The 57671-nt window shown below is 60.7% G+C and carries 50 protein-coding genes and 2 pseudogenes (2 of these 52 running past the window's edge); 17 read left to right on the top strand and 35 right to left on the bottom strand.

Features of this window, described 5'->3' with window-relative positions; translation table 11 throughout:
* Positions 1–261, top strand: the 3' end of a protein-coding gene (locus tag ACK9YZ_RS28090) for an inositol monophosphatase family protein (RefSeq protein ID WP_416066884.1). It extends 555 nt beyond the left edge of the window; 261 of the gene's 816 nt are visible here — the last part of the coding sequence; its start codon lies off the left edge, out of view; its stop codon occupies positions 259–261.
* Here ACK9YZ_RS28090 and ACK9YZ_RS28085 read toward each other — a convergent pair whose 3' ends face one another.
* The 7 genes from ACK9YZ_RS28085 to ACK9YZ_RS28055 form a co-directional block, all read right to left on the bottom strand.
* Positions 262–1116, bottom strand: coding sequence for a glycerophosphodiester phosphodiesterase (locus ACK9YZ_RS28085; RefSeq protein WP_416066883.1), 855 nt, complete (start codon positions 1114–1116; stop codon positions 262–264).
* 264 nt (positions 1117–1380) lie between these two features.
* Complete coding sequence (locus tag ACK9YZ_RS28080) at positions 1381–2469, bottom strand: pyridoxal-phosphate-dependent aminotransferase family protein (protein ID WP_416066882.1); 1089 nt, start codon at positions 2467–2469, stop codon at positions 1381–1383.
* Between the two features lie 12 nt (positions 2470–2481).
* Entirely contained in the window at positions 2482–3261 is a 780-nt protein-coding gene (locus tag ACK9YZ_RS28075) for an ABC transporter ATP-binding protein (RefSeq protein WP_216760413.1), read from the bottom strand.
* Positions 3258–4040, bottom strand: a complete 783-nt coding sequence (locus tag ACK9YZ_RS28070; RefSeq protein ID WP_416066881.1) for an ABC transporter ATP-binding protein — start codon at positions 4038–4040, stop codon at positions 3258–3260. The genes ACK9YZ_RS28075 and ACK9YZ_RS28070 overlap by 4 nt, the downstream gene beginning before the upstream one ends.
* Positions 4037–4867, bottom strand: coding sequence for an ABC transporter permease (locus ACK9YZ_RS28065; RefSeq protein ID WP_416066880.1), 831 nt, complete (start codon positions 4865–4867; stop codon positions 4037–4039). Before ACK9YZ_RS28065 ends, ACK9YZ_RS28070 begins: the two co-directional genes overlap by 4 nt.
* Positions 4864–5853, bottom strand: a complete 990-nt coding sequence (locus ACK9YZ_RS28060; protein WP_416066879.1) for an ABC transporter permease — start codon at positions 5851–5853, stop codon at positions 4864–4866. The genes ACK9YZ_RS28065 and ACK9YZ_RS28060 overlap by 4 nt, the downstream gene beginning before the upstream one ends.
* Before the next feature lie 40 nt (positions 5854–5893).
* The gene (locus ACK9YZ_RS28055; protein WP_416066878.1) at positions 5894–7504 is read right to left on the bottom strand and encodes an ABC transporter substrate-binding protein; all 1611 of its coding nucleotides are present in this window, start codon (positions 7502–7504) and stop codon (positions 5894–5896) included.
* A gap of 379 nt (positions 7505–7883) precedes the next feature.
* On the opposite strand from ACK9YZ_RS28055, the gene ACK9YZ_RS28050 reads away from it, so the two are divergent.
* Entirely contained in the window at positions 7884–9212 is a 1329-nt protein-coding gene (locus ACK9YZ_RS28050) for an LLM class flavin-dependent oxidoreductase (protein WP_416066877.1), read from the top strand.
* A gap of 91 nt (positions 9213–9303) precedes the next feature.
* Here the strand turns inward: ACK9YZ_RS28050 and ACK9YZ_RS28045 are convergent, their stop codons facing one another.
* The 5 genes from ACK9YZ_RS28045 to ACK9YZ_RS28025 form a co-directional block, all read right to left on the bottom strand.
* The gene (locus ACK9YZ_RS28045) at positions 9304–9633 is read right to left on the bottom strand and encodes a DUF6665 family protein (protein ID WP_216760419.1); all 330 of its coding nucleotides are present in this window, start codon (positions 9631–9633) and stop codon (positions 9304–9306) included.
* A gap of 18 nt (positions 9634–9651) precedes the next feature.
* A complete protein-coding gene (locus ACK9YZ_RS28040; protein ID WP_416066876.1) occupies positions 9652–9804 on the bottom strand; it encodes a hypothetical protein in 153 nt (50 codons plus the stop codon).
* A gap of 133 nt (positions 9805–9937) precedes the next feature.
* A complete protein-coding gene (locus tag ACK9YZ_RS28035) occupies positions 9938–10579 on the bottom strand; it encodes a ThuA domain-containing protein (RefSeq protein ID WP_416066875.1) in 642 nt (213 codons plus the stop codon).
* Positions 10580–10598: 19 nt separating this feature from the next.
* Complete coding sequence (locus tag ACK9YZ_RS28030; RefSeq protein WP_416068447.1) at positions 10599–11702, bottom strand: Gfo/Idh/MocA family protein; 1104 nt, start codon at positions 11700–11702, stop codon at positions 10599–10601.
* Positions 11703–11733: 31 nt separating this feature from the next.
* Positions 11734–12933, bottom strand: a complete 1200-nt coding sequence (locus ACK9YZ_RS28025) for an ROK family protein (protein ID WP_416066874.1) — start codon at positions 12931–12933, stop codon at positions 11734–11736.
* A 204-nt stretch (positions 12934–13137) separates the two neighbouring features.
* On the opposite strand from ACK9YZ_RS28025, the gene ACK9YZ_RS28020 reads away from it, so the two are divergent.
* The 4 genes from ACK9YZ_RS28020 (at position 13138) to ACK9YZ_RS28005 (ending at position 17402) form a co-directional block, all read left to right on the top strand.
* Entirely contained in the window at positions 13138–14442 is a 1305-nt protein-coding gene (locus ACK9YZ_RS28020; protein ID WP_416066873.1) for an extracellular solute-binding protein, read from the top strand.
* A gap of 82 nt (positions 14443–14524) precedes the next feature.
* Entirely contained in the window at positions 14525–15463 is a 939-nt protein-coding gene (locus ACK9YZ_RS28015) for a carbohydrate ABC transporter permease (protein WP_216760425.1), read from the top strand.
* On the top strand, positions 15456–16304 hold the full coding sequence (locus ACK9YZ_RS28010; protein ID WP_216760426.1) for a carbohydrate ABC transporter permease: 849 nt from the start codon (positions 15456–15458) through the stop codon (positions 16302–16304). Before ACK9YZ_RS28015 ends, ACK9YZ_RS28010 begins: the two co-directional genes overlap by 8 nt.
* A gap of 24 nt (positions 16305–16328) precedes the next feature.
* Positions 16329–17402: an ABC transporter ATP-binding protein gene (locus ACK9YZ_RS28005; protein WP_416066872.1), complete on the top strand. Its 1074-nt coding sequence runs from the start codon at positions 16329–16331 to the stop codon at positions 17400–17402.
* Positions 17403–17502: 100 nt separating this feature from the next.
* On the opposite strand, the gene ACK9YZ_RS28000 is transcribed toward ACK9YZ_RS28005, so the two are convergent.
* A complete protein-coding gene (locus ACK9YZ_RS28000) occupies positions 17503–18837 on the bottom strand; it encodes a dicarboxylate/amino acid:cation symporter (RefSeq protein WP_416066871.1) in 1335 nt (444 codons plus the stop codon).
* A 223-nt stretch (positions 18838–19060) separates the two neighbouring features.
* Between ACK9YZ_RS28000 and ACK9YZ_RS27995 the strand changes: the two genes are divergently transcribed.
* The 6 genes from ACK9YZ_RS27995 (at position 19061) to ACK9YZ_RS27970 (ending at position 28463) form a co-directional block, all read left to right on the top strand.
* Entirely contained in the window at positions 19061–20926 is a 1866-nt protein-coding gene (locus ACK9YZ_RS27995; RefSeq protein WP_416066870.1) for a sensor histidine kinase, read from the top strand.
* Positions 20923–22290, top strand: a complete 1368-nt coding sequence (locus ACK9YZ_RS27990; protein WP_416066869.1) for a sigma-54-dependent transcriptional regulator — start codon at positions 20923–20925, stop codon at positions 22288–22290. The genes ACK9YZ_RS27995 and ACK9YZ_RS27990 overlap by 4 nt, the downstream gene beginning before the upstream one ends.
* Before the next feature lie 797 nt (positions 22291–23087).
* The gene (locus ACK9YZ_RS27985) at positions 23088–25031 is read left to right on the top strand and encodes a PrkA family serine protein kinase (RefSeq protein ID WP_416066868.1); all 1944 of its coding nucleotides are present in this window, start codon (positions 23088–23090) and stop codon (positions 25029–25031) included.
* Between the two features lie 37 nt (positions 25032–25068).
* Entirely contained in the window at positions 25069–26346 is a 1278-nt protein-coding gene (locus ACK9YZ_RS27980) for a YeaH/YhbH family protein (protein ID WP_216760432.1), read from the top strand.
* Positions 26343–27908 (top strand): SpoVR family protein, encoded by a 1566-nt coding sequence (locus tag ACK9YZ_RS27975; RefSeq protein WP_216760433.1) that lies wholly within the window; start codon positions 26343–26345, stop codon positions 27906–27908. The genes ACK9YZ_RS27980 and ACK9YZ_RS27975 overlap by 4 nt, the downstream gene beginning before the upstream one ends.
* A gap of 123 nt (positions 27909–28031) precedes the next feature.
* Complete coding sequence (locus ACK9YZ_RS27970) at positions 28032–28463, top strand: hypothetical protein (RefSeq protein WP_216760434.1); 432 nt, start codon at positions 28032–28034, stop codon at positions 28461–28463.
* Between the two features lie 69 nt (positions 28464–28532).
* On the opposite strand, the pseudogene ACK9YZ_RS27965 reads toward ACK9YZ_RS27970, so the two are convergent.
* Positions 28533–28670 (bottom strand): annotated as a pseudogene (locus ACK9YZ_RS27965) (glutathione S-transferase); the annotation flags it as partial.
* A 12-nt stretch (positions 28671–28682) separates the two neighbouring features.
* Positions 28683–28955, bottom strand: coding sequence for a hypothetical protein (locus ACK9YZ_RS27960; protein ID WP_416066867.1), 273 nt, complete (start codon positions 28953–28955; stop codon positions 28683–28685).
* On the opposite strand from ACK9YZ_RS27960, the pseudogene ACK9YZ_RS27955 reads away from it, so the two are divergent.
* The 3 genes and pseudogenes from ACK9YZ_RS27955 to ACK9YZ_RS27945 all read left to right on the top strand — a co-directional run.
* A pseudogene (locus ACK9YZ_RS27955) lies at positions 28939–29172 on the top strand (alkanesulfonate monooxygenase); the annotation flags it as partial. The gene ACK9YZ_RS27960 and the pseudogene ACK9YZ_RS27955 overlap by 17 nt on opposite strands.
* Before the next feature lie 24 nt (positions 29173–29196).
* A complete protein-coding gene (locus tag ACK9YZ_RS27950; RefSeq protein WP_416066866.1) occupies positions 29197–31026 on the top strand; it encodes a TRAP transporter large permease subunit in 1830 nt (609 codons plus the stop codon).
* Between the two features lie 17 nt (positions 31027–31043).
* Entirely contained in the window at positions 31044–32042 is a 999-nt protein-coding gene (locus tag ACK9YZ_RS27945; RefSeq protein ID WP_416066865.1) for a TRAP transporter substrate-binding protein, read from the top strand.
* Positions 32043–32116: 74 nt separating this feature from the next.
* On the opposite strand, the gene ACK9YZ_RS27940 is transcribed toward ACK9YZ_RS27945, so the two are convergent.
* From ACK9YZ_RS27940 to ACK9YZ_RS27905, 8 genes are read right to left on the bottom strand one after another with little or no spacing between them, the layout of a single operon-like run.
* Complete coding sequence (locus ACK9YZ_RS27940; protein ID WP_216760437.1) at positions 32117–32470, bottom strand: cupin domain-containing protein; 354 nt, start codon at positions 32468–32470, stop codon at positions 32117–32119.
* A complete protein-coding gene (locus tag ACK9YZ_RS27935) occupies positions 32463–33131 on the bottom strand; it encodes a cysteine hydrolase family protein (protein ID WP_216760438.1) in 669 nt (222 codons plus the stop codon). Before ACK9YZ_RS27935 ends, ACK9YZ_RS27940 begins: the two co-directional genes overlap by 8 nt.
* The gene (locus tag ACK9YZ_RS27930) at positions 33131–34681 is read right to left on the bottom strand and encodes an ABC transporter ATP-binding protein (RefSeq protein ID WP_416066864.1); all 1551 of its coding nucleotides are present in this window, start codon (positions 34679–34681) and stop codon (positions 33131–33133) included. The genes ACK9YZ_RS27935 and ACK9YZ_RS27930 overlap by 1 nt, the downstream gene beginning before the upstream one ends.
* Positions 34678–35379, bottom strand: a complete 702-nt coding sequence (locus ACK9YZ_RS27925) for a cysteine hydrolase family protein (protein ID WP_416066863.1) — start codon at positions 35377–35379, stop codon at positions 34678–34680. The genes ACK9YZ_RS27930 and ACK9YZ_RS27925 overlap by 4 nt, the downstream gene beginning before the upstream one ends.
* Positions 35380–35391: 12 nt before the next feature.
* Positions 35392–36408 (bottom strand): formamidase, encoded by a 1017-nt coding sequence (locus tag ACK9YZ_RS27920; RefSeq protein WP_416066862.1) that lies wholly within the window; start codon positions 36406–36408, stop codon positions 35392–35394.
* A gap of 34 nt (positions 36409–36442) precedes the next feature.
* The gene (locus ACK9YZ_RS27915) at positions 36443–37369 is read right to left on the bottom strand and encodes an ABC transporter permease (RefSeq protein WP_416066861.1); all 927 of its coding nucleotides are present in this window, start codon (positions 37367–37369) and stop codon (positions 36443–36445) included.
* Positions 37369–38499, bottom strand: a complete 1131-nt coding sequence (locus ACK9YZ_RS27910; RefSeq protein ID WP_416066860.1) for an ABC transporter permease — start codon at positions 38497–38499, stop codon at positions 37369–37371. Before ACK9YZ_RS27910 ends, ACK9YZ_RS27915 begins: the two co-directional genes overlap by 1 nt.
* 19 nt (positions 38500–38518) lie before the next feature.
* Positions 38519–39646: a BMP family ABC transporter substrate-binding protein gene (locus ACK9YZ_RS27905; RefSeq protein ID WP_416066859.1), complete on the bottom strand. Its 1128-nt coding sequence runs from the start codon at positions 39644–39646 to the stop codon at positions 38519–38521.
* Positions 39647–40034: 388 nt separating this feature from the next.
* On the opposite strand from ACK9YZ_RS27905, the gene ACK9YZ_RS27900 reads away from it, so the two are divergent.
* Both ACK9YZ_RS27900 and ACK9YZ_RS27895 read left to right on the top strand, forming a co-directional pair.
* Positions 40035–40658, top strand: coding sequence for a GntR family transcriptional regulator (locus ACK9YZ_RS27900; protein WP_416068446.1), 624 nt, complete (start codon positions 40035–40037; stop codon positions 40656–40658).
* 174 nt (positions 40659–40832) lie between these two features.
* Entirely contained in the window at positions 40833–41207 is a 375-nt protein-coding gene (locus ACK9YZ_RS27895; protein WP_416066858.1) for a DoxX family protein, read from the top strand.
* A gap of 395 nt (positions 41208–41602) precedes the next feature.
* On the opposite strand, the gene ACK9YZ_RS27890 is transcribed toward ACK9YZ_RS27895, so the two are convergent.
* The 12 genes from ACK9YZ_RS27890 to ACK9YZ_RS27835 all read right to left on the bottom strand — a co-directional run.
* Positions 41603–42670 carry a porin gene (locus tag ACK9YZ_RS27890; protein WP_416066857.1) on the bottom strand — a complete coding sequence of 356 codons (1068 nt, stop codon included), beginning with the start codon at positions 42668–42670 and terminating at the stop codon, positions 41603–41605.
* 512 nt (positions 42671–43182) lie between these two features.
* Positions 43183–44859, bottom strand: coding sequence for an ABC transporter ATP-binding protein (locus ACK9YZ_RS27885; RefSeq protein ID WP_416066856.1), 1677 nt, complete (start codon positions 44857–44859; stop codon positions 43183–43185).
* Positions 44856–45800, bottom strand: coding sequence for an acetamidase/formamidase family protein (locus ACK9YZ_RS27880; protein WP_416066855.1), 945 nt, complete (start codon positions 45798–45800; stop codon positions 44856–44858). The genes ACK9YZ_RS27885 and ACK9YZ_RS27880 overlap by 4 nt, the downstream gene beginning before the upstream one ends.
* A 66-nt stretch (positions 45801–45866) precedes the next feature.
* Positions 45867–47486: an ABC transporter substrate-binding protein gene (locus ACK9YZ_RS27875; protein WP_416066854.1), complete on the bottom strand. Its 1620-nt coding sequence runs from the start codon at positions 47484–47486 to the stop codon at positions 45867–45869.
* A 25-nt stretch (positions 47487–47511) separates the two neighbouring features.
* A complete protein-coding gene (locus ACK9YZ_RS27870; RefSeq protein ID WP_416066853.1) occupies positions 47512–48432 on the bottom strand; it encodes an ABC transporter permease in 921 nt (306 codons plus the stop codon).
* Positions 48432–49280, bottom strand: a complete 849-nt coding sequence (locus ACK9YZ_RS27865) for an ABC transporter permease (protein ID WP_216760452.1) — start codon at positions 49278–49280, stop codon at positions 48432–48434. Before ACK9YZ_RS27865 ends, ACK9YZ_RS27870 begins: the two co-directional genes overlap by 1 nt.
* On the bottom strand, positions 49280–49861 hold the full coding sequence (locus tag ACK9YZ_RS27860) for an ANTAR domain-containing response regulator (protein WP_216760453.1): 582 nt from the start codon (positions 49859–49861) through the stop codon (positions 49280–49282). Before ACK9YZ_RS27860 ends, ACK9YZ_RS27865 begins: the two co-directional genes overlap by 1 nt.
* The gene (locus ACK9YZ_RS27855; RefSeq protein ID WP_216760454.1) at positions 49858–50991 is read right to left on the bottom strand and encodes a transporter substrate-binding protein; all 1134 of its coding nucleotides are present in this window, start codon (positions 50989–50991) and stop codon (positions 49858–49860) included. Before ACK9YZ_RS27855 ends, ACK9YZ_RS27860 begins: the two co-directional genes overlap by 4 nt.
* 552 nt (positions 50992–51543) lie before the next feature.
* The gene (locus ACK9YZ_RS27850; protein ID WP_416066852.1) at positions 51544–53781 is read right to left on the bottom strand and encodes a glycosyl hydrolase family 95 catalytic domain-containing protein; all 2238 of its coding nucleotides are present in this window, start codon (positions 53779–53781) and stop codon (positions 51544–51546) included.
* A gap of 2 nt (positions 53782–53783) precedes the next feature.
* Positions 53784–54881 (bottom strand): ABC transporter ATP-binding protein, encoded by a 1098-nt coding sequence (locus ACK9YZ_RS27845; RefSeq protein WP_216760456.1) that lies wholly within the window; start codon positions 54879–54881, stop codon positions 53784–53786.
* A 37-nt stretch (positions 54882–54918) separates the two neighbouring features.
* Positions 54919–55953 carry a LacI family DNA-binding transcriptional regulator gene (locus ACK9YZ_RS27840; RefSeq protein WP_416066851.1) on the bottom strand — a complete coding sequence of 345 codons (1035 nt, stop codon included), beginning with the start codon at positions 55951–55953 and terminating at the stop codon, positions 54919–54921.
* Positions 55954–56093: 140 nt separating this feature from the next.
* Positions 56094–57671 carry the 3' portion of an alpha-L-fucosidase gene (locus tag ACK9YZ_RS27835; protein WP_416066850.1) on the bottom strand. The gene runs 474 nt beyond the window's last position, so the window shows 1578 of its 2052 coding nt (coding positions 475–2052); the start codon falls outside the window, past its right edge; it ends in the stop codon at positions 56094–56096.

Below are 57671 nucleotides of genomic sequence, written 5' to 3'. Positions count from 1 at the left end.
GGCATGGACTATCGCCGCATGGGGGCAGCGGCAGTCGATCTCGTGCGTGTGGCGGAAGGTGTTTCCGACCTCTTTTACGAACGGCATCTGAATGCCTGGGATATGCTTGCCGGTGCACTGATCGCCGCCGAGGCTGGCGCGAAAGTTGCCATTCCATCAGTCGATAGACTGCTGAAAGATGGCGGCCCGATCATCGCCCATTCGCCGGGATTGGCAGAGGAATTCGCTTTCCTCGTCGAGTTCGAGGGATTGGCGGGCTGATCAGCCCGCCATGCGCTTCAGCCATGCCCGTTCGGTCGCCGGTGCTTCGTCTGTAGTGATCTGATCCGGCTTTAAAGCGACCAGTGCCGAGAAGTTCGTCCATTCGGAATTGCTGAAACCGCCGTCGGGATCCTTCAGCGTGAAAGTCCAGGCATCGACGAGCTTGCCCTCGCTGTGGCAGAGCGCGATCATATCGAGGCCTGCCTTTGCTGCATCGAGCAGCATCGGCCAGTAGAGATAGATTGTTTCCGGCTCCGTCGGGCCGCGCAGATCGGCAAGCAGTTCCTTTTCAACCGCTTTCCAGCCTTCGGTCCTGTAGACGTCGCCAAGCCTGTCGCTGGGGTCGATACCACGGCGCAGATGCGGCAGCTTCTCCTTGACGGCCAGGATCAGATCTAGACTACCGGCGCTGACGATGACGGAGGCGGAAATCTTCTTCAGATGTTCGGCCAGATGGGCGATCCCCTTTTCGCCGATCACCTCGTAATCGTCCTTCATGTCGAACTGCAGCAACGCGTCTGGATGGGCCGATTGCAGCATGGCGGCCAGATCTTCGCTGTAGAGGAGGGGGCGATTGCCGTCCTTCATCCGCAGGTCTCGCAGTTCCGTCGGGCTCTTTTGGGCAATGATGCCGTGCCCGGTCGTCTCGCCTTCCAGCTCCTTGTCATGCAGCACGACAAAGCCGCCATCGGCGCGCACTCGAAGATCGAGCTCCATCGATGCGCCAGCCTTGAAGCCTTCGGCCATCACCTCAGCCGAAAACAGCGGATCCGCCATTCGCCGGCGCAGCCGGTGCCATTTCAGCAGGGTCGCATGGTTCTCAAACTCGATCCGAAGTCCGCGTGCGTCTGCCATTCCGTCATCCTCGGCATGTTTTCATTTTCCCTTCGTGCATCGGAAAGGCTCGATTCTCAAGAGGCGCCGGAAGATTGGCGCTGCGGTGAGAGGAGGCCTTTTCCGCAGCCCGATCTTCCGGCGATATCTCCACGAGGCCATGAGCAACAGGTTTTCGAAGCACCTGCACGTGCAACGGGCGAGGATTTCGAAAATCGACTGCACAGTCTGCGGGAGGAAGAGCTTTTCTTCTGGCAGCCGACACCGCTCTCCTGGTATTGAAGGTCAGCCGCTATAGGCCCTGACAACCGCCTCCGATGCGGCGCCGACATCCGCTGCCAAACCGGCTTGCCGCAGCGCTTCGCCATAGGTCACGACATTTGCGAGCACGGTCTGAAACGTCGCTCGTGGGCCTGTGTGGTTCAATCGTATGAGATGCGACAGACCGGTGCCGATACCGGCCGTCAGGTCGACACCCAGCCCCGCAGCTAAGCGGATGACCGATGTGGGCTCCACGCCTGTCGGTGTGGAGATCGTTGTCACCAGGTTTGACGCCTGTTCGGCAGGCACCCAAAGGCTTGCTCCCAGCGCTGACAAACCGGCTCGGGTGGCGGAAGCGGCCTTCTCATGGCGAGCGACGGTCTGTTCGACGCCTTCCGCCTCAACCCGGTCGAGGGCCGCCTCCAAGGCGAAAAATTCCAGCGGCGCGGGCGTTCCGGGCAAAGCGCCGCGGCCGCCATTCACCCAGGCTTTCAGCTCGGCGAGTGACAGGATGGAGTTGCGCGGTGCATCATCATGCATGATCAGCTCCCAGGCTCGCGGACTGACCGAGAGTGCGGAAACGCCGGCAGGTCCGCGAAGTGCCTTCTGCGGGCCGATGACGGCAATATCGATGCTCAATCCGGTGACATCGAGCGCATGACCGCCAACGGACGCTACGGCATCGACCACCGTTACGATGCCTCGTGCCTGCGCCAGCGCGACGATTTCGGGCAGTGGATTGAGGATGCCGCTTGCCGATTCCGCGTGAACGAGCGCCAGCGCACGGACACCGGGATTGGCATCCAGCGCCGCGGCAATCGTCTCGGCTTCGATCGGCCGGCCGGGTCGGGCGACGATTTCGATGACCTCAGCGCCGCCACGCCGCAGCCACTGCCCGAACCAGCCGCCATAGGAACTGGTGACGATGTTCAGCGCTGCAAGGCCGGGTCTGGCAAGGCTGGTCGCAACGGCCTCAAGCGCCACGACGGCCTCGGCCTGCACCAGCAGCACGTCGTTATCCGTCTTCAGGATCGCGCCGATACGGCGGGCAAGAATGGCGTAACGTTCTGCCGGGTAGGCCGGCGCGTAGAGCGGGTTCCAGGCTTCGGTCATGGGTAGCTTCCTTCAAGTGGGTTCGGTAACGAGGCGCGGCACGGCCGCAATGAGCCGGCGCGCCGCATCGGATCGCGGTGCAGTGACGACATCGGCTGCCGGTCCTTCCTCGACGATGCGGCCGGCATCCATGACGGCGATGCGATGCGAGATCGCCCGCACCACCGCGAGGTCGTGGGATATGAAGAGATAGGCAAGGCCACGCTCGCGCTGCAACTCGACCAGCAATTGAAGGATGCGGCCCCGAACGGTCACATCGAGTGCGGAGACGGCCTCATCCAGCACCAGCAGGGAGGGCCGCGTCGCGATGGCGCGGGCAATGGCGACGCGCTGCCGTTGGCCGCCCGACAGCGTGCGGACTGGGCGGGAGGCAAGGGCGGTGGGCAGGCCGACGCGCTCCAGCAGGGCGGCGATTTCGGCCGGCCGCTGTTTCCTGTCCGCGATATCGTGAATGCGCAGCGGATCGTCGAGAACCGAGGCGACGGAGGCCAACGGATTGAAGGCGCCGAGCGGATCCTGAAATACCATCTGCATATGCGCGCGCCTGCGCCGCAGGTCGACGCCGCGACGTGCGAGCCAATCCTCTCCTTCGAACCGGATGGAGCCGGTATCAGGCTCCAGCAAACGGAGAAGGACGCGCGATAGCGTCGATTTTCCGCTGCCCGAGGCTCCTACCAGGCCCAGGGTTTCGCCGGCCGTGATTGTCAGGGAAATATTGTCGAGAGCCGCAACCTGGCGGCCGGAGCTGGAATAGGCCTTGGACAATGCCTCCACGGTCAGAAGCCCATTCATGACACCATCTCGGTAATCAGTGGCTGCGTGGAAAGATCGCGATGGTTGGCGATGAGGGCGGCAGTATAGCTCTCGGCTGGCGATGACAGAACCGACCGGACGGGACCGGCCTCGACCAGTTCACCGTTGCGGAAGACGGCGACGCGATCGACGAAGCCAGAGGCGAGTGCGATATCATGGGTGATGAAGAGCAGCGTCATGCCTTCCTCACGAACCAGCCCGTCGAGCAGTCTGACGATTTCTGCCTGAACCACGACATCGAGTGCACTGGTCGCCTCATCGGCGATCAGCAAGGCGGGCTTGGCCGCTATTGCTGCGGCAATCGCCACGCGTTGCCGCTGGCCGCCCGAAAGCTGATGCGGGAAGGCGCGCATGGTGCTTGCGGGTTGCGGTATGCGGACGCGATCCAGGAGCTCCGCGGCATGCACATAGGCTTGCCGCCAGCCGAGGCGGAGGTGTCTTCTGGCGACTTCGGCAACCTGCTCGCCGATGGTCAGCACCGGATTGAGGCTGGTGCCGGGGTCCTGAAAGACAAAACCGAAATCACGGCCGGGGAGCGGCGCGTGGCCGAGCGCCGGCCAGGTTATTTCGCCCTCGATCCTGGCCTGCTCCGCTAAAATGCCGGCAAGTGTCCGGGCAAGCGTGCTTTTACCCGAACCGCTTTCGCCAATGATCGCCAGCCTCTCGCCCCTGACAATATCGAGGTCGACGGATTTCAGCGCTGCCTCCAGTCCGTAGCGGACCGACAGGTTTCTCACGCTGCAGAAGGGCGGGCTCATCGGGAGCCTCCCTCATGACCAAGTGCCCTCGTCAGGCCCTCGCTGAAAAGGTGGACGCCGAGCACGGTGATCGCCAGCGCCAGACCGGGAAGAACCGAAAGATAGGCGGCGGAGCGCAATACGCTGCGGCCTTCGGCGATCATCGAGCCCCAGGTGGCGAGATTGGAATTGCCGAGACCGAGAAAGGAGAGGGCCGCTTCGGTCAGGATCGCGCCGGCGACGATGGTGGCCGACAGCGCCAGAACCGGCGGCAAGGCGTTCGGCAGAATTTCCTTGAAGGCGATCTCGGCCGGATGCATGCCGATCACGCGGGCGGCAGCGACATAATCCCGCTCGCGGATGGACAGCACCTGCGCTCGCGTCAGCCGTGCCGGATCGGCCCAGGTGCCGAGGGCGATCGCGAAGACGACGACCGGCGTCGACACACCGATGATGCTGACAAAGGCGAGCGCCAGCAGGAAGCCTGGAACGATCTGGAAGGCATCGACGACGCGCATCAATGCCTCGTCAACCGCGCCGCCGGCAAAGCCGGCAGCCATGCCGACAAAAAGCCCGAGCAGCATGGCGGAAAGGGCTGCGGCAATCCCGACGGCCAGCGAGGTCCGAGCGCCATAGAGCAGGCCGGCGAGGACATCGCGACCCAGCCGGTCCGTGCCGAGCGGTAGGCTTGGATCAGAGAAGGGCGAGAGCAGCGCCCTGCCGGCGATCCGCAGCGGATCTCCCGGCGATATCACCGGGGCCAGCAGGCTGGCAATAAGCAGGGCTGCGAGAATGACAAGGCCGATCGCCCCCTCCGGGGTCCTTAGGAGACGCTTGAGCAGGGTCATGCGCGGCCCTCCGATGAGCCAATGCGCGGATCGAGAGCGGCATAGACGAGATCGACGATGAAATTGATGCAGATGACGAGAAAGGCGCTGGTGACGATGATGCCCATCAGGAGCGGCGCGTCACGGCCGTTGACGGCCTCCTGGGCCAGCCTGCCGAAGCCTGGAATGGCAAAGACGCTCTCGATGACGACGCTGCCGCCAAGCATGGCGGCGGACTGCAGACCGAGCATGGTGACGAGCGGCAGCAGCGCATTGCGCGCCACATGGCGAAGCACGATGCGGCTGCGCGACAGACCCTTTGTCCGGGCAAACAGCACGAAATCGAGCTTCCACGCCTCCGCCATGCCCGCGCGCATGACGCGCAGGAACAGCGCAAGATAGATGAAGGAGAGCGCTCCGACCGGCAGGGCCAGGTGTTCTGCGATATCAAACGCTCGGAAAAGCCCTGTTTTGCCGGAGGCAATGGTCTCAATACCGGCGATCGGCAGCCAGCGCAGTTTGACCGAAAAGAGGATGCTAAACACCAGTCCCAGCCAGAAGCTCGGAATAGCATAGATGATCAGTGAACCGATCGAGAGAAAACGATCACGCAGGCTGCCCGGCTTCGCGCCTGCCAGGATGCCAAGCGCTGCGCCAAGCCCGAATGACAGCGCCGTCGCGCTTCCCATCAAGAGCAGCGTGTCTGGCAGCCGCTCGGCGATGAGATCCCGCACCGGCCGGTCGAAGGCCACCGACCAGCCGAGGTCGAGACGAGCGAGCGATGACAGATAGAGCCAGAGCCGGGCGAAGACCGATTGATCGAGCCCGTAACTCTCTCGCAGCGACTTGATCAGTGCCGCATCACCACCGCCGATCGAGCCGAGATAGGCATCGACGGCATCGCCGGAGGCGGATTCGAGCAGGAAGAAGCTGAAGATCACGACGATCAGCAACACCGGAATGCTGCTGATGATCCTGCGTCTCAGGAGGAGAAGTGCACGTTTCACGCCCGACGAGGCCCCTGAAGCAATTCCGACTTCGACCCTATCACGATTGCAGCGCGGTATCGCCCCAATTCGAGACCGCCCAGCGTGGATTGTCGGAGACGTTCAGCACCGTGTCGCGAGCGACCGTGATGAAGCCCCATTCGACGACGTTGATCAGCGGCAGTTCGGCCACCACGAGTTGCTGGAACTTGTAGTAGAGGTCGGTACGAACAGCGGTATCCACTGTCACGGCAGCCTGTGCGATGATCTTGTCGAGCTCGGCGCTGACATAGCCACCCTGGTTTGAGAAGGGCACGCCGTCAGGCGTTCCGGACTGGACGAGGATGGTGGTCGAGATGGCAGGGTCGCCGCGGAAGACCGGCGGCCCGACGGCGATGTCGAAGTCGTGGTCGGTATAGATGGCCTTCTGGTGAGCGGCCGCATCGGCATTGACGATGACTGCGTCGATACCGACGGCGGCAAGCGCCTGGCGCAGATAGTCGCCGAACTGGCGCGTCTCGTTGAAATAGGGTGCCGGCCGCAGCTTGAGCTGGAAACGATTACCGTCAGGTCCTCTTGTATAGCCGCCCTGGTCCAGAAGATCGTTTGCCACCTGCACGTCGAAATTATAGTTCGCAACGTCGGCCGTGTAGAACTCCTTGGAATTCTTCGGGATGGGGCCGGTCGATTCCGTCGCATAACCGAGGAAGATCGTGTCGACGACGAATTTCTTGTCGATCGCATGGGCGATCGCCTGGCGGACTCTGAGATCGGAGAGTTCCTTGCGGCGATGGTTGATTTCGATGACGAGCTGATAGGTCAGCGCCTCGTAGCCCTTGGAGATGACCTTGATGCCGTCGACCTTGGAGATGCGGTCGAGATCGGCGAGCGGCACGGCCGAGAAGGCAGCAAGATGGATTTCTTGGGCTTCCAGTGCCGCGCCGGCCGATTCACGGTCGGGCAGCACGCGGTAGACGATCTCGTTGAGCTTCGGTTCGCCCTTCTGCCAGTAGTTCTCGTTGCGCGTCAGCCGGTAATATTCGCCGGGCTTATGTTCGGCGAACTTGAACGGGCCGGTACCGACAAGCGTGTTGTTGGCAGGATTCTTGGCGATGTCCGTGCCTTCGAAAATATGCTTGGCGACGACGCTGGTGACAGCCGGCAGCGCATTGCGGATGAGCTGGAAGGGCGTCGGCTTCGAAAAGCGGAAGATCGCCGTATGGTCATCGGGCGTATCGACCGTTTGCAGATTGGCGAAGACCAGGCGCCCGAGATTCTGAAGCGGCTTCCAGACGTTGAGCGCGGAGAAGGCTACGTCGGCCGAGGTGAACGGCTTGCCGTCGTGCCAGGTGGCGTTTTCACGCAGCTTGAAGGTCACGGAAAGCCCGTCGGGCGAGCCTTCCCAGGAGGTGGCGAGCCGCGGTGCGAGACCATCCGCGCCCTCGTAGGAGGCTTCGGCCAGCGGTTCGATCACCTTGCTTGCAACGAAGAAGACGCCGTTCGAGGCAACAATGGCGGGATTCAGGTTCTTCGGCTCGGAGTCGGCTGCGACGATCAGGCGTCCGCCGGCCGGCACGTCCTGTGCCAGAGCAATGCGCGAAAGTGCGGTCGAGCCGAGCAGCAGCGCGGTGCCTTGCAGCAGGCTGCGCCGAGAGATATCCGCAATAGTCATGCCCCTTCCAATCCTTAAAAATTCAATGGCCTATATTCGAACTGAAACCGTAAGTGTGACAGGAATTAAATTCGAACAGGATGGCCAGGCGAGATATTTTTTGTCACCCAGCCATTATTTTCAACGGCTGCCGGCGGCAAGCCGGGGCGCTTCGGCGCCGAGACTGCGGTAGGCTGGCTGGCCCGGCGTCTAATGTGCACCTCTGCTGGTCTCACCTGGAAGTGACCGGTTTGGTGGCGGACGTGTCGCCGAAAATCGACATGGTCGATCTTCTATTGCTGGCCTCCAGCTCCTACGTAACCGTGGACCGATACGTCATTCCGGTATCCGCATTCTGCAGAGGGCAGGCGACCGCTTCGCCCGATCCATGAGGAAATACATGACCCGTTCCCGGCAGTTGCGCCTTGGCGCCTTTATGCGTCCCGTCAGCCTGCATACCGGCGCATGGCGCTATCCGGGGTCCTATCCGGATGCCAATTTCAACTTCGCCCATCTGAAGTCATTCGCGCAGAAGCTCGAGGCCGCGAAGTTCGACGCCTTCTTCATGGCCGATCACCTGGCTGTGCTCAACATGCCAGTCGAGGCGCTGAAGCGCAGCCATACCGTGACCTCCTTCGAGCCGTTCACGCTGCTTTCGGCGCTCGCCGCCGTCACCGAGAGGATCGGTCTCGCTGCGACGGCGTCGACGACCTTCGATGAGCCCTACCATATCGCCCGTCGTTTCGCCTCGCTCGATCACATCAGCAATGGTCGCGCCGCCTGGAACATCGTGACCACCTCCAACCCCGATGCAGCCCTCAATTTCGGTCTGGACGAGCACGTGGAACACGGTGAGCGCTATAAGCGGGCGCGTGAATTCTACGATGTCGTCACCGGCCTCTGGGACAGCTTCGCCGACGATGCCTTCATCCGCGATCGCGACAGCGGCATTTATTTCGATCCCGACAAAATGCATGTGCTCGACCACAAGGGCGAGGAGTTGAGCGTGCGCGGGCCGTTGAACATTGCCCGACCGGTTCAGGGCTGGCCCGTCATCGTGCAGGCCGGCCAATCGGATCCGGGTCGCCAGCTTGCGGCCGAAACCGCGGAAGTGGTCTTCTGTTCGCCGCGCGATCTCGACGGTGGCAAGGCACTTTATGCCGACATTAAGGGCCGGATGCAGGCCATCGGCCGCAATCGCGACCATCTCAAAATGCTGCCCGCCGCCTTCGTCGTCATCGGCGACAGCATCGAGGAGGCGCGCGCCAAGCGTCTCGCCCTCGACAGCCTCGTTCACTACGATAGCGCCATCGCATCGCTTTCGATCGCGCTTGGCCATGATGCCTCCAGCTTTGACCCGGATGCGCCACTGCCCGATGATATTCCCGATACCAATGCCAGCAAGACCGGCCGCGCCCAGGTCATCAAGCTGGCGCAGGAGGAAAACCTGACCGTGCGCCAGCTTGCCCAGCGTTATGGCGGCTATTCGGGCCTTGCCTTCGTCGGCACGCCTGAGAGCATTGCCGATGAGATGGAACGCTGGCTGGAGGAGGAAGGTTCGGATGGCTTCAACATCGTCTTCCCCTACCTGCCGCAGGGTCTCGACGACGTCACGACACGCCTGGTTCCTGAATTGCAGCGCCGGGGCCTGTTCCGCAGGGACTATGAGGGCACGACGCTGCGAGAACATCTTGGCCTGCCACGGCCGGAAAACCGCTTCTTCAGCTGAAGAAAACCGCCAGGGCAGGGCAACGATCAGGCGGAGCGACCCTTCGAAGAGGGCTGGTGCGGAGAGGCGGAGGCGACCGCCTGACCGGAGGCTATTTCCTGATAACACCGACCCTTGCCAGCACTTCGCCGGGAATGGCGTAGCGCTGGATAACATCCTTGTTGTTGCGAAGCCCACAGATCTCGCGCTGGACGAAGAGCGCCCAGACTGCATCGGAGGCGTTGTTGACCAAGGTCTCGCGCTGCTCGGCGCCATGGCGATCGGGGTTCCAGGCCTTCAGCGCAGCGAGCGCCGATTCGACCTTGAGGCCATTGCGCCCGAGCGAACTCGCTCGTTCCGACATAAGCTCATATTCAAGTACATTCACCCCGCCTTCGGCCGAAAAGGACTGCCTGAAGGATTGCGGCGGGCGAACGCTCATTGCACTTGCTCTCGCTGGTTACTGCGCCGGCCTGCCCGTGACCTGAAAATAGGCCCAGGCAGCGGCAAACACGAGAATCACCACGGCGATGATCATCAGCTTGCGAAGCATGGGATTGGGTGCTTTCGGCGGGGGCTTCGGCTTGCGAAACTTGATAACGTTGTCGCTCATTGTCTTGCTGTTCGGTTCGTTCTTCTCACAGCAGTAACGCATATCGACGGGCTTTGGCACCCGTGTCCTGTCCAAATATGCGCTTTTATGTGAGAGCTGCCGGTGGACACCGGCAGCTCAAGGTCGAGCCGGATCAGCGCGCCGCCCAGTTGGCGCCGCGACGGAAGATCGTCTTCATCTGCGGCACGTCGAATTCCTTGGCGACGTGGCCGAGGGACGAATAGAAGACGCGACCCTTGCCGTATTTGCGCTTCCACACGACCGGCATGGTCACCCCATCGATCCAGTAGGCATGTTCGCCGGTAAAGGTGGTTGTTGCCAGCACCTCGTTCGAGGGGTCGACATGCATGTAATACTGCTCGGAATTGTAGGGGAAATCGGTAATCCCCTCCATCAGCGGGTCATCCGGTCGCGTGACGTTGACGGTGTAGTTGATGATGTTGCCAGGATGGGCAACCCACTGGCCACCGATGATGAACTGGTAGTCGGTCGATTCACGGAAGCTGTCGCCGGCGCCGCCGTGATAGCCGGCAATGCCAACGCCGCTTTCGATCGCGTCGGCGAGGTTTTTCACCTCTTCCTTCTCGATCTTCGACATGGTGATGACGGGGACGATCAGGCTCAGATCGTGAATCGACGGATCGGCGAACGCCTCCGTGCTGTGCTCCACATAGACCTTGAAACCGTCTTCCTCAAGCATGTCCTTGATGATTGCGGCGCATTGTTCCGGTTCGTGGCCGGCCCAGCCACCCCAGACGATCAGTGCTTCACGCATCGTGTATTCCTCCTGAAAATTACTTGCCGAGCAGTCCGTCGACGAGGGATTGAGAAAGCGGAGCGGGGCGCTCCGTTGTCGTGGTGAGCGTCACCGTGCTGCCGGTGTCGGACGCCTTCTGGAAGGCTTCCATCACTTCGAGCACGTGCAGCGCCAGATCGCCGTTTGCGCGATGCGGCCGGTTCGACCGGATGGCATGGGCGAGATCGGCCACACCGAGAGAGCGATAGTTGCCGTCGGCATAGGGCAGGGTCACCGGCTGGTCCTCGAACTCGCCGCCCTTCTTCAGATATTCGACCGGGCCGGCAAAGCGGTTGGGATCCGGCACGATCAGCGTGCCCTCGGTACCGTAGACTTCGAGCGGAACATGCTTGTGGCCGGCCACATCGAAGCTCATGCCGATCTGCACGACTGCGCCATTGGCGAAAGCCATGACGCCGGCGACATGGGTCGGGATATGAACCGGGATGCGTTCGCCATTGCGGGGCTCGCTGGTGATGATGCGCTCCTTGCGCGGGGTCACCGCAAAGCCGGCAACCTTGGCGATCGGTCCCAGCAGATTGACGAGATCGGTGATGTAGTAAGGACCCATGTCGAGCATCGGTCCGCCGCCGACTTCATAGTAGAAGGCCGGGTTGGGATGCCAGCGCTCGTGGCCAGGGCACATGAAGGTCGCGGTACCGCCGACCGGGATGCCGATGACACCCTCGTCGATCAGGGCGCGGGCAGTCTGATGGCCGCCACCGAGGAAAGTATCGGGGGCCGCGCCGATGCGCAGGCCCTTGGCCTTGGCGGCATCCGCCAATTTTTTCCCTTCTGCGAAATTAATCCCGAGTGGCTTTTCTGAATAGGTATGCTTGCCGGCTTCCAGTGCTTGCAGCCCGACGGCCACATGGGCCTTCGGAATGGTCAGGTTGACGATGATCTCGACTTTCGGGTCGGCGAGAAGCTCGTCGACCGTGCGTGCTTGAAGGTTGAATTCAGAGGCCTTTGCCTCTGCAAGTTCGCGATTGAGGTCGGCCAGTCCGCGGATATCGAGGATCGGAAATGCCGATGTCATCGCCTTCAGATAGGCGCCCGAAATATTGCCGCATCCAATGATGCCGATACCGACTTTTTCCATCATGTCCTCCAACAATACAGGTTTTTGCGCGTCAAAGCGCTGGCCCGGTGGTACTCCAGGGCGATTCATAGAGTTCGTAGAGCGCGACGGCCGCTGCACCCCGTGCCCAGAAATCGTCGGTCGAATCATCGAAAACGAGTTCGCTGACGCCTTGCAGGGATGGCGGGATGGCCAGCGCATAGGCATCCCTCAGACTGTTGAGGAAGGGCTCACCCAGCGCGAGCGATGAGCCGACGAGAATGACGCGCGGCGGTGCAAACAGCGTGACGATATTGGCGATCGTCAGCCCGACCGCCTCGCCGGCCCGTGCCGCTGCACCGATCAGTTGGTCGTCATCGGCCTGGATCATTGCCTGCACGTGCGTCATGCCGCGGCCGAGACGCACCGCTTCGGCGAAACGTCCATCGGTCTGCTGGTCGCCGAGAATGGCGCTTTCGCCGGCCTGGCTCGAAAGACGGACCACGCCCTGTTGGCCCATCCCGAGGACGAGGTCGCCGAGATTGTGGCTGAGGCCGCCGGCGCCGCGGAAAAGCTGGTTGTCATGAAGCACGCCGAGACCCAGCGTCTGCTCCAGCGAGATCAGAACCATGTCTTCGAGGTCGCGGGCCTTGCCGAACCAGTGATGGCCAAGGGTGATGGCATGAGCATCGCTCTCGATGATCGTCGGCGTCGATAGGCGGGCCGACATTTCCTTCGCAAAATCAACGTTGACTTCGCGGAATATCGGGCTTGAGCGGATGTAGCCCGTGCGATGCTCAATGACGCCGGGAAGTGCCAGACAGATGCTGTCTATATCACCGAGCGACAAGCCGATATCGACGACACAACGTCGTACGCCGTCTTCGACGAGATCGGCAATGACGGCGATCGGCTGACGATCGATGCGGATCGGCAATGTCAGCCTGGAGAGCACGTCCCCGCGGAAATTGGTGACGACGAAGATCATGCGGCTGGGGGCAATCTTGGCGCCGACCACACGGGCGGCATCCGGATTGAGCTCCAGCATGACGCGGGGTCTTCCACGCACGGCCTCGTTGCGGATATCGCCCTCATGGCGCGGCAGGATCAGCCCATCGTCGAGCAGCGAAGCGGTGATGGCCGAAACCGTCGTGGTCGAGAGCTCCGTACGCTCACTGATCTGGATACGAGAAATCGGACCATGGCGCCGGATCGTGTCGAGCACGTTCAAGCGGTTGATCGCACGCATTAATTCGGGATCCGCAGTCTTCATGAAAATTAGCCAGGCAATCGGTCTGTTGGTGCGATCCGTCTCGTATTTTTAACGGGTTACGAAATAAATAGCAGCCAAAGGCCGGGCGCTGTCAAGGGAATTTGGTGAAAAATACGGCGATTGACTTGACATTGGGCAAAAGCTTCGTTGAATTAATCCGCATAGGGGAAAAATTGTGAGGATAGGTCCCCTGGGAGGAAAATCATGAATTTCATGCTGAAGAGCGCCGCCTTTGCCGGCAGGCGCATCGTATCCATGGCCGCGGCAGCCGGCATGTTGCTGGCCGGTGCCGGGGCTGCCTCGGCCGCGACTGTGGTTAAGTGGCTGCATCTCGAGCTCGATCCGAAATTTGTCGCGGTGTGGGAAGAGATCGTCAAGAAGTATGAGGCCCAACATCCAGACGTCGACATCCAGATGCAGTTTCTCGAAAACGAGGCCTTCAAGGCTAAACTTCCGACTTTGCTGCAGTCGGACGACGTTCCTGATTTCTTCTACAGCTGGGGCGGCGGTGTCTTGAAGCAGCAGTCGGAGACGGGAGCTCTCCAGGATGTGACGGCAGCCCTCGATGCGGATGGCGGCAAACTGCGCAAGGCCTATACGCCGGCCTCAGTCGACGGCCTGACCTTCGACGGCAAGACCTGGGCCATCCCATACAAGGTGGGCCTGGTCAGTTTCTTCTATAACAAGGCGCTGTTTGCCAAGGCCGGCGTCAAAGCCGAGGATATCAGGACCTGGACCGATTTCCTTGAGGCGGTCAAGAAGATCAAGGCTGCCGGCATCGTGCCGATTGCGGGCGGTGGCGGCGACAAATGGCCTATCCATTTCTACTGGAGCTATCTCGTCATGCGCGAAGGCGGCCAGAAGGTCTTCGAAGCCGCCAAGAACGGCGAGGGCGAAGGTTTCCTCGATCCTGCCGTCATTAAGGCGGGCGACGATCTCGCCGAACTCGGTAAGCTCGAACCTTTCCAGCCTGGATACCTCGGCGCGACCTGGCCGCAGACGCTCGGCGTCTTCGGTGACGGCAAGGCCGCGATGATCCTGGGCTTTGAAAATACGGAGGCCAACCAGCGCAAGAACGCCGGCGACGGCAAGGGTCTGGCACCCGACAATATCGGCCGTTTCGTTTTTCCGACGGTCGAAGGTGGCGCCGGCAAGCCAACGGATACGCTCGGCGGCCTGAACGGCTGGGCCGTGACCAAGAAGGCCTCCAAGGAAGCAATCGATTTTCTTGCTTTCCTGACGAATGCGGACAACGAGCGCATGATGGCAAAGGCCGGCATGCTCCTGCCTGTTGCAACCGGCGCCGATGATGGCGTCGTCAACCCGCTGCTCGCCGAATCGGCAAAACAGCTTGCGGGTTCGAGCTGGCATCAGAATTTCTTCGACCAGGATCTCGGTGCGGCCGTCGGCCGTGTCGTCAACGACGTGTCGGTGGAAATCGTCTCCGGACAGATGACTTCCAAGGACGGCGCCCAGATGATCCAGGATGCTTTCGAACTGGAGCAATAGTCAGCGCCTGCGGACATTCCCGGCGCTCTCGCCAGAAGCGGAGCGCCGGCATTGCTGCCGGCGAGATACGAAAGCAGGAACCATGGCGAATATTTCAGTCCTATCGACACCGAGTGCCGCAAGGCCGGCTAGACGAGCCGCAAACAGCAGGAGTTCGGTCGCCCACGACCGGCTGACGGTGCTGTTGCTCTTCCTGCCACCGGCGCTGCTCCTCTTCACGCTCTTCGTCATCATGCCGATGGGCGAGGCGGCCTGGTACAGCCTCTATAAGTGGAACGGCTACGGCACACCGACCGAATTCATCGCGCTTCGCAATTTCCAGGTCCTGTTCCGCAACGCGGCTTTCACCCAGGCGCTGGTCAATAACGGCCTGATCATCGTTATCTCGATCTGCATCCAGGTGCCGCTCGCCATCTGGCTGGCGACGATGCTTGCACATCGTATTCCCGGCGTCGTCGGCTTCCGTCTGGTCTTTTTCCTGCCTTATGTGCTGGCGGATGTTGCAGCGGGCCTCATCTGGCGCTTCGTCTATGACGGCGATTACGGCCTGTTTGCAGCCGTTTCCAATTTCTTCGGTTTCGCCAATCCTTATGTGCTCGCCGACAAGGACGTGGCAATCTATGCGATACTTGGGGTCATCGTCTGGAAATATTTCGGATTTCACATGATGCTGTTCATCGCCGGCCTGCAATCGGTCGACAAGAACGTATTGGAGGCGGCCGAAATCGATGGCGCCACCGGCTGGCAGAAATTTCGTTACGTCACGCTGCCGCTGCTCGGCTCAACCTTGCGCCTTTCGATTTTCTTCGCCGTCGTCGGCTCGCTGCAGCTCTTCGACATGATCATGCCGCTAACCGGCGGCGGGCCGTCCAATTCCACGCAGACGATGGTCACCTTCCTCTACACCTATGGCGTCATGCGTATGCAGGTGGGCTTGGGCAGCGCCGTTGGCGTGGTGCTCTTCATCATCTGCGTCACGCTCGCCTTCGGTTACAAAAGGATCTTTATGCGTCATGACTGATATGAGCTCTTCCATCCGCACGAGCGTGTCCACACGCATTTATCTTTACGTTTCGCTGAGCCTGATTGCCGCGATCGTGCTCGTGCCGCTGGTGACGACTGCGCTCGGCGGCTTCAAGACGCTGGGCGACCTGCGCACCAACCCTTTCGGCCTGCCAACGGAATGGCAATGGGCGAATTATACCGACATTCTCTTCGGCGATCGCTACTGGCTGCAGATCGGCAATTCGCTTGTCATCGCGGCGCTCACGGTGCTCCTGACGCTGATCGTTTCGTCCATGGCGGCTTTTGCCTTTGCCCATGTCAGGTTCTTCGGCTCGTCGTTCCTGCTCAATTATTTCCTGCTCGGCCTGATGTTTCCGGCGGCGACCGCGATTCTGCCGCTCTTCATCCGCATTCGCGATCTTGGCCTCCTGAACACCTATTGGGGCGTGGTGCTGCCGCAGGTAGCCTTCGGTCTCGGCATGAGCATCCTGTTGTTTCGCAACTATTTCCGCAATCTTCCCGAAGAATTGTTCCAGGCGGCGTTCGTCGATGGCTGCGGTTATCTGCGCTTTTTCTGGCATATATCGCTGCCGCTTTCCCGCCCGATCGTCGCAACCGTCAGCATCATCTCCTTCGTCGGCAGCTGGAACAGTTATATTCTGCCACTGATCATGCTGAATTCGGAGTCCAAATATCCCTGGCCGCTTGGCATCATGGTTTATCGCGGCGAATACGGGACGGAATGGCAACTGGTGCTGGCCTTCATCACGCTGACGATCCTGCCTACCATCATCGTCTTTTTCATCGCCCAAAGGCACATCATCGCCGGATTGACCGCCGGCGCCGTGAAGTCCTGAGCCCGAGCCATTGGAGGTGCAATCATGGCATCCGTTTCACTAAACGATATTCGCAAAGCCTATGGTGCCATCGACGTCATTCACGGCATTTCGCTCAATATCGAAGATGGGGAATTCGTCGCCCTCGTCGGGCCGTCCGGCTGTGGAAAATCGACCCTTCTGCGCATGATCGCCGGCCTCGAAGAGATCACCGACGGCGAGATTGCCATCAACGGCAACGTCGTCAACGGCATGACGCCGCGTGAGCGCAACATCGCCATGGTCTTCCAGTCCTACGCGCTCTATCCGCATATGACCGTCGCGGAAAACATGGGCTTCAACCTGAAGCTCGCCGGTGTCGCAAAACCGCAAATCGAGGCGCGCGTGGCCGAGGCCGCCCGGATGCTGGATCTCGCGCCGCTTCTCCAGCGCAAGCCGGCCCAGCTTTCGGGCGGCCAGCGCCAGCGTGTCGCCATGGGCCGCGCTATCGTGCGAAATCCCGCCGTCTTCCTGTTCGACGAGCCGCTGTCCAACCTCGATGCCAAGCTGCGAGTGCAGATGCGTTCGGAAATCAAGACGTTGCACCAGAAGGTCAAGACCACCTCGATCTATGTCACACATGATCAGATCGAGGCGATGACGCTTGCCGACCGCATCGTCGTGCTCAATCACGGCAGGGTGGAGCAACAGGGTACGCCGCTCGAACTCTACAGGAAACCAGCCAATCTCTTCGTGGCTGCGTTCATCGGATCGCCGGCGATGAATATGCTTGAGGGTACGGTGGATGGCGAGGACGGTAAGCCGGCCGCGCGTCTTTCGGATGGCACTGCGATCCGCATCACTGCCGACCGCAGGGTCCGCCCCGGTCAGGCCGTGACGATCGGCCTGCGTCCAGAGCATCTGACGCCGGGCGGCAGGGATGAAAATGCGCTTGCCGGGCAGACCCTGCTTGTCGAGCCGACCGGTGCCCAGACGCATGTCGTCTTCGATCTGGCCGGCCAGCCGGTAACGGCCGTGGTGGATGGGGATTATGCTGTGCGCTACGGCACCCGCTTCGAGGCCAATATCGCCAGCGAACAGGTCCATATTTTTGACCGCAATACTGGTCTGGCGCTCTGATTTTGAAAAGGTGCTGATCGGCCGGGGTGATTTTGCCGTCGATAACAAATGAAATCCGCCGCCAGTGGTGTGATTGGCGGCGGATTTATTTTTTCAGCGCTTATTCTGCAGGCTGTGCGACCGGTGCCAGGAGATCGCTGTCGTCGCGCAAATTTCCGTTCATTGCGGCGGCGAAGCGGGTCTGGTCGAGTTCGTTTTCCCAGCGGGCCACGACGATCGTGGCAACCGCATTGCCGACGAGGTTGGTGAGCGCACGGCATTCCGACATGAAGCGGTCGATGCCGAGGATGAGTGCCATCCCGGCGATCGGAACCGAGGGGACGACCGAGAGTGTTGCGGCAAGCGTGATGAAGCCGGCGCCGGTGATGCCGGCGGCACCCTTGGAGCTGAGCATGGCCACGAGCAGCAGCAGGATCTGGTCGCCGAAGCTCAGATGCGTATCCGTTGCCTGGGCGATGAAGAGCGCCGCCAGCGTCATGTAGATGTTGGTGCCGTCGAGATTGAACGAATAGCCGGTCGGGATGACGAGGCCGACGACGGAGCGCTTGCAGCCGGCGCGTTCCATCTTGTTCATCAGGCCGGGCAGGGCGGCTTCGGATGACGACGTGCCGAGCACCAGCAGCAGCTCTTCCTTGATATAGCGGAGCAGCGCCAGGATGGAGAAGCCGTTGTAGCGGGCGACTGCACCGAGCACGACCAAAACGAAGAGCAGCGATGTCAGGTAGAAGGTGCCGATCAGGAAGGCGAGGTTGGCGATCGCGCCAATGCCGTATTTGCCGATCGTAAACGCCATGGCACCGAAGGCGCCGATCGGCGCGAACTTCATCAGGATTGCGACGAGACGGAAGACCGGAGCCGTCAGGACCTGGAAGAAATCCAGTACAGGCTTGCCGCGTTCGCCGACGGAGCCCAGCGCAATGCCGAAAACGACAGAGAAGAACAGCACCTGCAGGATGTCGCCCTTGGCGAAGGCGCCGACGATCGTGTCCGGGATGATGTTCATCAGGAAACCGACGATCGTCGCGTCATGAGCCTGGGCGGCATAATTGTTGACGGCCTTCGTATCCAGAGTTGCCGGATCGATATGCATGCCGGCACCGGGCTGCAGCACGTTTGAGACAACGAGGCCGACGACGAGCGCTAGCGTCGAGAAGACGAGGAAGTAGCCGAGCGCCTTGCCAACCACGCGGCCGAACTTCTTGAGGTCGGCCATGCCGGCAATGCCGGTTGTCACTGTCAGGAAGATGACGGGCGCGATCACCATGCGCACGAGCTTGATGAAGGCATCTCCAAGAGGCTGCAGCGAAGCGCCCAGAGAAGGGTAGAAGTGGCCAAGCAGAATGCCGGCGGCGATAGCCGCGAGAACCTGCACATAGAGGTGCTGGTAAAGGGGAGTTTTGCCGCGCGGTGTGGCGGCGTTCATAGCGATATCCATAGTGTCCTCCACTGTGCCGGACGCCGATGCGGCGGGCGGGCGAGTCATGATGATCAAACAGCCTCCCGACTGTTGAGGGCATGGGTTGCAACACGCATGCCAGTTTCCGTTACGATCTTAACATATTGATATTTCTAGCTGTCGCTCGCGATCATGGGCAGGTTTGTGCGGATTTACGCACAAAGTGATTTGCGCTCCGTGCGAATATATGCACAATGCTCTCATGCTCCAGCGGACCGCATCCGAACGTTTTCTGACGCCCGAACAGCTTGGCCGGCGCTCCCGGTTGGTCTGGCTGATATTTGCCGTACTTGCTGCCATCCTGATCGGTACGGCGCTTTACGGCGCCGGCATCTATGGTCGCCTGCAGGCGATCGCGGCGTTGGAGGAGCAGGGGCAGACAGACGCCAATCTCAAGGTGGCGCTGCTGCGCGCCGTGCTTGAGGGGCCGCGAGCCCTGCCGCTGCTTCTCGCTGATGATCAACAGGTGCGGGACGCTCTCGCTTCAGGGCAGGGCGAGGCCGTCATGGGGCTTGACCGTAAGCTCCAAAGCCTCGTTGCCGGCACGCGGGCCTCGGTTCTCTATGTCACCGGCAAGAACGGCATCGCGATCGCGTCCAGCAATTGGCAGGAGCCTCTGAGCTTTGTCGGCAACGACTATTCCTTCCGTGACTATTTCCGCCGCGCGATGGAAACGGGTACGGCTGAGCATTTCGCGCTCGGCAATGTCAGCAACCGGCCTGGCCTTTATATATCCCGGCGAGTGGGGGATGATGCGGCTCCGCTCGGCGTGGTCGTCGTTAAAATGGAGTTCGATCAGCTGGAATCCGACTGGCGCGATGCAGCCCGGCCGGCCTATGTCACTGACGAGCATGGTGTCGTGCTGATTACCAGCCTGCCGTCCTGGCGTTTCATGACGGCAACGCCCTTGCCGCAGGAAAACCTGGCAGCGATCAGGAACAGCCTGCAATTCGGCGAGGCGCCGCTGTTGCCTCTGCCGATCAATCAACGGCAGGTGCTGCGGCCAGGAGCCGCGATCGTGCATGCCATCCTGCCGGGGGGCGGCGGGGAAGGCGAGTTCCTGCGATTGCGCACGGAGGTGCCGTCGACGTCCTGGCAACTGGAATATCTCGTACCGACCGAAGTGCCCATTGCCTCTTCGGTGCGCGAGTGGCGGCTGCTGACACTGGCCGGGCTCCTTCCGGTGCTGGCAATCATGACCTTCCTGCTGCGCCGCCGCCAAATCGTCGTCATGCGTATTGCAACCGAACGCGCTGCGCGTGAGCTGTTGGAACGCCGGGTGCTGGAGCGGACCGAGGACCTGAGCCGTGCTCGCGACCGGCTGCAGGAGGAGATATCCGATCACCGCGCGACTGAGGCAAGGCTGCAGGTGGTGCAGCAGGAACTCGTGCAGGCAAACCGACTGGCGATCCTTGGCCAAGTCGCCGCCGGTGTGGCACACGAGATCAACCAGCCGGTGGCGACCATCCGCGCCTATGCCGACAATGCCCGCACCTTCCTCAAGCGCCAGCAGCCGCAATCGGCCGACGACAATCTCGATGCCATTGCCAGCCTGACGGAACGTATCGGCACGATCACCGAGGAACTGAAGGCCTTCGCCCGCAAGGGCCGCACTGCAGCCGAACCGGTGGAACTGCGTGCCGCGATCGAAGGGGCTGTCGTGCTGCTGCGAAGCCGCTTTGCCGGTCGGCTGGATGCGTTGAATATCAGGCTGCCATCTCCCGATCTGAAGGTGAGCGGAAACCGCATTCGCCTGGAGCAGGTGCTGATCAATCTCTTCCAGAATGCGCTGGAAGCGCTTGAGGGCAGGGAGGGAGCAAAGGTAGACATCTTCTGCGACGAGGCTGACAGCGAGGTGGCCGTGACTGTCGCCGATAACGGTCCCGGCATATCGAAAGATATCCTCGGTTCGCTCTTTTCTCCTTTCAACACCTCGAAGGAAAAGGGCCTCGGCCTCGGGCTCGTCATCTCCAAGGATATTGTTGCCGACTATGGCGGTCGTATCGAGGTCGAGAGCAACGAGAGCGGCACCCGCTTTACCGTCTATCTGCAGAAAGCACAGGCATGAGTGACATGATCCCGGTCTTCCTGATCGATGACGACAAGGATCTCCTGAAGGCGACGAAGCAGACGCTGGAGCTTGCTGGCTTTGAGGTCTCGACCTTTTCTGCCGCCGCAGAAGCGCTGAAGGCACTCAGGTCAGAATTTTCCGGGGTCGTGGTCTCGGATATTCGCATGCCGCATGTCGACGGGCTGCAGCTCTTCGACCGTATCCGCCGGCTGGATGAGGACCTTCCGGTGATCCTGATCACCGGGCACGGCGATATTCCGATGGCCGTCAAGGCGCTCCAGGACGGAGCCTATGACTTCATCACCAAGCCTTTCGCAGCCGACCGGCTGGTGCAGAGCGTGCATCGGGCAGCGGAAAAGCGCCGACTCGTGCTGGACAACCGATCGCTGCGCGAGGCTGCCGAACAGGCGCAGGGCGATCTGCCGCTGATCGGCCAGACGCCGGCCATGGAACGCCTGCGGCGGACACTTCGGCAAATCGCCGATACCGATGTCGATGTGCTGGTGACCGGCGAAACCGGCAGCGGCAAGGAAGTTGTGGCAAGCCTGCTGCACCGCTGGAGCCGCCGCGCCAAGGGAAATTTCGTCGCCCTGAACTGCGGCGCCTTGCCGGAAACGGTGATCGAGAGCGAACTCTTCGGCCATGAGGCCGGCGCCTTTACCGGCGCCCAGAAGAGGCGTGTCGGCCGCATCGAGCATTCGAGCGGCGGAACGCTGTTTCTCGACGAGATCGAAAGCATGCCGGCCTCCGCACAGGTGCAGATGCTGCGCGTCCTGGAAATGCGTGAAGTCATGCCGCTCGGCACCAACGAGGTGCGGCCCGTCGACCTGCGTGTCGTTGCCGCCGCCAAGATCGATCTTGCCGATCCGCGCGAGCGCGGCGGTTTTCGCGAGGATCTTTACTATCGCCTCAATGTGGTGACGATCAGCATCCCGCCGCTCCGCGACCGACCAGATGACATCCCGCTTCTTTTCGCCCATTTCACGGAACGCGCTGCCAACCGCTTTAAGCGCCCCATTCGCTCGGCTTCACCTGAACTTTACCGCCACTTGAAAAGCCATGACTGGCCGGGCAACGTGCGCGAGCTCTCGCATTTCGCCGAGCGCTTCGTGCTTGGCCTCGAGATCACGCCGGAGGAATCGAAGCAGAACAGGACGGATGACAAAGAGGCCTCCCTCCCTCTGCCGGCGATGATCGACCGCTACGAGGCCGATATCATTCGCGAGACGCTGACCCGCAACGAGGGGGACGTGCGCCGGACCATCGAGACACTCGGGATCCCGCGCAAGACCTTTTATGACAAGCTGCAGCGGCACGGCATCGAGCGGGCCGCTTTCCGCCCTTCGAAGGCGGATAGTTGAGATGACTGGTTCGAGCAATTGCGGCACCAGGGCATCGTCAATTTCATGCCGGCTATCTCACAACGCTCAGCGATGCCGGCGACAGGATCGGTATCGAATACCGCAAGAGAGGAAGCCGTGAGACGATCGCTTTCCCGGTCGACTGGATTGTCAATTGCAGGGGCATGGAATGTGCCGGCAGGGTTTTGCCGCTGCGGATCCACTCGGGTTCGGAATTTCGGTCCACCGGGAGACGCACGCGCTGAATTCAGAAGGCGTGGTGCAATCGAACCTCTATGCAGTGGACGCATTGACGGCCTGTCAATTCCGGGAAATTACCGCCGTTCCCGATATCAGGGTCAGGCAGAACAGGTCGCTGCACAGATAATAACGTGAGAAAGACCTAAAGCCTCAATCGCATGGGTTGAACCGCCAGCGTGTTTTCGATCAGGCATTGCTTCTCTCGCCGAGGTCTCCTGGAGCCACATCTCAAATGCGGACGGCGAGGAATCCTCGCTCCAGCGAATCACGCAGCCCTCACGGCATCAGCACATGTTCACGTCATTGGCGTGAAGGTGCGCGGCGCTCTCATCAAAACCGCGCGCGAATGATACTCCCGGCGCTGTCGCAAAGCTATAGAGATGGTCAATTTTCGAGGATCAATTCGGTGGGTTGCGTGCACTTTTTTGTGTAGCGATGCCGGAATGCCAGCCATGTCTTATTTCCGCCTCTGAGGATCTTGATCTTTCAAAACATTGGCGCACCATCTTACTTAGCGAAGGCGAAAATCGCTGAGGCAGACCTTTATAGGAGGGCCTATGCTGAACAACTCCCTATTTGATGCGTTCACCCGTAACTACGAGTCTCGCCGCGAGACGGATATGTCTATCGCGGAATATCTTGCTTTGTGCAAGGAGGATCCGATGGCCTATGCCAATGCCACCGAGCGGCTGCTGGCGGCAATCGGCGAACCTGAGATCGTCGATACAGCCAAGGATTCGCGGCGCGGTCGGGTGTTCATGAACAGAACCATCCGAACCTACCCGGCCTTCTCAGGTTTTTTCGGTATGGAAGAGACGATCGAGCGCATCGTTTCCTTTTTCCGGCATGCGGCCCAAGGCCTCGAAGAGCGTAAGCAGATACTCTACCTGCTCGGCCCGGTCGGCGGTGGTAAGTCCTCGCTTGCGGAGCGCTTGAAGCAGCTGATGGAGGTCAATCCGATCTATGTGCTGAAGGCCGGCGACGACTTGAGCCCGGTCTTTGAAAGCCCTCTTAACCTCTTCGATCCCTTGACCATGGGGCCGTTGCTGCTTGAGCAATACGGCATTCCGACCCGCCGCCTCACCGGCCTGATGAGCCCATGGTGCGTCAAGAGGCTTGATGAATTCGACGGCGATATCTCACGCTTCCGCGTGGTGAGAATCCAACCATCGAGACTGCGCCAGATCGCGATTTCCAAGACCGAACCGGGCGACGAGAACAACCAGGATGTCTCATCGCTGGTCGGCAAGGTCGATATTCGCAAGCTCGAGCACTATTCGCAGAGCGATCCCGATGCCTACAGCTATTCCGGTGGTCTCAACCGCGCCAACCAGGGCGTGCTGGAATTCGTCGAGATGTTCAAGGCGCCGATCAAGATGCTGCATCCGCTGCTGACGGCGACTCAGGAAGGCAACTATATGGGCACCGAGAATATCGGTGCGATCCCCTTTTCGGGTATCATCCTTGCCCATTCGAACGAAGCGGAATGGCAAAGCTTCAAGGCCAACAGGAACAATGAAGCCTTTATCGACCGTATCTGCGTCATCAAGGTTCCCTATTGCCTCAGGGTCACGGAGGAACAAAAGATCTATGAAAAGCTGATCGAAGGATCGGAACTTGCGAATGCGGCCTGCGCGCCGGCGACACTGGAAATGCTGGCTCGCTTCTCCGTCCTGTCACGGCTTCGCAAGCATGAGAATTCCAATCTCTTCTCCAAGATGCGCGCCTATGACGGCGAAAGTCTGAAGGAAACCGATCCGCGCGCCAGGAGCGTGCAGGAATATCGCGATGCCGCTGGCGTCGATGAAGGCATGGACGGAATATCGACACGTTTCGCGTTCAAGGTTCTTGCGTCGACCTTCAACCACGACGCGACGGATATCGGCGCCGATCCCGTTCATCTGATGTATGACCTGGAACAGGCCATCCGCCGCGAGCAGTTTTCCGAGGAGACGGAAAAACGCTACATGGAGTTTATCAAGGCGGAGTTGGCGCCGCGTTATGCGGAATTCATTGGCAACGAGATCCAGAAGGCCTATCTGGAATCCTATTCCGACTACGGCCAGAACCTTTTCGACCGTTATGTGGATTATGCCGATGCCTGGATCGAAGACGTCGATTTCAAGGACCCGGATACCGGTCAGATGCTCGACCGCGAACTTCTGAACCAGGAACTGACGAAGATCGAAAAGCCTGCGGGCATCGCCAATCCCAAGGATTTCCGCAACGAGATCGTCAAGTTTTCGCTCAGGTCGCGTGCTGCCAATGGCGGCAAGAATCCTTCCTGGACGAGTTACGAAAAGATCCGGGAGGTGATTGAAAAGCGGATGTTCTCGCAGGTCGAGGATCTTCTGCCGGTCATCTCATTCGGATCGAAGAAGGATAGTGAGACCGAAAAGAAACACAGCGAATTCGTCTCGCGCATGGTGGCGCGGGGCTACACGGAACGGCAGGTTCGCCGGCTGGTGGAATGGTACATGCGCGTCAAGCAGGCGAGTTAGGTAGGCTGTCCGAGCGAGTACCCATGTAGGAGCAAACATGCACATCATAGACCGGCGGCTTAATCCGCGCGGTAAAAGTTTGGAAAATCGACAAAGGTTTCTACGGCGTGCCAAGGACGCCGTGGAGCAGGCGGTGAAACAATCTTTGCAGAACCGCTCCATCCGCGATGTGCTTGATGGCGGCGAAGTCACTCTTCCGATCGGCGGCATGGCCGAACCGGGCTTCCACCGGGGTGGAGGCGGAATTCAGGACCGCATCCTTCCAGGCAATCAGGAATTCGTCGAGGGCGATTTTATCAAGCGGCCACCGGCATCGGGCCGTGGCCGGTCGAAGGAGGCAGGAGAGGGCGATGGCGAGGACGGCTTCCGTTTCGTGCTCACGCGGAAGGAATTTCTCAATATCTTCCTCGAAGATCTGGAGTTGCCCGACCTCGCCAAACGCAAGCTGAGCGAGACCGAGGAGGTGACGCCGCAACGGGCCGGCTTCTCGGTTTCCGGCTCCCCCTCTAACATCGCCGTTGGACGCACGACCCGCCTTGCCATGATGCGGCGTCTTGCGCTTCACCGCCCGAAAGCGGAGGAAATCGAAGCGCTTCAGAAGCAGATCGACGAATGCGACAGCGAGGAAGAGCGCCTGCTTCTTGAGGAGGAACTGAGGACGCTGACGACCAAGAGCAGGCGCATTCCCTATATCGATCCTCTCGACGTGCGCTACCGGCGCTTCGAAAACACGCCGAAACCTGTCGTCAAGGCGGTGATGTTCTGCCTCATGGACGTTTCCGGTTCCATGAGCGAACATATGAAGGATCTCGCCAAGCGCTTTTATCTGCTGCTCTATCTCTTCCTGTCGCAACGCTATGAAAAGGTCGAGATCGTCTTCATCCGCCATACGGAGAAGGCGGAGGAGGTCGACGAGGAGACCTTCTTCTACAGCCCGGCGACAGGCGGAACCCTGGTCTCCAGCGCGCTGGCCGCCATGCGTTCGATCGTTGCCGCGCGCTTCGATCCGACGGAATGGAACATCTATGCGGCCCAGGCTTCGGATGGCGACAATTCCTATTCCGACGGCACTTTGACCGGCCGGCTGCTTCAGCAGGAGATCCTGCCGGTCTGCCAGTATTTCGCCTATATCGAGGTTGGAGAGGAAGGCGGGGACTCTTCGATCTCCCGGTCACCGCTCTGGACGCTTTATGATGAGATCCGCTCTGAGGCACTTCCCCTTGCGATGCGCAAGGTCTGCCGCAGGAACGAGATATTTCCAGTCTTCCATGACCTGTTTCAGAAGAAGAGCGCCAAGGCGGGAGCAGCACCATGAAAGCCAGCGCAGGGCATAAGGGAAAGCTGCTGTTTGAAGGCGCTGATTGGGATTTCCCGGCCTTGCAGCGCATTCACGATGCCTGCGAGGAGATCGCGCTTGGGGAACTGGGACTGGATGTCTATCCGAACCAGATCGAGGTCATCACGTCGGAACAGATGCTCGATGCCTATTCTTCGACCGGCATGCCGCTCTTCTATCGCCACTGGTCCTTCGGCAAGCACTTTGCCCACCACGAAGCATTCTACCGCCGCGGGATGCGCGACCTCGCCTATGAGATCGTCATCAACAGCTCGCCCTGCATCTCCTACCTTATGGAGGAGAATACAGCGACCATGCAGACGCTGGTCATTGCGCATGCGGCCTTCGGCCACAACCACTTCTTCAAGAACAACTATCTTTTCAAGCTGTGGACCGATGCCGAGGGCATCCTCGATTATCTCGACTTCGCCAAGGGTTATATTTCCCGCTGCGAGGAACGCTATGGAGAGGTAGCCGTCGAGCGAACGTTGGATGCCGCCCATGCGCTGATGTCGCACGGCGTACACCGCTATGCCGGCAAGACGCAGGTGGACTTGAGGCAGGAGGAAAAGCGGCAGCAGGAACGCCGCGCCCATGAAGAGAAGATCTTCAACGATCTCTGGCGGACGGTGCCTGTCGGTCAGAAGCGCAACAAGTCGGACCGCGATCTGGAGCACAGACGAGCCGCACTCGGTTTACCGCAGGACAATATCCTCTACTTTCTCGAAAAATCGGCGCCCCGGCTCCATTCCTGGCAGCGCGAGATATTGCGCATCGTCCGCCACGTCGCCCAGTATTTTCATCCCCAGCGCCAGACCAAGGTGATGAACGAGGGAACCGCCACCTACGTCCACTATAACATCATGAAGCGTCTGCATGAGCGCGGACAGATCAGCGACGGCAGCTATTTCGAGTTTCTGAAATCGCACACGAATGTCGTTTTCCAGCCCATGTTCGACGACCGTCGCTTTTCCGGCTTCAATCCCTATGCGCTCGGTTTTGCGATGATGCAGGATATCGAACGCATCGTGAAGGAGCCGACAGACGAGGATCGCGAGTGGTTTCCTGATATCGCCGGACGAGGCGATGCCATGGCTGTCCTGCGCGATATCTGGGCCAATTACCGCGACGAGAGTTTCGTCAGCCAGTTCCTTAGCCCCCGCCTCATGCGGCAGTGGCGCATGTTCCAGCTCCACGACGATCCGGAGATTGAGGAGGGTATTCTGGTTTCGGCAATCCATGACGAGCGCGGTTATCGGCGCATCCGCCGGCAGCTCTCACGCGACTACGACATAGGTCATACCGATCCGGCGATTGAGATCATCGATGTCGATCTCGCTGGCGACCGCAGACTGCTGCTGCAGCACCGGGCCACCAATGACGAGTTCCTGGAAGAGGACGACCTGAAGCTCGTTCTGCAGCACCTTGCCGATCTCTGGAGCTATGACGTTCTTCTGGAAGAGCTCGACAGCAAGGACAGTATCGTGCGGAAGCATGTCGCCCATGCGCGTAGCTTTTCGCGACAAAGCGAATTCGCCTGAGCGGGCGGGATCCTGTCTGCATTCAAGAGACGTGATTCTTCAAACGTGATTGGACAGGCGACGCAGTTGGGATCAACCTTCTGGTGGGGGCGTGCAGTCTATTTTTCCGAATAGGAGGCCGCTATGGAACAATACGCAGTCGATCAGCTCAAAGCTATAGCCAGGGTCAGCCGCACCACTCCGCAACTGTCTCGCGCCGAGCGCCTGGACCGGTGGGCGGAGCTCCTGGAAAGCGATCCCGCGCGTTCGCTCGTTACCCTTCGGGAAACCGAATATCTGCCCCGTGACCAGCGGGTGATGATGAGGATCGCCGGGTCGCCCATATCCGTAGCCTATGCCGATCCGGTTCTGCGTGCCGCAGGTCTCGAGGGTGATACCTATGGGGACGCCCAGAGCTTTTTCGATCTTAATGATCGACAGCTGCACGGGCTCGTCTGCTCCTGCCATTTTGGAGCACAGGTCGATGCAGGTGTCGTCGCCCGCCATCTGAGGGCAGCCGCCATGCCAGGTGTGAAGGGTATCCTGGCACGCATGCGGCTGCTTTTCACGCGATAGGCTGCGGCCATACAATTTTGGCGACTAGAGACCGGGCAGCGGAACCGGGAAGGTGAAGTGCGGCACGTCTTAGCCGCGTTTCACCTGCGGCCGGGCGGCAAGCTGCAGATGCCAGTGGCGGACATTCGGGACGTCGCTGAGGTCGATCTTGCGGCGCATAAAGCGCGAAACCCAGGGCCAGACGGCCATATCGGCGATGGAATAGTCGCCAACGAGATACTACCGGCCCTGTAGTCGTGTATCGAGTCTCTCATAAAGCCTGATAGTGTCCCTGCGGAAAAGCGCCTCGGCAAAGGGTGCGCAGCTTTCATTATAGGTCAGGAAATAACGCGCATGGCCGAGCGTCACCCGAACCTGTCCATCTGCCACATCAGCCGTTCGATGGTGTGATGGCGGGCAGCGCCGTCGTTCGGCAGGAATCGGCCGTTTTTCGGCGAGATAGAGAAGAACAGCTCCAGATTGGGCAAGCGTGATGCCAGGCATGGCAATCATCGGCTCCCCCGATACCGTGCTGCGCGCACTGGAGGCCTATGAGAGGGCCGGTGTCGAAACTTTCATTCTTTCCGGCATGCCACTGCTTGAGGAAGCCTATCGTTTCGGCGAAAAGGTTTTGCCGCGTCTCGACGTCAGCAGGGAAGTGTCAAAGGCGCGCAATTACACCTGGTCGACGCTCTTCGATCGCGACCTGTCGACCGTCAAGAGCGGCTGACAACACGGCAAGAAAGCATGTTCAGTGATAGCAAGCGAATTTCATTCAGCCGAACAGGAGGCAAGAGGCGACGGGCTTGCAGCCCGCATTCTGAGGGCGATCGAAGCCGTGCTCGGCGTGGCAGCTGCGTCTGTGCTTGCCGTGCTGCTCGTCATGGTGCTGGTGACGGTCTGCATGCGCTACTTCTTTGCTGCCGGTTTTATCGGTGCGGAAGATCTCGGCATCTGGCTGCATGTGCTGCTGATCGCGCTCGGTGCCCCGCTTAGCCTCAACAGTGCGCTCTCCATGCGTCTCGATGTCTTCGTCAACATGCTGCCGGAGCAGCTGCGTCCGGCAACACAGATCGCGGCCGATGTTTTTACCGTGCTGTCCGGCTTGATCCTGAGCTTCGGCGGCAGCGAGATCATGACCATGCTCGGCGGCACGTCCCCAACGCTCGGCGTGCCGGAATGGATCCGCTTCGGTTTCCTTGGCGCCGGCGGCACGCTGATCCTCATCGTCCTTCTGCTGCAGCGCATCGCTGAAGGGAAGGCGTTGCCGGTCCTGGTCGCCTTCGCGACAGGGGCGGCACTCTATGCCGGTATCCCGCAGCTCACCATCGAGCTTGACTGGCCACCCAGTATCTATCTTGGCCTGATCGCGGCAACCGGCCTGGTCCTCGCCGCCCCGCTGCCGCACGCGTTCCTGGCCGCCGCCTATATCGTCATCGCCTTCGGCAGCAGCCTGCCAGAACCGGCGATCGTCTCTTCGACCGTCACGGGCGTCTCGAAATTCCTGCTGCTCGCCATACCCTTCTTTCTGCTCGCCGGCGGATTGTTGACGGTATCGGGCGTCGCGAATCAGCTCGTTCGCTTTGCTGCTGCCATGGTGGGCCATCGTCGCGCCGGACTTGCCCAAACGACGCTGTTGACCAGTGTGCTTTTTTCCGGTGCCTCCGGCTCTTCGGTGGCCAATGCCGCCTTCGGCGCGTCGACCTTCCAGCCGGAACTCGTTCGCCACGGTTATCCGCCGGCGAAGGCTGCGGCGATCATCGCCGCGACCTCGGTGCTCGACAACGTCATCCCGCCGTCGATCGCCTTCCTGATCCTGGCGACCGCCACCAATCTTTCGGTAGGCTCCCTGTTGGTCGGCGGTTTCTTTGCCGGCGGGCTCATGGCCATCTGCCTTGCCGTTGCCATTCATCTGACTGTCCGCGATCAGGCGCCGTTGCCGCGTGCCACAGCAGCGCAGCGCTGGCAGTCGTCCGTCCAGGCGATCCCGGCCTTCGGTCTCGGTGTCATCGTCGTGGTCGGCATCCGCATCGGCATCGTCACGACGACGGAAGCTGCTGCACTTGCCGCCTTCTACACCTTCCTGCTCGGCATCGGTGCGCGGCTTGGCGTCCTCTCGCTCTATGCCGCCTTCCGGCAGGCGGCTATCGAGGCTGCGGCGATCGGCTTGCTGATCGGCGCGGCCGGTCCCTTCGCCTTCCTGCTTGCCGTCGATGATGTCTCCGGCCTGATCTCCAACCTGACGACGGCGCTTGGCGGTAGTGGTCTCGCCGTGATCCTGCTCTCCAACATCATCCTCCTCGTCGTCGGGCTGGTTCTCGATATCGGCGCTGCGATCCTTCTGTTCGGGCCGATCCTGCTGCCAGCCGCCGTCGCCGCCGGCATCGATCCCATCCACTTCGGCGTCATCATCGTAGTCAACCTGATGATCCACGGGCTGACACCACCGCTCGGCATGCTGATCTTCGTCGTCAGCGGCGTGACCCGCATTCCAGCCTCCGCCCTGTTCAAGGCGGTCGTTCCCTATCTGCTTGCCCTTCTCGTCTCGCTCGCAATCCTTTGCGCCTGGGCGATCATCTTCTAACCTACAGGACCTCATTCATGGACAATCTCAACCGGCGCAATTTCCTGAAGACCGCCGCGATTGCCGGCAGTGCCATTGCCGCACCGGCCTTCGTTCGCACGGCGTCTGCCCGCACGACGACGATCACCATCGCCTCACTCCTCGGCGACGACAAGCCGGAGACCAAGATCTGGGTGAAGATCAGCGAGTTGGTCGAAGCCAAGCTGCCTGGTCAGTTCAAATTCAACATCGTCAAGAACGGCGCGCTTGGCGGCGAAAAGGAAGTGGCGGAGGGCGTTCGTCTTGGCTCCATCCACGCCAGCCTTTCGACGGTCTCATCGCTCTCCGGCTGGGCGCCGGAACTGCAGATCCTTGATCTTCCCTTCCTGTTCCGCGATGCCGATCATGTGCGCCGTACCGTCAGCGGCGATATCGGCGCCGATCTGAGGGGCAAGCTGCAGGCGCAGAATTTCGTCGTCGGCGATTTCATCAATTATGGCGCCCGTCATCTCCTGACCAAGGAGCCGGTGACGCGCCCGGAACAGCTCAAGGGTAAGCGCATCCGCGTTATTCAGAGCCCGCTGCACACCAAGCTCTGGAGCGCCTTCGGCACGACGCCGATCGGTATCCCGATCACCGAAACCTATAATTCGCTGGCAACCGGTGTTGCCGACGCGATGGACCTCACCAAGTCCGCCTATGCCGGCTTCAAGCTCTACGAGGTCGTGCCCTACATGACCGAGACCGGCCACATCTGGGCGTCGGGCATCATCTATTATTCCTCGACCTTTTGGGGTGGCCTCAACGACGAGCAGAAGACCGTCTTCCAGCAGGCGTCCAGCGAAGGTGCAGCCTACTTCAACCAGCTCATCGTCGATGACGAGGCGGCATCCGTCGAAGTCTCGCTGAAGAACGGCGGCAAGCTGCTGAAGCCGGAAGCTTTCGAGGAATGGCAGAAGGGTGCCAAGGGCGTTTGGGACGATTTCGCTTCCATCGTCGGCGGGCTGGACCGCATCAAGGCCGTCCAGTCGGCCTAAGGAAATTCTGACCGCAAGGCTGGCTTGTCAGCCAGCCTTGCTCACCCTTTGGGGCGACGCTGATGCCGTCGAGTTCACGCCGGTTCCTCTTCCAGTATTTTCACCGGCCGGTCCCACTGGATGAGCACGACACAGCCCGTATCGCTCCATACCGAATGTTCGGTGCCAGGTGCATTGACGATGTAACTGCCGCGGCCGTAATCGCCCGCTTCATCGGATTGGACGCCGTCAAGCACAAGGATGGTTTCCAGCCCCTCATGACGATGGCGGGGGACGCTGGCGCCGGCCTCGTATTTCAACAATGCGACGCCTGGCTGATCACCTTCGAAGCGGCGGATCCAATGGATGGTTACATCGTCGCGGAAGGGGCCGAATTCCAGATCCTTCCAGCCGCCGGATGTGAGCAGTTCGCGGGTCGTTTCAGGCATGAGCGATGCTTTCCAAGATATCGTCGACATGGGCCGTCCAGCCGACGATCGCGCCTTGGGCACGGATCATGGCGATGGCGGCCGCCTTGAATTCGGGGAAATAGCTTTCCGTCGCCTCCTCCGCGAGCAGGCATTCGTAGCCGCGGTCATTTGCCTCCCGCATGGTCGTCTGCACACAGACTTCGGTCGTCACACCGGCGAAGACGAGCTGTTCAATACCCTTTTCCTGCAAGATATCGCCAAGCTCAGTGGCATAGAAGGCGCCCTTGCCGGGCTTTTCAATGACCACTTCGCCCTTGACGGGCGCAAGTTCCGGCAGGATTGCCGTACCGGGCTCGCCCGAAATCAGGATCCGGCCCATAGGGCCTTCATCGCCGATCCGGAGCATCGGGCTGCCGCGATCGCGTTTTGCCGGCGGCAGGTCCGAGAGGTCGGGCCTATGACATTCCATCGTATGGATGACCGGCAGGCCGGCATTACGGAAGCCCTGGATGAGGCGTTTGACATCGGGCACGATCCTGGTGATGCGACTGACATCATTGCCGAGGCTGGCGCCGAAGCCGCCGGGCTCGGCGAAGTCGCGCTGCATGTCGATGACGATGAGGGCGAGCCGGTCGTGCTTCACCGGAAAGGCGAAGGGTTCTGCCTTGATCTCTGCCATCAGTGATGCCCCGCCATGTGGGCGCCGATGATGCCGATATCGGCGGAAAGGGCCGGTGTCTCGTAAACCAGCCTGCCCTCGGAAATTACCATGATGCGGTCGGACATTTCGAGCAGTTCGTCGAGGTCTTCGGAAAGCAGCAGTACAGCCGCCCCGGAATTGCGGGCCTTCATGATGCGGGCCCGGATTTCGGCGACGGCTGAGAAGTCGAGGCCGAAACAGGGGTTCGAGACAATCAGCAGATCCACCTCGCCGGTCAGCTCGCGGGCGAGCACGGCGCGCTGCACATTGCCGCCTGAAAGTGCCGCGATCGGCGATGAAGAAGAGGCCGTCTTCACCTTGAAGTCAGAAATCAGCGCCGTGGCGCGTTTCTTCATCCTGCCCTTGCTCAGCCAGATCGCGTCCTTGCCGTCGGCCTTCAGATCGAAGGTCCGGAAGGCGAGGTTCTCGCTGACCGTCATGCGCGGGGCACAGGCATTCTGCAGCGGCTCCTCCGGGATGAAACGGACATTGTTCCTGCGGGTCTCGGGACGTGTCGCGCCATAAATCTCGCCATTGACGCTCACACGGCCGGTATCGGTCGGCCGCTGTCCGGCCAGGATTTCCGTCAGCTCCTTCTGGCCGTTGCCCGATATGCCGGCGATGCCGACGATCTCGCCCGAGCGGACCGTGAGATTATCTATCTCGATGGTCTTGAGGCCCGAGCGGTCCGGTGCCTTGACCTGCTCGACGGTCAGGACCGGCTTGGCGGTCTCTGAAACCGGAACGCGGGTGTCGAGTTCAGCAAGCTTGACGTCGCCGATCATCATTGCTGCCATATCGGCGGTGGAGAGCTCGCCGACCTTGCCGGTGCCGACCAGCCTGCCGCGCCGCAGGATCGACACGGCATCGGCGAATTTCGTCACCTCGTGAAATTTGTGGGAGATCATCAGCACGGTCAATTCTCCGCGCTCGGTCATGCCACGCACGAGGCCGAGCATCTCATCGGCTTCGGCGGGCGTCAGTACGGAGGTCGGCTCGTCGAGCACCAGGAAGGAGCGGCCGAGATAGAGCTGCTTGACGATCTCCAGCTTCTGCTTTTCGCCGGCGGCAAGCTCGCTCACCGGACGATCAAGCGGAATCTTGAACGGCATGCGCTCCATGAAGGTCGCAATTTCTCTCCGCTCTTTCGCCCAGTTGATGATAGCCGGGACTTCCGCACGGCTGATGACGAGGTTTTCAGCACCCGTCAGCGACGGGACCAGGGTGAAATGCTGGTAAACCATGCCGAGGCCATAGGTCGCTGCATCCTTGGGTGAAGCGACCGCCACTTCGCGACCGTCGACGGAAAGCGAGCCCGACGTCGCGTGGTAGAAGCCCATGATACATTTGACGAGCGTTGACTTGCCGGCGCCGTTTTCGCCGAGCAGAGCATGAAAGCTGCCCGAAGGCACCTTGATCGAGACGTGGTCGAGTGCGGTGAAGCTGCCGAATCGCATCGTCATGTCGATCGTGTCGATGCCGACGGCCTTGCCGGCTTGCGGGAGGGCAGTGTCGCGGACGGTGCTCATGGCAGTTGGCTCACAAACGTCTCGGAATTGGAGACGGAGCCGAAGACGCCGCCCTGCATCTTGACCATCTTGATGGCGGCGAGGTGGTTGCTGTAATCGGTAGCGCCGCAGCAGTCTTCCAAAAGGAGGCATTCGAAGCCGCGATCGTTTGCCTCGCGCATGGTGGTCGAGACGCAGACATCGGTGGTGATGCCGGTGAGGATGATGTTCTCGATGCGCTTCTGGTTGAGGATCAGCTCCAGATCGGTGGCACAGAAGGAGCCCTTGCCGGGCTTGTCGATGATCGTCTCACCCTCGATCGGGTAGAGTTCGGGAATGATGTCCCAGCCGGGTTCGCCGCGGGTCAGGATGCGCCCGCAGGGCCCAGGATCGCCGATCCCTGCGCCAATGCGCTGCGAGCGCCAGCGCTTGTTGGCCGGCAGGTCGGCGAGATCGGGGCGATGGCCCTCGCGGGTGTGAATGATGTGGTAGCCCTTGGTGCGCATGGCGGCGAGCACGCGTCTGATCGGTCCGATGGGGGCCTGGACCAGTGACAGATCATAGCCCATGTGGTCGACATACCCGCCTTTGCCGCAGAAATCGGTCTGCATGTCGATGATGATGAGGGCGGTATTGTCCGGCCGCAGGGCGCCGTTATAGGGCCAGGCATAGGGATCGGCGTCGATATAATGTCCTTTGCTCTCGACCATGGCGTCCATCGTCTTCTTCTCCTATTCACCCGCGAGTTTGAATGTTTCGCCGTAGCGGCGCGTCGGCTTGTCGAAACCGCAGGACGTACCGTCTGTGACCTTCACCTGATCTTCCCAGGGGAGGCGGTATTTGCCGGCGATGAGATCGTGCATGTAGGTGTAGGGCGCATCGTCAGCGCCGCCGACCACGGCGACATAGCCGCGATGGCCGAACTGGTAGATGTTGTTTTCGACACCCCAACCGAGGCGGGCTTCGCGCACGAGATCGGGGCGGACTTCGGCGGTGATGATCTCGTTGACGCGGCCCGATGTTCCGTGAGCGATGATCGAGCCGTCGAAATTGCAGATCATGCCTTCGCCCATCGAATCGAAGGTGCCGTCCGAGCCGCACATGCAGACGCTCGCCGTGACCATGAGGTTGCAGAAGGCGTTCGACTGGTTGGTGAATTTCCAGCTTTCGCGGATTGGCGCCGTATAACCGGCGGTGCGGATCATGATCTCCGCACCCTTATAGGCGCATTCGCGCGCCATCTCCGGGAACATGCCGTCATGACAGATGATGAGCGCCAGCTTTGCGCCCTTCGGCCCGTCGATGACAGGAATGCCGAAATTGCCTGGCTCCCAGGGCTCGACCGGCACCCAGGGGTGCATCTTGCGGTAATAGAGCTTCAGCTCGCCCTTGTCGTCGATGATGATGCCCGAATTGTAGGGCATACCATCGGGGTTCAGTTCCATGATCGAGAAGCAGCCCCAGATCGCATTCTCCCTGCACGCCTTCTTGAAGGCTGCGACCTCCGGCCCGTCGAGCGTGCACATGATCTCGGGATTGGTGTCCATCGACAAGCCATGCAGGGCATATTCCGGGAAAACGACGAGGTCCATGCCCGGCTGATTGCGCCGCGCCTTGCCGATGAGATCGATGATGACCTGCGTCTGGCGGGCGAGATCTTCCCTCGTGACGGTCACGGGAAGCTGCAGTTGCACGAGACCGATGCCGACGCCATGTTCCGATTTGTTCAATCCGCCGAGGCCATTCATGGCTTGGCTCCTTTCATGCTTATTTTGTTCGGGCTCATTTCGTCAGGGAAAGCGCGCCGGGCGCACCGGCGAGCGAGCGTGTCGGCGACGAGGTCGCGATCATGATGATGAGGGTCAGCACGTAAGGGGCAGCGTAGAAGAGGTAGTAACCCTGGGTCACGCCGACCGATTGCAGTGCCGGGCCGAGTGCGCCGGCGCCCCCGAAGAGAAGAGCGGCGAGGAAGCAGCCGATCGGGTTCCAGCGGGCGAAGATGACAAGTGCTACGGCCATCAGGCCTTGGCCGGAGGAAATGCCCTCGTTCCAAGAGCCAGGATAATAGAGCGAGAGATAGGCGCCGCCGACCGCCGCCAACGAGCCGCCGACGGCGGTGGCAAGCAGCCGCACGCGATCCGGATCGATGCCCATGGCGCGTGCAGCATCGGTACTGTCGCCGACGACCCTGAGTATCAGGCCGACACGGGTGTTGCGGAAGGCCCACCAGAGGACAAAGGCGAGCGCAGCCCCGAGGATGAAGAGCGCGTTGATATTCAGCGCCGCCTGGATCTGCGGCATGCTCGACCAGAAGCCAAGCGGGATTGCCGGCAGATGCGGAGCGGCCGGCTGGATGAAGGATTTACCGAGGAAGAAGGCAAGACCGAGCCCGAACTGCATCATGGCGATGCCGATTGCGATATCGTTGACTTTCGGCCATTTGCAGATCCAGCCATGAACCAGACCGAAGACCGCGCCTGTCGCCATGGCCGCGAGCACGCCGAGCCAGGGCGAATTGGTCATGACGGCAACGGCGTAGGCCGTCATGGCGCCAAAGACGAGTGTGCCCTCGAGCCCGAGATTGATGCGGCCGGAACGTTCGGTGATCGTCTCGCCGAGGCTGACGAAGATGAAGGGTGTGGAAACGCGAATGGCGCCCGCAAGGATGGCGAGGGGAACACCCCAGATGCCGATGCCTGTCTCTTCCATCAGAGGCTCCTTTTCCAGAGGTCGGGATTGAAGATCCTGAAGCGGCCGTAGAAGGTCTCGAAGAAGAGGATGACGATGAAAAGCGTGCCTTGCAGCACGAGAACTGTGGCGTCAGGCAGGCCCATGCGGCGCTGGATGAGGCCGCCGGAGGCATCGATCCCGCCAAGCAGGATTGCGACCGGGATGATCGCCAGCGGATTGTGGCGGGCGAGGAAAGCGACGAGGATGCCGGTATAGCCGTAACCTGCTGCGAGCGAGGCATTTGCGCTGCCTTGCACCGCTGCTACTTCGATCATGCCAGCGAGACCCGCGAAACTGCCGGCGATCGCGGTGAAGCCGGCAATCAGCTTGCCGACCGGTAGGCCCTGGATCTGGGCGGCGCGCACATTGCCGCCTGCGATGCGGGCGGCAAAGCCGAAGCTCGTCACCTCGATCAGGACCCAGGAGAGGATGCAGGCGATGATGCCGATAAGGAGGCCCCAATGCACGTCCATGCCGGGAATGTTGCCGAGCATATAGTCAGCCGGCAGCGGCCTGGTCGAAGGTTTGTTGAGACTGGCGGGATCGCGCAGCGGTCCTTCGACGAACTGGTTCATCAGGGCGATTGCGATATAGGAGAGCAGCAGCGACGAGATCGTCTCGTTGACACCGCGGTAGTGGCGCAGGAAACCGGCAAGGCCGATCCAGATGCCACCGATGACCATTGCGGCAAGCCCCATGAGAATGAGGGTCGGGAAGACGGGGGCAAAGCCGGCAAGCGGCATGGCCATCGCCGCGGCGGCAACGCCGCCCAGCACGACCGCTCCTTCCCCGCCGATAATGACGAGGCCGAGGCGGGCGGGCAGGGCGACGCAGAGTGCCGTCAGGAGAAGGGGTGCGGCACGGCTTAAGCTGTTCTGCATCGAAAACCAGCTGCCAAAGCCGCCGGTGTACATGAGCTGGAAAAGTACTGCTGGCGATTTGCCGATCGCCAGGATGAAAAGAGAGAAGAGCGCAAGACCGATCAGGATGGCCGCAAGGCCGATGACGATGGGTTCCGCCCGCCGCGCCATCCATTCGAGGATGGGACGGAGCGAAGCTGGTTTTTCGGAAACGACTGATATTGCGGGATCATTGGCCTGAACAGTCATGGCGCTTCTCCCTTCACGGTTACGCCGTGGACCCGACGACGCCCTCAACCAGATAATTCATGCTTTCGAGCTCGATCGCGTCCTCGGCGTAATTCTTGTCGGCGGTTACGACCGTGTTGCCCTTGTTGTCCTTCAGCGGACCCTTGAAGACCGAGAAGCCGCCCTTCATCATCTCCGCCTGCGTGGCTTCGAAAGCCTTGCGACCTTCGGCAGAAACGCCAGGGCCGAGCGCGCTCATCTTGACGAAACCGTCCTTCAGGCCGCCGCGCACGAAGTTGCCGAGCTTCTCGCCGGCTTGTGCCTTCTTGACGAAATCGCTGTAGACGTTGCCCCAGGCCCATTCGGCACCGGTGAGGTATTTTTCGGGGGCAAGCGGGCTCTGGTTGGCGTGATAACCGCAGACGAAGGCACCGCGGCCGGCAGCCGTCTCGACGACGACCTTCGGGCTGTCGACGTGGCAGGTAATGACATCGGCGCCCTGATCGATCAGTGCGTTGGTGGCTTCGGCCTCTTTGACGGCAAGCGACCATTCACCGGTGAAGATGACTTGGCAGGTAATAGTCGGATCGACCGTGCGGGCGCCGAGCAGGTAAGCGTTGATGTTCTGCAGAACCTGCGGGATCGGCTTGGCGGCGACAAAGCCGATCTTCTTGCTCTTCGTTGCATGACCGGCGGCTATGCCGTTCAGATACTGGCCCTGAAAGATATAACCGAAATAGGAGCCGGTATTGGGCGGGTTCTTGCCCTCCTGCCAGAGGCCGCCGCAATGGCGAAACTGGATATCGGGGTACTTCGAGGCTATCGCCAGCATATGCGGGTCGAAATACCCGAAGGAGGTGGGGAAGAGCAGGGTCGCGCCATCGAGGTTGATCATCGATTCCATCGTTTTCTGGACATCGACAGTCTCGGGGACATTCTCTTCTTCGACGACGGTGACACCCGGCAGCGCCTTCACGGCAGCGGCACCCTCGGCATGCGACTGGTTGTAGCCGTAGTCGTCCTTGGGGCCGACATAGATGAAACCGACGGTGAGTGCGGTCTGCGCGAGAGCGCGCGACGACAGGAGGCCGGGAGTTGCGCCGACAAGGGCGGTGGCGGCAGAAGCTTGGAGGAAATGGCGGCGGTTCATGGAAAGGAGTTTGGTCATCGGAATGCTCCCTTGCGGCGGTTTCGCCGGTTCAATTGGCTACAGAAAAGTGTATGCAATGGCTGTGCCAAGTTTTATCCGATTGATTTTTCAGTAAATATTTAAAGATACTCGAAAATGCATATGAAGTGTATGCATTTTTAAGCTCAATGAGATCAAAAACTGTGCATTGTCTATGAAGTAGGCTGGTTGTGACGTCCCCACATACCCGCCTCAGTAAATACAGACGCCGAACGGTGGATTTTTCTTATTTAAAACAATATATTATTGCTAGGTTTGACTTTGACTCGTGGGCGATGCATGTGTATGCATCAGGCAACGGCGGAATCATCCCTTGAAGCAGGTCAGGCGCAGAGAGATCATCCGGGCAGGAACGACCGTCGAGCAGATGGTGCGGGCAATTGCCGACATGATCGTGACCGGGCAGATGCTGCCGGGCGACAAGCTTGACGAAATCTCGCTTGCCGCCCGTTTCGAGGTGTCGCGTACACCGGTACGCGAGGCACTTCGTGAACTCGGAGCGATGGGGCTTATCGACCGGGAACCCAACCGCAGCGCTGTCGTCACCAACGTGACCGAGTCCTATTTGCACTCGATGTTCGAGGCTATGGCGGAACTTGAAGGGGTCTGCGCGCGGCTTGCCGCCGAACGGATGACGGTTGACGAGCGGCGCATACTGGAAATGGAACACCGTGCTTCCGCTCGCCTTGTGCATCAGGGTGCGAAAGAGGACTACGCCGTCCACAATACCGAGTTCCACACGCGGCTCTATCGCGGTGCGCATAACGAGCATATCTATGAACTGGTAACACAGAGCCGGGCCAGGCTTGCGCCTTTCCGCCGTGCGCAGTTCCGGCTACCGGGTCGGCTCGCGAAATCCTATGACGAGCACGACATGATCGTGACCGCGATCATGCGAGCAGATGGCGCAGCCGCTGCAAAGGCGGCCTATTCGCATGTGGAAATCGTCAGCGATGCCAGCGTCGTCTTTGCGTCCGCGAGAGAAAAATAGCTGCCACGGCCGGCATGGCTGTGCAAAGCGACAGTCCTCAGCCGCGACGACCCGAACTGCAGATGTCATCAGGCTCGGATAATCAAATCCCCGGTTATGAGGGTGCAGTGGAATTGACAGCATCCGGACCACGCCATAAGCCGAATTGTGACCAGCAATTGAAGAGGCAGTATAATGTCGATCTGGATTGGGCGAGTTCTGTCAGCGGCGGTCGTTATTCTGCTTCTCGCCGATGCGGCCACTAATCTTTTTGCACCCGGTTTCATAAGGGCGGAAATGGAAGCGACCGGTTTCCCCGTCAATCTGGCCCCGGCACTCGGCATTATCATCGCGCTCTGCGCGATCCTCTATGCCGTTCCGAAAACGGCCTTCCTTGGTGCAATACTGGTAACCGGTTTTCTCGGCGGCGCTATCTGCACGCACTTCCGCCTGGGCGAATTTTTTACGCCTCCACAGATTGTCTGCCTGCTTCTCGGAATTGCCGCATGGGGTGGCCTTTACTTACGCGACCCGAGACTGCGCCAGTTGATACCGCTGACTATGGTCTGAGCGCGTAGCGATCTCGTCCCGGAGTATGTGAGAGCGGCGGGCAGTCGCCCGTCCTTGTTCAAGAACAGGCGCTCGTTCGCGATCTGCGACCAGGACGATCGTTACGCTTACCGGCTGCAGTTTTTTCTGCAGGAAATCGGCGGCTGGGTTCTTCAGACTCTCAGCCGCCGACAGAGACCTCGTCCGTCGGACAATCCAGTCCCGTCAAGTAAAAAGCTCGCCCTCAGGGTGAGGGCGAGCCAATACCATCTACAGGAGTGGAATTCTGTATCGATGGGCGAGGCCGATCCGGCAGGGAACCGGACCGACCTCTTTCTTCTGAATTGGAGGTCACCAAACCAGAAGCTCGTGATGAAAAACCCCGAGATGCGATCCCGGGGTCTTCAATGGTCAGATTAGAACGAACGCTGCAGGCGGAAGTAACCCGTCGTGGAGTCGTCGCCATCTTCCGGATCCAGGTACTGGACCGAAGCCTTGGCGTAGAAGTTGTCGACGATCTGATAATCAACCGTCAGACCAGCCTTCCAGGCATCGCCGGTACCGTCGTAATCGCTCGGAACGGTGTCGAACGCGCTGGCGCCGCCGATGTAGTTGCCGTAGTACTGAACGCCGGGGGTGATCTTCAGCTTGTCCGTTGCCTTGATGGCGTATTCGGCAGCAACTGCCCATTCAGCCGTCGAGTAGTAGGAGTTCGGGCCGCTGGAGTAGACGACAGCGAGGCCGAGCGTGCCCGGGCCGAGTTCAGCCGTACCCATGGCGCGGATTGCGCCGTCTTCGTTGTCGAAGTCCCAGCCGCCGGTGATCTGGTAGCTGAAGGCGCCAGCCGTGCCGCCGATGCCGAAGGCAACGCCGACATTGTTCGGTCCGTCGTTCGCAACGAGGTCGCCGGTGACGGGATCCACGTCACCCTGGTAGACGCCGTCTTCCAGTTCGTCGACGCTGATGCCGGCGTAGAAGGTGCCGGTTTCGTACTGATAACGGATCGAGTTATGCAGCGTTACGACGGAACCGATGTCGTCCGTTTCGCCGGAGAGACCATCGTCCCACCAGGAGTAGAAGAGACCAGCGCGGAAGCCCGCGACGTCGAGGTAAGCGGAGTCGAGGATCGTGTCCTGATCCGTCGCGTTGTCGGCGTTTGCCTGGATAACGATCACGCCGGTGAGCGGACCGTATTCGGTGTCGCTCTTGGCCGTGAACTGAACCTGACCGCGGGTTACAGCATCCCAGTCAGAATCGTTGTTACCGCCCTGGTTTTCGCCAACGTTAACCTGGAAACGGATGTAACCTTCGATCTTCAGGCAGGTTTCCGTGCCCGGGATGTAGAAGTAGCCGGTGCCGTAAGCGTCGCAGACGCGAACGTATTCAACCGGTTCCGGCTCGGCAGCAACGATTGCGTCTGCTGCGAATGCCGGTGCAGCGATGAGGGCAGCTGCAGAACCAAGCAACATCATACGAATGTTCATGGAAAGCCAATCTCCTAAGTTCGAGTGCGTTCCACGAAAGAACGTCCCCTCCAATTAAAGCCCGATCAATTCGGTAAGGCCTAAAATAACCGAAAGACGGGAGGGCTCAACAATGAATGCTCTCATTTTGCAGCGAATTCTAACTAAACCGCCATGTGTGTGACAGAAGTACAACACCCCTTGGACGGGTATTAACGAGAGGTAAAGTAGAATGGCGAAATATTGCTATATTAGGACGACTTAGCCGGATTGGCCGAGCGCAAATGGGGCAAGGGTGGTTGTCGCTGAACGCTGAATTCATCGAATATCCCGCTGCGGCGAGCCTTTATTTGCCCATCTGGACGGGCTGCCGTGAGAAAATGCGGCTGGAAGATAGGCATTGGCTGGCAGGCGGTGCCGCCATTCGACCGTGCCGTAATGCGATTCTGAGCGATGATTCGCAGCCCGCCGAGGCGAGCCTTACCAACACGCACGACTCCAAAGGAGGCGTTTCTGTTCCGCGTCTAGGAAACTTAGACCTGTACGCGCCGTGCCTCCGGGTCAGGAATTGGCACTGCGGCCATCAGGGCCTTTGTGTAGTCTTCTAGAGGGTGTTCGAAGATTTGGCGGCGGGTGCCGGTTTCAACGATCTTGCCGCTGCGCATGACGGCAACCTTATGGGACATGCGCTCGACAACCGCCATGTCATGCGAGATGAAGAGGTAGGAGAGCCCCATGCTTTCCTGCAGTTCCAGCATGAGGTCGAGCACGCGGGCGCGCACCGACACGTCGAGTGCGGCAACGCTTTCGTCGGCGACGATCAGTTTCGGCTCGAGCGCGAGGGCGCGGGCAATGCAGATGCGTTGGCGCTGGCCACCGGAAAATTCATGCGGATAGCGCGTGGCGGCATCCGCCGTCAGGCCGACGCGGCGCAGGAGTTCTGCGACCCTGTCCCGGCGTTCGGACTTGTTGGCAATGCCATGGATGACCAGCGGTTCGGCGATCGCTGCGCCGACCGCCATCCGCGGGTCGAGTGAAGCATAGGGATCCTGGAAGATCATCTGCGCAGTGCGGCGTATCGGCTGCATTGCGCGATGGCTGAGGCTTGCGATATTACGGCCGTCGATGATCACATCGCCCGTGAAGGGGATGAGGCCGAGCACCGCTTTGCCGGTCGTCGATTTTCCCGATCCGCTTTCGCCGACGAGACCGAGCGTTTCGCCCGGCAGGATATCGAAGGAGACGTCGCTGACGGCTGCAGCCGGTGCCTTGCCCTTAAAGAGCAGGCTTGCCGCACTGCCATAGGTGACATTGAGGCCACGCACATTCAGCACCGGGGTGCGGTCGGGATGCAGGGTTTCGACGCTGCGTGACGTGATGCGCGGCGGACTATCTGTGCCGGCAAAGGCACCAAGGCGCGGCACGGCCGAGAGCAGCTGCTGTGTATAGGTCTGGCGCGGTGCACGGAAAATAGCGATTGCCGGGCCTTGCTCGACGATACCGCCATTCTGCATGATGATGACGCGGTCGGCCATCTCGGCGACGACGCCCATGTCGTGGGTGATCAGGATGATCGAGGTGCCGAATTCCGACTTCAGCTCGCGCATGAGTTTGAGGATCTGCGCCTGCACCGTCACGTCGAGCGCCGTCGTCGGCTCATCGGCGATCAGCACTTTGGGACGGCAGGACAGCGCCATGGCGATCATCACGCGCTGACGCATGCCGCCCGAGAGCTCATGTGGATATTGCTTCAGCCGCCGGGCCGGATCGGTGATCTGAACGGCATCGAGCATCCGCAGCGCGGTCGTCTCGGCATTTTCGCTGCCTTGATGTTCGCGGATCGCTTCCGTCAACTGCGCGCCGATCGACATGACAGGGTTGAGCGACGTCATCGGTTCCTGGAAGACCATGGCGATATCGCCGCCGCGCACGCTGCGCATGGCCCGGTCGGAAAGTTTCAGCAGATTGCGCTCGCCGAGCATGATGCTGCCGGAGGAAACCTGGAGCGAGGTCTTCGGCAGCAATCCCATGACCGACAGCGACGTCACCGACTTGCCCGAGCCGGATTCCCCGGCCAGGCAGAGTGTTTCGCCGCTGGCGAGATCGAAGCTGATATCTTTCAGAACCGGTTTGCGGCCCTCGGGCGTTCGCGCATCGACATTAAGATTGCGAACGCTGAGTACGGGCGCGGCGGGCATGGCTTCAATCACGCGAATACGATCCTCGGGAAGTAGAAGGAAACGACCCAGTTTGGCATGTCGACGATTTCGCTGATGCGCAGATCGCCGCAGACCGAGCAGAGCAGATAGGCGTCCACTGCGCTCATTCCGTGCGCCGCCGTCAGAAGATCGATCATGCGCATCACGCTTTCACGCGCGCTTGTCATCAGATCGGGGCCGATGCCGGTGGTGACTTCGTAGCCGGCGCCGTCGAGATGGCGGGTGACAGGTTCTGTCGTCGTAAAGCGAGGCGTCTGCAGGCGTGCATCCTTGACGAGCTCGATCGTTGCCTCGACATTCATCTGGCTTTCGATCGCCGTACCGCAGACCTCGCCGTCACCCTGGGCGGCGTGTGTGTCGCCGATGGAAAAGAGCGCGCCCTCAACCTCGATTGGTAGATAAAGAGTGACGCCAGCCGTCAGGTCACGGATATCCATGTTGCCGCCGACGCGGCGCGGCGGCACGACGGAATGCGTGCCGGGTTCGGCAGGGGCAACGCCGATCGTGCCGGCAAAGGGTTTGAGTGGCACACGGCCGCCGGGGCCATAAAGCGCTGGCGTCATGCTGTTGGCGTCATAGGACCAGACGTGCAGCGCAGGATCCTTGAACTGTTCGGCAAGCAGGCCGAAGCCCGGAATATTCGCCGTCCAGCCGGTGCCCGAGGGAATGAACTTGCGCAATGTTACCTTCAGCGCATCGCCGGGCTTGGCGCCCTCGACATAGACGGGGCCGGAAACTGGATTGATTTTGCCGAAATCCAGATTGTTCAGCGTATCCAGCGTTGCATCGCCGCCGAGCTGGCCACCGGAGGAATCCAGGCATTCGAAATGAATGGTCTCGCCGGGTTTGGCGACGACGGCGGGTGCGAAATCCTTGTTCCAGCCGAAATTATGCTGGGCGCGGTGAATCGTGTGGGTGCAGGCAATGCACATAAGGTGTCTCCCTCGATTTTATGATGCCTTCCCGGCGGAACCGGGAAGGCATTGTTTCCTTAAGGCTTATTGCTTCACATAGATCGCGTCGTAATTGATGACGCGCGTCGGATCGATGTAGATGTTGTCGGCGCCGCCCATGCGCAGCGACTTGGCGACGACGCGGCGTTCGTTGATGACGGGAACCCACGGCGCATCGGTCATGATATCGGTGAAGATTTTGCCCCAGGCAGCGGTGCGTTCTGCGGACTTTGCCGGATCGGACATGGAGTCGGCCGCTACAGCACGCTTGTCGAGATCGGCGTTGCAGTACCAGGACCAGTTCCAACCGCCCTGAACCGCGCCGGCACAACCAAGGATCGGGCCGTAGAAGTTCGACGGATCCGGGAAGTCGGCAATCCAGGCCATGCCGCCCGACCAGATCATCGGCGCCTCGCCTTCCGTGCCGCCGGCCGAGATGACATTGGCCTGTGCGAGAGCACGAATTTCGGCCTTGACGCCGATGGCGGCGAGATCCTGCTGGATCGCCTGGGCGATACGCGGCTGCGGATCAGTGTTGGTCGAGTAGAGAACTGTTTCAAAGCCATCCGGGAAGCCTGCTTCGGCGAGCAGCGCCTTGGCTTTGGCGACATCATAGGCATAGCCGGTGAAGGACTTGTCGTAGCCGGGGATCAGCGGCGGCAGCGGCTGGTTGGCAGGGGTGGCGCGGCCGTTCAGGATGCGGGTGACGCGTTCCTTATTGATGGCCATATTGACAGCCTGGCGCACCTTCACATTGTCGAAAGGCTTCACCTTGGTGTTCAGGGTGATGTAGCCGGTGTGAAGCTGTTCACCATCGACGATCATCTGCGGGCCGTCGGCGGAGTTCTTGATTTCCAGGAATTTCGCTGGCGGGATGCCGTCGCCAGCGATATCGACTTCACCCTTCTGCAGGCGCAGCAGCGCGACCAGCGGCTCCTGGCCCACTTCGACCTTGAAGCTGTCGATATGCGGCATATCCTTGACAAAGTAATCCTTGTTGCGCTCGAAAACGAGCTGCTGGCCGATCGTCCAGTCCTTCAAGACGAAGGTGCCGGAGCCGACAGGCTTTTTGCCGAAATCGCCGCCAGCGGCATCCACGGCTTCCTTCGGCACGACCGATGCGAAGTTGATGGCGAGAACATGCAGAAAGGTCGCGTCGGGACGCGAGAGGTGGAAAATCACCGTGCCGTCGTCGGGCGTTTCGATGCCCGAGAGTGTCTCGGTCTTGCCGCCTGTCTCATCATCGAAGCCCTTGATAGCGCCGAAGAAGCCTGCACCCGGTCCCTGGGTCTTCGGATTGACGGCCCGCTCGATCGAGTACTTCACGTCCGAAGCGACAACTTCGCGACCGTTCGAAAACTTCACGCCCTTGCGCAGCTTGAATGTATAGGTGAGGCCGTCAGGCGAAACGGTAAAGCTCTCGGCAAGCGACGGAACGAGGTTCGGCGTGCCCGGCTCGTAGTCCATCAGGCGGGAATAAAGGCTCTTGATCATCGACCAGTTGACCCAGTCATAGCCGATGGCCGGGTCGAGCGTGGTGATATCGTCCTTATAGGTGACGACAATATCGCCGCCCTGTTTGGGCGTTTCCTGTGCCATGGCGGCGAGCGGCGCGAGCGCCACCATCGCTGCCATGGTCGTGGGTCGAAGCCAGCGTTTGAACATTAGGGTTCCCCTTCTTTGGTTGCTGTCAACGTGTGCGGATGCGTGGATCGATGAATGGGGCCACGAGATCGGCAAGCAGATTGCCGATGACGATGGCGAGTGCCGACGTCAGCGTGACGCCCATGATGATCGGTATGTCGACCTGCTGGATTGCCTGCCAGGCGAGCTGGCCGATGCCCGGCCAGCCGTAGACGGCCTCGACGACGACCACGCCACCCATGAACTGGCCGATATCGATGCCGATCATGGCGATGATCGGCAGGATGGCGTTCGGCAGGGCGTGGCGGAAGATGATGCGGTGCGAGGACAAGCCCTTGGCGCGGGCGGTGCGGACATAGTCCTGATTGAGCACGTCGATCATGGCCGATCGCACCATGCGCGCATACCAGCCGGCGCCGAGGACGCCGAGGGTGGAAGCTGGCAGCACGACATGGGCGAATGTGCCATAACCACTCATGGGCAGCCATCCGAGCGTTACGGCAAAGACATAAAGAAGGAGCAGGGCGACGACAAATTGCGGCGCCGAAACGCCGACGAAGGAAGCCATCATGACGAGCCTGTCAACGAACCCACCGCGGCGCACGGCAGCGATCGTGCCGAGCGCCAGCCCGAGTATCACTTCCACCAGGATGCCGGTGAGCATCAGCACCAATGTTGCCGGCAGGCGAGCGATGATCAGCGTCCAGACCTCGGTCTTCTGTGCGTAGGAACGACCGAGATTGCCGTGCACGAGATTGGCGAGATAGGTGCCGAACTGCACCAGAAGTGGCTGGTCGAGGCCGAGTTCGTGACGAATGTTTGCGACCGTCTGCGCCGTGGCGCTGCGACCGGCGATCATGCGCGCCGGATCGGCCGGCAGTGCATAGAGTAAGACGAAAGTGATGGCGGCAACGCCGAGAAGAATGAGGGCAGCCTGTACCAGCCGACGGAGAGTGAGGAAGACCATCAGCCTCTCCCGCGCTGAGTCGGATCGATAATATCGCGCAGCGCATCTCCGACAAGATTGAAGGAGAGCGCCGTCAAGAGGATGATTGCGCCGGGGAAGAAGACCAGCCAGGGGGCGGCCTGAAAGTAGCTCTGGCTTTCAAAGATGATGTTGCCCCAGGACGGCTGCGGCGGCTGCACGCCGATGCCGAGGAAGGAAAGGGTTGCTTCAAGCAGGACGGTCGTTGCGATGCCAAGCGTGCCCCAGACAATTGCCGTTGGAACGAGATGCGGCAGGATATGCAGGAAGAGCACACGCATATGGCCGGCACCGAGGGAGCGCTCGGCCATGATGAAGTCGCGCTCCACGAGCCCGCGTGTCTCCGTATAGACGATACGGGCGACCTGCACCCAATTGACGAGTGCAATCACCATGGCGACGATCCAGAGGCTCGGCCGCAGCAGCGCGGCGAGCACGATCGCCAGCAGCAAAGCGGGGAAGGCCATCATCAGATCGGTGAAGCGCATGAGGATATTGCTGACCAGACCGCGCATGTAACCTGCGAGGATGCCGATGAAGAGGCCGATCGCCACCGCGATGCCATTGGCGACAAGGCCGATGACGAGTGAGGTCCGCGCACCGAAGAGCATGCGCGAAAAGAGATCGCGGCCGAGCGTATCCGTCCCGAGCAGATAGGGGCCGCCCGGCGGCAGCGGCGCGCCTTCCAGCGACAGGCCGTCGAACATCTGCTCATCGGGGTTGAATGGGGCGACCCAGGGTGCGGCCACCGCAAGGGCGATGACGACCAGCACAATGATGAGGCCGAAAAGGGCTGTGGGCTGCCGCAGCATGGCTTTGATCACACGCATCAACCGGCCTCCGGCAGGGGTTCTATGCCGCCGATGATGAAGGCGGAGATCTGTTCCATCGGCAGGCGGCGACGCATGGCGCAGTTGCGCAGGATCGAATAGGCGCGTTCCTCATCCACCCCATGCGCCTGCATCAGTTTTTCGACGGCGGCATGGACGAGCGGACGCAGGCGCACGCGCTCTTCGAGATATTGCAGGCGTTCAGCCGCGCTCTTGCGCTCCTGATGAATGGAGACGGCCATGACGAGGGCCGGATAGACGGCAGAGGCGGCAATCGGCTTGGCGACGATCGCGCCGGCTCCCTGAGCAAGCGCCCAGGCAATGCGACCCGGCGCTTCCGAACCGAGCAGCGCAACGACGGGGCATGTCGGGGTGCTGCCACTCCATGGCATGAGATCGTCAAACCCCTGGTCGGCATCGACGATGACGATGTCGGGCACGCTTGCTGCAGAAAGCGGCGCCCATTGCAGGGTGGCTGAGAGGCCGAGAAGCCGGAGCTGGCGTATCAGCTTTTCCGTATTGCCGTCCTCACGATGCAGGACGACGGCATGCCAACCGGTGAAATTGGGTGTCTCCTTCATGATACTACCCGCAATTTCGGCAAAGCCGGCTTATTGCGGCCGGTCAAATAGGGATCTGCGGCAAGAGGCGGGCGGGACGCGATCACATCGAAACCGTTCTGGGTATTGATGCGGCCGAGATGGAAGGGCAGGGCGGCGTGGTTCGTCTCCTGGTCGATGTTGAGCGCGCCGAAGGGGGTCGCCCAGCTCTTGCCGTGGAGTTCCCGACGCACGGCGGAAGGTTCGTCCCCACCGGCAGCCACAATCGCATCGACGCAGAGACGCATAGCCGTGTAGGCGCTGGCAAAGACGCTCGAGACGCGGCGAGGCGCGCCATAATGAGCGACGATGCGCTGCTTGAAATCGGTATTCTCGGAGGTCGCAACGTTGTCAAAGTAGGAAGCTGCACAAAGCTGGCCGATCGCAGCGCCCGGCGCGATATCGTCAAGCTCACACTCCATCAGGTCGCAACTGACGACAGGGCAGTTTTCAGGCCGGAAGGCGGCATCTCGATCGGCAAGCCGACGGATTGCCTCATGGAAGGCATAGCTCGATGGGCCGATCAGATTGTTTAGGATGAAGCTCGGGCGGCGCTGCTCGATATCGGAGACGATGCGCTCGACCGCGGTCTCTTCGAGCGGCAGGTAGCGTTCGCCGAGCACTTCTCCGCCTGCATTGGCAGTCAGTTCGCGGGCGAGCCGGTTCATCTCCCAGCCCCAGACATAGTTGGCGCCGACGAGGTAGGGACGGTTGCCATAACGCGGGATCAGATGTTCGAAGAGCGGCAGCAGATGCTGGTTCGGGCAGCCGCCGACGTAGATGACGTTCTCGTTTGCCTCGAAACCTTCGTAGGGGCACATGTACCACAGCAAACCGTCATGCTTCTCGATCAGCGGGATGACTTCCTTGCGGGCGGCGGAGGTGATCGTGCCGACGATGTGGCGGCAACCGGCGCGTAATAGATGCCGGGCGCCCTCTAGATAGGCAGCAAGATCGGCCTGCGGATCGAAGAAAACCGGTTCGACCGAACAGCCGCTCGCTGCGGCAAATTCGGCGATTGCGAATTCCGCGCCGTCGCGTGCATCCCGCCCCATCGAGCCGTATGGACCCGTGGTCGAGTAAAGAATGCCGATTTTCAAAGCATCATTCATTTGTAAGCCAAAAAACCAAAAACCCCATGAGGGCGTCCCGTCAGCGACGGGGCCGTCATGGGGCGAAACTGCCCAGCGACTATCGAAGTCATGTAAAAATGCGGGGCTCTCTGCCTAATCCGCAGGCTTGAATAAAATACAGGCACTCCTGTTTTGTCAAGCGCGCCTCAAGCGAATTCTGGGCAGTCGGGCAAGATCAACGACTGCGCGCAACCAGCCCTGGAAATCAGCCAGTATATTAGCCTGATCCAGGCTTGGCGTGGCGCGATACGCGCATACGCTCAATGATGTGACGGCCGGAGCCCCGGACATGTTTGGCGACGGCCTGAGCGGCTCTTCGACATCCTGTGCCTTGATGCAGGCGATCAGCTCGCGATATTCCTCCAATACATTCGATTGTCAGCTGAGCGAGGTCGGGAACCGCCGGCTGATCGCTCACTGGAGCGTCTATATGCCGACCCCATTCTGCCGCATGTCCGCGAGCTCAAGCTGGAACTGCCCTATGAGTTCGAGCATGATGAATATCGCCAGAGATAAGCCGTAAGCTGTCCTTTAAAAAAGAACGCTTCCGTCGGCGAAACTCTCTCCGACGGTGAGGTCGATCTTATGTCTCGCCTCACCGAAGCAAAGAACCGTGCCCACATTGCGGGATGCCGTGAGGCCGATCTTCACCGGCCTGCTGTTCTCCCAGTCGAGATCGAGCAGCATGCCGCCACGCAAGCGCAGACCGCGGATCCTGCCGCGCGGCCATGCCTTGGGCAAGGCTGGGAGCAGGTGAATTTCGCCTGGGCGCGACTGCACCAGCATTTCGAGGATGCCGGCTGCCCCACCGAAATTGCCATCGATCTGGAAGGGTGGGTGGGCGTCGAAGAGATTGGTGTAGGTTCGCTCGGGGCTGATGAGCAGCTTGATCACATCGAGCGCATGATCGCCGTCGCGTAGCCGCGCCCAGAGATTGATGCGCCAGCCGATACCCCAGCCCGTAGCATCGTCACCGCGGATTTCCAGCGAACGGCGGGCGGCCGCGGCAAGCTCCGGTGTCTTGTCCATGTCGATCTGCCAGCTTGGATAGAGGCCGTAGAGATGCGAGACATGGCGGTGGTGCATCTCCGGCGCCTGCAGGTCCCAGTCTTCCAGCCATTCCTGCAACTGGCCCGCCGAGCCGATCCTGTCGGGCGGCAGGCGGGGCAGTATGCGGTCGATCTCCGAGACGAGCGCATCCTCGCCGCCGATTGAGATGGCGACGGGCCGAAGCAGATTGAGAAAATCCCGGATGATCTGGTTATCCATGGTTGGCCCCGCACAGAGCGAGGCGCCGTGCCGGTGGACATTCTCAGGTGAAAGCGAGGGGTTCGTCACCAGATAGTCCGTGCCCGGAAGCGGCACAAGCACATCGAAGACAAACTCCGCAGCCCCCTTGGCAAGCGGAAAGAGCCGCCGGCGCAGGCCATCGGCATCATCAAGATAGTCCGCAAGATCGAGCAGTTGGGCCATGAGCCAGGCGCCGCCGGTCGGCCACAGGCCCCATTTGGCACCGTCGATCGGTCCGGTCGCGCGCCAGAGATCAGTGTTGTGGTGCATGACCCAGCCACGGGCGCGATAATGCACCTGCGCCGTCTCGCGGCCAGTTTCGGCAAGCTCTTCCGCCATTGCGACAAGCGGTTCGATGCATTCCGGCAGGTTGGCCGGAGCCGGCAGCCAGTAGTTCATCTGCAGATTGATGTTGGCCGTATATTTGCTGCCCCAGGGCGGATCGGTTTCATCGTTCCAGATGCCCTGCAGGTTGGCGGGTTGTGTGCCGGGGCGCGAAGAGGCGATCATCAGATAGCGGCCGAACTGGACATAGAGGGCGGCAAGTGCGGGATCACGTCCCCCGGCAAAACCCGCAATGCGGCGATCGGTGGTCTCGATGGCGGCCGGCGTCGTGCCGAGATCGATGGCGAAGGAACGGAACAGCTTTTGATGTTCCGCCATATGGTCCCGACGCATGATCTCGTGGCTGCGCGCAGAGGCCTTTGAAAGACGCGCCGAGATGGTGCCGTCCGGATCGCCCGAGACATCGTCATAACGTCGGAAACTCGTCGCTGCATCGAGCAGGATCACAAGCTCGTCGGCATCGTCTACGGAGATGCCATTGGAGAGGCCCAGCATTCCTCCCTTGTTGATCACTCGGATGCCAAGGGCGAAGCGCAGGGCACCGGCAATGCCCCATTCGGCCTTGCCGGTACCGGAGAAGGTCAGTTGCGAGGCTCGTCCTCCGACCAGTTGGCCTTGTTGCGGGCTGTCGAGCGATATCCGGCATTTAATGGAGCGGGGTCGATCGGCCGAAAGGCGCAACACAAGCACACCGTCGAGCGCGGAAACGAAGGCTTCGCGAAAGAAGGTCGTGCCATCGGCGACATAAGAGGTCATCGCGATTGCTGCGTCGAGATCAAGCGTGCGGCGATAGTTGGTGACGGTCCTTGAATGCGGGAAATCAATTAGGAGATCGCCGATCGGCTGGTAGGACATCTGCTTGATCGGCTGGGCCATCAGATGTTCTTCGGCCATTGCTTCCGCTTGCGCATAGTGCCCGGCGAATATCAGCTCACGTACTTTTCCGAGATGGCCGTAGGCATCGGGATTGACCGGCCGGTAAGGGCCACCTGCCCAGAATGTGGATTCATTGATCTGCAGCCTTTCTGAAATGGGATCGCCAAACACCATGGCGCCGAGCCGGCCGTTGCCGAGCGGCAGTGCGTCCGTCCAGAGCCGGGCCGGCGTGTCGTACCAGAGAAGATTGTCCGCCATGGTCATTCTGCGGGAATGCTGTTGGCCGGCTTGATATCGCGCACGCGCTTACCGTCGACACTGAAGAGCAGCGCTTTCCTGGCCGAAAAGCCGGCGCTTACCGTTTCGCCGGGGCGCAGAGCCCTCTCCGAGCGGTCCTCGACGATCACCGATTGGCCTGAGGTGAGCGTGCCATAGATGAAACGGGTTCCGCCGAGGTTTTCCACCACATCGACCTTGACGTCGATCGCGCCGCCGCCTTCATCATGCCCCGTGAAATGCTCCGGGCGGATACCGACCTTGACCGGCATTTCCTTACCCATGCTGACGATGCCCGCTCTGAAAACCGTGCCGCAATCGAGCCTGATCACCCCATCCGCACCGAGCGTGCCATCAAGGAAATTCATGCGCGGCGAGCCGATGAAACCGGCGACGAAGAAATTGTCCGGATCGTTATAGAGCGCGTCCGGCGTGCCCGCCTGCTCGATCTTGCCGGCGCGCATGACGACGATCTTGTCGGCGAGCGTCATCGCTTCGGTCTGGTCGTGGGTGACATAGATCATCGTTGCGCCGATGCGCCGATGCAGCTTGGCGATCTCGACGCGCATGGAGACGCGCAGTTCCGCATCGAGGTTCGACAGCGGTTCGTCAAACAGGAAAACGGCCGGGTTGCGGACGATCGCCCGGCCGATCGCGACGCGCTGGCGCTGGCCACCGGAGAGTTGAGCGGGCTTGCGCTTGAGCAGCGGCTCGATCTGCAAGGTCGCGGCAGCGGCGGCAACGCTCTTGTCGATATCGGCCTTGCCCATGCCGGCCATGCGCAGCGAGAAGCCGATATTCTGTTCGACTGTCATATGCGGATAGAGCGCATAGTTCTGGAAGACCATGGCGACGCCGCGTTCTATCGGATCTGCTTCGTTCATGCGTCGTCCGCCGATCGTGAGGTCGCCGGCGGTGATCCTTTCCAGGCCGGCGATCATGCGTAGAAGCGTCGATTTTCCGCAGCCGGAGGGACCGACGAAGACCGTGAATGAGCCATCGTCCACGCTCAGGTTAAGCCCCTCGATCGCCTGAAAGCTGCCGTAGGACTTGTCGATATCATGCAATTCTACGCTGGCCAAAGCTTCCTCCCTTTAACCGCCTGGCGGGCAGAACGCGTCAGGTGATCCGTCGCGTCGAGCCCCGCAAAATGATGTCGCATTCGAGTACGACGCTGCGCGTCGCTCCTCCCAACGGTTCCGTCAGGCGTTCCACAAGAATGTCCGTGATGGTTTCTGCGATGCTTGCCACCGGTTGGGCGACGGCGGTGATGCCGGCTTCATAGAGCCGGAAGATTGCCACATCGTCGAAGCTCGCAAGCGAAATATCCTCGGGCACATGCCGGCCGTTCTCCTTCAGCCAACTCAGCCCTCCGACTGCCATGCCGTAGTTGGCCGAAAAGATCGCTGTGGGCGGATTTTCGAGCGACATCAACCGCTTGGTCGCCTCATAACCGCCATCCATACGCCAGTTGCCGCGGGCCGCCAGTGTCGGATCGATCGTTATGCCCCGGTCACGCAGCGCCTGTTCATAACCTGCCAGCCGCTCGATGCCGGAGGAATTGCGCGGATCGCCCGTCAGGATTCCGATGCGGGTGTGGCCGAGATCGATGAGGTGGCTGACGATGCGGTAGCTCGCGCGATGGTTCTCCACCATCACCCGGTCTGCTGCCAGCCCACGGACGTCGTTGTTGTAGAAGATGATCGGAATGTCATGGTGGATCAGGTCGTCAACGCGGTCGTAGACTTCCGCCGTACCGTCCATCACCAGCGCATCGACGCGCTGCGCTGCGAAGAAATCCAGGGCTTCCGCAACCACACGCGGATCGCCGCCGTGGCAGTAGGTCAGAAGTGCTCGGCCGGTCTGGCGCACCGAATGGGCGAGATGCTCCAGCATGCGGGCATGGAATTCGTCGAAGGTCGGCACCAGGAAGCCGATCATATGGGTAAGGTCGGTGCGGATCGAGGCGGCAGCGGCGTTGCGCCGGTAACCGAGGTCCTGGATCGCCCTCTCGATCTGCTCCCGGTTGGAGCGACGGATCGTCTGGCCGTTGAGATACCGGGACACGGTACCAACAGCGACATTCGCCACCTTGGCGACGTCGATGATCGTCGCTCCGCGCCTCTTTCCTGCCGTCTGGTCCGTTTGTCGCATTTCGAGCAGGCTCCTGCACTCATTCCCGGGAAATGGCGCCCGGTAAGGCGCCTTTCCGTCGTATAGCCCAGCACTCCGCCGCCCACCAGTATTGCGGGCAGCATGCGCAAAGTCCGACGGCTCCCTGGCCTCGATCTGCATCAGGCGCCTTCGAAGACGACGGCGCTATGAATGCGCAGCCGCGGCACCGTGATGCTGATAGCGCCGTCGTCGCCGGCATTCCACGCCAGATCCTCACCCGTCATCGCATCGAAGACGCGCTTGGGTTTTGCCGGCAGGCGCACCGTGGCATTGATCGGGCCGATCGCCGGAATGTCCTCGATCATCTCCATCACGCGGGTCGAGCCGTCATCGCCGCGCACGTCCTTGCCGCGGATCTGCGGCGGACCATAGAGCAAATGCAGGATATGACGGTGATGTTCGATCTGGCGCGTCAGCGTTGCCCGACCGGACGACGGCAGGTCGGTCACCATTGCCGGGTTGGGAACGAGCCGGTCGAGTAGCCCGCGAACGACGTATTTGTAGAGCGGCTGTCCCATCGCCCGATAGAGCCGGAAAATCGGGTAGGCAATGTAGGCCGCACCCTTGTTTTCGGTCACCGCAGCACCGATCGTCTCGGCATTTGTGTCGTCGGGCGCATGCTGATGCGAGCAGAAATGTTTGTAGGAGCGATTGAAGTAGGATGGAAAGATACCTGCCAGAACAGTCGCACCGACCGAGTGGACGGTTTCCGCGTCGTCGTAAAAGACGAAAGCCGTTTCCGGCATGGAGGCGTCGAGGTCTTTGCCCGCCCTTACATAGCTCGGCTTGAAAGCGACGGGTGCCACGCCCCTTTCGATGCCGAAATCAATAGCGAATTTACCGTTCTCGTCGAGCCCGGAATGCCAGGAGGCGATGATCTTGCCGCCGCCGGCCAAATACGACTTCAGACGTCCGGCGAGCGCCGTATCGACGGGGATCTCGTCGGGCAGGATAAGCAGGCGATATTGTTCAAAGCGGCCCGATATATCGAGGACATCGAAGGGGCGTTTCAACTCCTGCAGCATCTGCGCGGCACCATCATCGCTTGGATGATTGCGTGCTCCCCTGGGGTTCATATGTTCTGCCGAGAGGATGGCGATCTCGGAGATCTGTTTTGCTCCTTCCAGGAAGGGTTCGAGCTTTTCGACGCGGTGATAGGCCGGTGCGATCGACGCATAGGTGTCGGGATTGATCGCGCCATTCGGATGAAGCTGGTCGCCGACCAGGCATTTGGAGCCGAGCGCAATCATCTGGGCGCATTCATATTCCAGCGCATCCGGATGTTTGAAGCCGCCAAATTCGCCCCAGGACGTATGGAACTTGCCGGTATGGGCGAGGAAATCCATGCCCAATGTGGCCGCGTAGCGCGCGCTCGAAGGGAAGTGGTCGTAGCCCCAGCCACCGGTCGGCAGGCTTTCGAGCTCGAGATGCGAATAGGTCGAGAAGCGTTCCGGTCCCTGCTTGTGGATGTGACCGCAATTGTAGAAGACGCGCAGGCCTGGAAATTCCGCAAACAACGCCTCGCTGGTCTCGCGACGGAACTGCTCGTTGACGGCCTCGTCATTCTTCAGGCGGTCGGCCGGATCTTCAGGGTCTAGGCCCTCGCACAGCATGCGTTCGACGCAGGCCGGGCAGACGCAGTCAGGTGTCAGAATGATATCGAAGAAGAGCCCCTGTGTCGGATAGCTCTGCGCCAC

This window comes from Rhizobium sp. ZK1 (assembly GCF_047782645.1).
GTDB lineage: Bacteria > Pseudomonadota > Alphaproteobacteria > Rhizobiales > Rhizobiaceae > Rhizobium.
Note: the sequence above shows the minus strand (reverse complement) of the source record. Positions and strands in the feature narration are given on the sequence as shown.

Bases quoted from the DNA above. Each gene is read 5' to 3' on its own strand.
- ACK9YZ_RS28085 (WP_416066883.1), bottom strand. From the start codon at position 1,116: ATGGCAGACGCACGCGGACTTCGGATCGAGTTTGAGAACCATGCGACC.
- ACK9YZ_RS28080 (WP_416066882.1), bottom strand. From the start codon at position 2,469: ATGACCGAAGCCTGGAACCCGCTCTACGCGCCGGCCTACCCGGCAGAA.
- ACK9YZ_RS28075 (WP_216760413.1), bottom strand. From the start codon at position 3,261: ATGAATGGGCTTCTGACCGTGGAGGCATTGTCCAAGGCCTATTCCAGC.
- ACK9YZ_RS28070 (WP_416066881.1), bottom strand. From the start codon at position 4,040: ATGAGCCCGCCCTTCTGCAGCGTGAGAAACCTGTCGGTCCGCTACGGA.
- ACK9YZ_RS28065 (WP_416066880.1), bottom strand. From the start codon at position 4,867: ATGACCCTGCTCAAGCGTCTCCTAAGGACCCCGGAGGGGGCGATCGGC.
- ACK9YZ_RS28055 (WP_416066878.1), bottom strand. From the start codon at position 7,504: ATGACTATTGCGGATATCTCTCGGCGCAGCCTGCTGCAAGGCACCGCG.
- ACK9YZ_RS28050 (WP_416066877.1), top strand. From the start codon at position 7,884: ATGACCCGTTCCCGGCAGTTGCGCCTTGGCGCCTTTATGCGTCCCGTC.
- ACK9YZ_RS28045 (WP_216760419.1), bottom strand. From the start codon at position 9,633: ATGAGCGTTCGCCCGCCGCAATCCTTCAGGCAGTCCTTTTCGGCCGAA.
- ACK9YZ_RS28040 (WP_416066876.1), bottom strand. From the start codon at position 9,804: ATGAGCGACAACGTTATCAAGTTTCGCAAGCCGAAGCCCCCGCCGAAA.
- ACK9YZ_RS28035 (WP_416066875.1), bottom strand. From the start codon at position 10,579: ATGCGTGAAGCACTGATCGTCTGGGGTGGCTGGGCCGGCCACGAACCG.
- ACK9YZ_RS28030 (WP_416068447.1), bottom strand. From the start codon at position 11,702: ATGGAAAAAGTCGGTATCGGCATCATTGGATGCGGCAATATTTCGGGC.
- ACK9YZ_RS28025 (WP_416066874.1), bottom strand. From the start codon at position 12,933: ATGAAGACTGCGGATCCCGAATTAATGCGTGCGATCAACCGCTTGAAC.
- ACK9YZ_RS28020 (WP_416066873.1), top strand. From the start codon at position 13,138: ATGAATTTCATGCTGAAGAGCGCCGCCTTTGCCGGCAGGCGCATCGTA.
- ACK9YZ_RS28015 (WP_216760425.1), top strand. From the start codon at position 14,525: ATGGCGAATATTTCAGTCCTATCGACACCGAGTGCCGCAAGGCCGGCT.
- ACK9YZ_RS28010 (WP_216760426.1), top strand. From the start codon at position 15,456: ATGACTGATATGAGCTCTTCCATCCGCACGAGCGTGTCCACACGCATT.
- ACK9YZ_RS28005 (WP_416066872.1), top strand. From the start codon at position 16,329: ATGGCATCCGTTTCACTAAACGATATTCGCAAAGCCTATGGTGCCATC.
- ACK9YZ_RS28000 (WP_416066871.1), bottom strand. From the start codon at position 18,837: ATGGATATCGCTATGAACGCCGCCACACCGCGCGGCAAAACTCCCCTT.
- ACK9YZ_RS27995 (WP_416066870.1), top strand. From the start codon at position 19,061: ATGCTCCAGCGGACCGCATCCGAACGTTTTCTGACGCCCGAACAGCTT.
- ACK9YZ_RS27990 (WP_416066869.1), top strand. From the start codon at position 20,923: ATGAGTGACATGATCCCGGTCTTCCTGATCGATGACGACAAGGATCTC.
- ACK9YZ_RS27985 (WP_416066868.1), top strand. From the start codon at position 23,088: ATGCTGAACAACTCCCTATTTGATGCGTTCACCCGTAACTACGAGTCT.
- ACK9YZ_RS27980 (WP_216760432.1), top strand. From the start codon at position 25,069: ATGCACATCATAGACCGGCGGCTTAATCCGCGCGGTAAAAGTTTGGAA.
- ACK9YZ_RS27975 (WP_216760433.1), top strand. From the start codon at position 26,343: ATGAAAGCCAGCGCAGGGCATAAGGGAAAGCTGCTGTTTGAAGGCGCT.
- ACK9YZ_RS27970 (WP_216760434.1), top strand. From the start codon at position 28,032: ATGGAACAATACGCAGTCGATCAGCTCAAAGCTATAGCCAGGGTCAGC.
- ACK9YZ_RS27960 (WP_416066867.1), bottom strand. From the start codon at position 28,955: ATGATTGCCATGCCTGGCATCACGCTTGCCCAATCTGGAGCTGTTCTT.
- ACK9YZ_RS27945 (WP_416066865.1), top strand. From the start codon at position 31,044: ATGGACAATCTCAACCGGCGCAATTTCCTGAAGACCGCCGCGATTGCC.
- ACK9YZ_RS27940 (WP_216760437.1), bottom strand. From the start codon at position 32,470: ATGCCTGAAACGACCCGCGAACTGCTCACATCCGGCGGCTGGAAGGAT.
- ACK9YZ_RS27935 (WP_216760438.1), bottom strand. From the start codon at position 33,131: ATGGCAGAGATCAAGGCAGAACCCTTCGCCTTTCCGGTGAAGCACGAC.
- ACK9YZ_RS27930 (WP_416066864.1), bottom strand. From the start codon at position 34,681: ATGAGCACCGTCCGCGACACTGCCCTCCCGCAAGCCGGCAAGGCCGTC.
- ACK9YZ_RS27925 (WP_416066863.1), bottom strand. From the start codon at position 35,379: ATGGACGCCATGGTCGAGAGCAAAGGACATTATATCGACGCCGATCCC.
- ACK9YZ_RS27920 (WP_416066862.1), bottom strand. From the start codon at position 36,408: ATGAATGGCCTCGGCGGATTGAACAAATCGGAACATGGCGTCGGCATC.
- ACK9YZ_RS27915 (WP_416066861.1), bottom strand. From the start codon at position 37,369: ATGGAAGAGACAGGCATCGGCATCTGGGGTGTTCCCCTCGCCATCCTT.
- ACK9YZ_RS27910 (WP_416066860.1), bottom strand. From the start codon at position 38,499: ATGACTGTTCAGGCCAATGATCCCGCAATATCAGTCGTTTCCGAAAAA.
- ACK9YZ_RS27905 (WP_416066859.1), bottom strand. From the start codon at position 39,646: ATGACCAAACTCCTTTCCATGAACCGCCGCCATTTCCTCCAAGCTTCT.
- ACK9YZ_RS27900 (WP_416068446.1), top strand. From the start codon at position 40,035: ATGGTGCGGGCAATTGCCGACATGATCGTGACCGGGCAGATGCTGCCG.
- ACK9YZ_RS27895 (WP_416066858.1), top strand. From the start codon at position 40,833: ATGTCGATCTGGATTGGGCGAGTTCTGTCAGCGGCGGTCGTTATTCTG.
- ACK9YZ_RS27890 (WP_416066857.1), bottom strand. From the start codon at position 42,670: ATGAACATTCGTATGATGTTGCTTGGTTCTGCAGCTGCCCTCATCGCT.
- ACK9YZ_RS27880 (WP_416066855.1), bottom strand. From the start codon at position 45,800: ATGTGCATTGCCTGCACCCACACGATTCACCGCGCCCAGCATAATTTC.
- ACK9YZ_RS27875 (WP_416066854.1), bottom strand. From the start codon at position 47,486: ATGTTCAAACGCTGGCTTCGACCCACGACCATGGCAGCGATGGTGGCG.
- ACK9YZ_RS27870 (WP_416066853.1), bottom strand. From the start codon at position 48,432: ATGGTCTTCCTCACTCTCCGTCGGCTGGTACAGGCTGCCCTCATTCTT.
- ACK9YZ_RS27865 (WP_216760452.1), bottom strand. From the start codon at position 49,280: ATGCGTGTGATCAAAGCCATGCTGCGGCAGCCCACAGCCCTTTTCGGC.
- ACK9YZ_RS27860 (WP_216760453.1), bottom strand. From the start codon at position 49,861: ATGAAGGAGACACCCAATTTCACCGGTTGGCATGCCGTCGTCCTGCAT.
- ACK9YZ_RS27855 (WP_216760454.1), bottom strand. From the start codon at position 50,991: ATGAATGATGCTTTGAAAATCGGCATTCTTTACTCGACCACGGGTCCA.
- ACK9YZ_RS27850 (WP_416066852.1), bottom strand. From the start codon at position 53,781: ATGGCGGACAATCTTCTCTGGTACGACACGCCGGCCCGGCTCTGGACG.
- ACK9YZ_RS27840 (WP_416066851.1), bottom strand. From the start codon at position 55,953: ATGCGACAAACGGACCAGACGGCAGGAAAGAGGCGCGGAGCGACGATC.